The sequence below is a fragment of the Fusibacter paucivorans genome (assembly GCF_018390735.1).
Taxonomy (GTDB): Bacteria; Bacillota; Clostridia; order Peptostreptococcales; family Acidaminobacteraceae; genus Fusibacter; species Fusibacter paucivorans.
The window spans coordinates 1-57,671 of the sequence record NZ_JAHBCL010000017.1; the positions used below are offsets into that span (position 1 = coordinate 1).

Genomic DNA, 57,671 nt, shown 5'->3' on the forward strand with positions numbered 1-57,671 from the left:
ATGGTAATAGGCCTGAGGTGTAAGTGCAGTAATGTATGTAGCTGACAGGTACTAATAGATCGAGGACTTGACCAAAACTCTGAAGGAAGGTTTCTAACTATATGCAATTTTGAGTGTGCGGCATGGTATATGACAGAGATGTGATGAGCCATGAAGTATACAAAGGCAAGGAAAACATTTGATCTGACGATCAAATGACACTACGCAAACTATACTTTCTAACGAAAGTACCACGTTTGCTACGTTTATCCGGTGACGATGGCGGAGGGGCTACACCTGTACCCATCCCGAACACAGAAGTAAAGTCCTCCAGCGCCGATGGTACTTGGCGGGAAGCTGCCTGGGAGAGTAGGACGTTGCCGGTTTTGAATAAGACCACATATCATTAATGATATGTGGTTTTTTCATATAATATTATGATACTAGATTAAAACTTCTATACTAATTATAAGCGATATTTTATGATATGATGGCTCTTAGTAATCGTTAAGGATTTTAAGTTTCATTGATCAGGACTTCTTTGTAATTTTACAAAGCATGAACTTGAGATCGTATTGTCAAATTTGCAATAAAGTGCGACTTGCTAAAAAAGATGCCGCATGAAAAATGACATCAATGTGGAATAGCGCATCATAAAAAAATGTTATGCAAGTTGCCATGTGAAAAATGTCAAAATCATGACTAGTTGGCGTCAATTGTATATTAGAATTAGAATTGATTAATGAAAATTTAAAAAGTTATTTTGTTGTTTGAGGTTCCAAAAGCAGAGATTAATGCAGAATTTGGCGATTAAATGTTTTTCATAGAAAGACAATTTGGTGTGAATACTTAAGTTTAAAAAAATAATCAAATATTGTTTTTGAATGTTCTTGCAGGATGACTTGCAAATAATTATTGCGATTATTTGTAATTAAATGATATAAGATTAATAGGTTATGAAGTTTTAAAAAAAGCAGTTGAAATAATAGACAAATTTTATAGATTGATCATTTTTGCATTTTTTATCAAAGCGTTTAAGCTTATTCATTTTTGGTATGAATAGATATAAATATGCCGTTGGTACAAAAAAAGTAGAATTGTTGTGTATTTTTAATCTTCTATACGCCAGTTAAATAGCTGAATGCTTCTGATTTGAACGTTTCTGTCGATTTTATTTGACATGATATTTTATTCAAAAACATCTTAACTATTGTATGCTTAATTGTAAAATAGTGGGATAACAAACATTCAAAACTTTCAGATAAGTCTTTGTGATGCATTTGACACATCTGGTATTTCTGTATAGAATAAAAAGGAATAGAATACCATGGAGGATGTATGGATCTTTTTGATCAAAAAAAGGAGAATAAATCTCTAACATCACTAATTTTTGATAAGATCAGGGAGGACATTTTAAATGGCCGTTACAGCTCCGGCGATAAGCTTGTTGAAATAAAACTTGCAGATGAACTTGGTGTCAGTCGTACGCCGGTGAGAGAAGCGCTTAAACAATTAGAACTCGACGGTCTGGTCGATAATATCCCTAATCGAGGGGTTGTAGTCAAAGGTATCACACGAGAAGATATTGATGATATTTTGACAATTCGGTTATGTATAGAAGGATTAGTTGGCCAATGGGCAGCCACTAGAATAACCGATGAAGAAGTTAAAGAACTAGATGAAATTTATGATTTAATGGAGTTCTATACAGTTAAAGAAGATGTTGACAAACTCTTTGAACTCAACACGAAATTTCATGAAACCCTTTATAAGGCGACAAAGAGTCGTTACTTGGAAGGTGTTTTAAAGGATTTTCAGTTATTTATCAAAAGTGCTAGAAACAATTCGTTAAAATCAGCTGGTCGTCCTAATTTAGCCCTCGATGAGCATAAGGCTATTTTGGATGCGATGAAAAATCATGATGAAATTGAAGCAAGACGTACATTAATTAATCACATTACACAATCTAATTCAAATATTAAACGACTTATGAATTTAACGACAACAGTAAACTGATTTACAGATGAAAGCCACATGAATATGTGGCTTTTGTGTTATAATGGATTGAGATTTAACGATTATTTGACATTTTGGAAGGGGAGATGCGGATGTCAAATTCAAGGCGAAGAGAAATAATATCATTATTAAAAAAGCATAAAGAGGCAATAACTGGAACGGTATTGGCTGAAATGCTTGGTGTATCACGTCAGGTAATTGTTCAGGATATTGCAGTACTGAGAGCACAGGGGACTCAAATTATTGCAACATCAAATGGCTATACGCTGCCACAGTCAGTACATGCTAACCGGCTGATCAAAACTTTAATTTCTAAACATGAAGGTTTTGAACAAATGGAAGAAGAGCTCATGATGATTATTGAATATGGCGGCAAGGTTATTGATGTAATTGTCGAGCATCCCGTATATGGAGAAATTGTTGGTAATTTGCATTTGACAACAGTTGATGATGTTCAAAAATTTATGGAAAAAGTTCGCAGTACTAATGCAAAGCCATTGGCTTCGCTTACAGAAGGTGAACATATTCATACAATTGAGATCCCAAGTGAAAAAGTTTTTAATCTCCTCGTTTTAGAATTAAAAGAAAAGGGTTATATTCAGTAAGGCACCACATACATTTAAATGGCGGTTATTCTGTAAATTTTACAGTTTTGCTTGCCATTTAGATACTTGCGGTGCTAAAATTATAGTCATACTGACAAGACAGATGAATTGACAATCTGTCAATACATTGGAGGCATTTATGAAGGTTAGACAATATTTAACCAAAACCTTAAATGGGATGGCTTTAGGGTTATTTGCATCATTAATTATCGGACTTATATTAAAGCAATTAGGTGACGTTTTTCACATTGCAGCACTTGTTACATTCGGAAGCATTGCGCAAGTCATGATGGGACCGGCAATTGGTGCGGCTGTTGCCTATAGTGTTGGCGCTTCACCCCTTGGTATTTTTGCATCAATTGTTGCTGGGACAATGGGGGCAGGCAGCGTTTCAATCAATGAAGCGGGTCAAATGCTTATTGGTATAGGTGAGCCAATGGGTGCTTTTGTTTCTGGACTTGTAGCAGCAGAATTTTCAAAACTCATTGCTGGCAAGACAAAAGTTGACATTGTTCTGGTTCCAGCTTTGACTATTATTGTTGGTGGTATCGTTGGCATCACGCTAAGTCCGGTAATTGCAACATTGATGAAGGGCATTGGACAAGTTATCAATACGGCTACAGAACTACAGCCAGTTCCAATGGGAATTGCCGTTGCTGTTTTGATGGGAATTATATTAACGCTGCCAATCAGCAGTGCAGCGCTTGCTATTTCTCTGGGACTCTCAGGTGTAGCGGCAGGTGCTTCATTAATTGGCTGCTGTTGTCAAATGATCGGATTTGCATGTATTAGTTATCGTGAAAACGGTATTGGCGGTTTTATTGCACAAGGACTAGGTACGAGTATGCTGCAAGTACCAAATATCATAAAGAACCCTAAGATTTGGATACCGTCAATTGTTGCAAGTGCTATTTTAGGTCCCATTGGGACTACGTTGCTTAAAATGGAAAGCAATAGCATTGGTGCCGGTATGGGAACCAGTGGTTTAGTAGGCCAATTTGGTACTTTTGCTGCAATGGGTGAGACGACTTCGACGACAATGCTCTTTGCATTAATTGCCATTATGCATTTTATACTTCCTGGCATTCTTTCATTGATTGTAAGCGAATGGATGCGCCGAAAAGGTTATATTAAATTAGGCGATTTGGCGCTGGATGACGGTAAAAAATAAAAGAAAAGATACTGGATAAGACTAAGTAAGCATAAATAAGAATGAATAAGAATAAATAAAGCAAAAGCACACCTTTCAGCGGCACGATTTAGTGTTCTGAACGATGTGCTTGTTTTTTCGACTGGAATGCATTGCAGCGTTCGCTTGTACTTTTAAAAACGATAATGGAGGGAAGCTGCTTTGACTTAAAGCCATACGCTCGACAGCCCATCGGGTTTTTAGGATCCCACGTGATATAATAAAATTTACAGGCACGACAATTAATATTTTCTGGCATAACAATATCCTTAAAATAAAATACTATACTATTAACTACTGCATTATACCCAATAAGGAGAAAATACGCAAGTAAGTCAGCGTAGCAACAGGTGTTTTACTAAGTAAAACATGGTTGCGAAGCGGTTTTGGCGTCAGCCAAAAGACATCCTAAGTGTACAGTAGCAACAGGTGTTTTACTAAGTAAAACATGGCCCGTAAGCGATTTTGGCGCAAGCCAAAAGACATCCTAAGTGTACAGTAGCAACAGGTGTTTTACTACGTAAAATATGGCCCGTAAGCGGTTTTGGCGTCAGCCAAAAGACGTCCTTAGTGATATGAAAAAACAAGGTGAATATGGTATAATAAAAGCTGATTTTAAAGAATGGCGGTGTCTTTAGTGAAAGCGCACGGAAGAATTGGTATATTTGATTCAGGCTTGGGTGGTTTATCCGTTATGGCGGCAATACATCAATTGATGCCGAATGAATCTTTGCTCTACTATGGAGATTCAAAAAATGCACCCTACGGTATTAAGACAAAGGAAGCGGTGTACGATCGTTCTAAAGAGATTTGCGATCTTTTCATAGCTGAAGGATGCAAAGCGATTGTTATTGCCTGTAATACGGCTACAAGCGCTGCAGTGACGAAATTAAGAGAAGTGATGCCCGTACCGATTATTGGCATGGAGCCGGCGATTCGACCTGCGCTAAGGATGACGAAAGGCAAAGTTTTAGTATTGGCGACGGCGATGACGTTAAAAGAGGATAAGTTTAATCTTCTCGTTCAGGATATGTCAGCAGAATCGCGTATTCTTAGATGGCCGGCACCTGACTTGGTGACACTTGTGGAAAATGATTTTGACAACGAGAATTTGGTTACCGAAGCGGTATCGAAATGCTTTGCATCTCTCAAAGATACAGAAAAACCGGATGCCGTCGTATTAGGTTGTACACACTTTGTTTTTCTAAAAAGAGAAATCGAAACTTACTTTAATCATGAAGCCGTCGTTATTGATGGCAACTTTGGAACAGCTCAACAGTTAAAGCGACAATTGGAAATAAAAAACTTATGTGTTAATGATGAAGAAGTTGGAACACTTGAAATACGCAATAGTTTTGGCGAAGCTTTTGAAAAGAAATCCAAGGACATGCTGTCACATCTGTTGAAGGAGGCGAGGCATCATGGCGAATAAATGGGAAACGGCTATTAACTATGGTTTAAATACAATTTTAGAGGAAGCAGTTTTCGATGAACGCTCTGAACTTATTTTTAAAAAGTACTATGGCATTCACTGTGAACGCAAAACACCAAAGGAAATAGCAAAACTTACAAAAATGCCGATAAAAAAACTTAAACTTGAAATGACAAAAATCGATAATAAGGTTTTTAACATTTTGAAAAAGAACGACTTGTGGATAGCATCAGAAGATGCCATGAGTAGTGGCGATGACAGATCTGATGAACAAATGTGACCGCTATTGACGAGCAGTTCAGGATGCGTTATAATGATAAAAATTTCATTAATTTGTCGAATAGGCTGTGATGGGAATCAGTAGTATGTTGAAGAGCAAAGAGAGTCGGTGGCAGGTGAAAACCGAACTTAGAGATATGTGAATCTATCCCGGAGTTTTTAGGTAATGCTAAACGTAGTCAAGGCGTTAACTTGATCGAGTGGGTATTTGTTTAAATGCCAACTAGGGTGGCAACGCGGGTAAACTTCTCGTCCCTTTATTGGGATGAGGAGTTTTTTTGATGGAAGAATAGGAGGAGACGATGTTAGATTTAAAGCGAATCAGGAATGATTACGAAGAAGTTGAGCGTCTTGTCAAGTTAAGGGGCAAAGGCGATTACGACTTGCCGAAGGTTAAGGCATTGGATGAAAAAAGACGAAGCCTTCTGGTCGAAGTTGAGGAAATGAAGAGCAATCAAAATAAAATTTCCAAAGAGATTCCAAAAATGAAAAAAGCCGGCGAAGATACAACGGCCATTTTTGATGAAATGAAAAAGCTTTCGGAAGCGATTAAGGCGATAGATTCAGATGTAAAAGATGTTGATGAAGCACTCATGGGTATTCTTATGGGCATTCCAAATACAGTGCATCCCGATACGCCTGTCGGTGAAGACGATCAGGATAACCTCGAAATTCGAAAATGGGGAACCCCTAGGCATTTTGACTTTGAAGCAAAGGCGCATTGGGATATCGGCACGGCACTGGATATTTTGGATTTTGAAAGAGCGACGAAAATCACCGGGACTCGATTTACAGTACTCAAAGGACAAGGCGCTAAATTGGAGCGTGCACTTATTAGCTTTATGCTTGATCTTCATACAGAGGAGCATGGCTTTACGGAAATACTACCGCCTTTTATGGTTAACCGCGATTCAATGACGGGAACGGGACAGCTTCCAAAATTTGAAGATGATATGTTCCATATTCCTTCTAAGGATTTCTTTTTGATTCCAACAGCAGAAGTACCGGTTACAAATCTATATGCAAATGAAATTTTAGATGAATTACAGCTCCCGATTTTCCATACGGCATATACGCCGTGTTTTAGAAAAGAAGCAGGCTCTGCCGGAAGAGATACGCGCGGAGTCATTCGACAGCATCAGTTCAACAAGGTCGAAATGGTAAAATTCGTTAAGCCGGAAGATTCTTATAATGAGCTGGAGAGCTTAACCAATGCAGCTGAAGACGTTTTGAAAAAACTTGAAATTCCATATAGAGTCGTTCAGCTCTGCAGTGGTGATGTCGGTTTTAGTTCTGCTAAAACATATGATATTGAAGTTTGGCTGCCAAGTTATGACGCCTATAAAGAAATTTCAAGCTGTTCTAATTTTGAAGATTTTCAGGCGAGAAGGGCAAATATTCGCTATCGTGATGCAGAGACGAAAAAAGTTAACTTTGTGCATACACTCAATGGTTCTGGTTTAGCCGTTGGCAGAACGCTTGCAGCAATTCTCGAAAATTATCAGAATGAAGATGGCACTGTCAGCATTCCAAAAGCACTTCAGCCATATATGGGTGGCAAAACTTTAATTGGATAATGTAAATATAGTGGTATTCATGCAACGGTAACCGTTTTCAAATTATATCAATGATTATCTGATCATTAGGAGCATGATTGAAATCACCCGGTGCGAATAAAAAATAAGGCCATTGCTTTTGCAATAGCCTTATTTTTATCATTTTAAATGCTAAAATAAAATGCCGAATTGATTGCGAATATCGTATGAATACATTTAAAGTATGATTTCCTGTAATTCATCCCATAAAATCTGAATGGGCGGCAGTTTTGTTTGATGTCTTTCAATATCTTTTGGCACCATACGTCTAAATTGAAGCTGATCGTCAGCCTCGAAGGGGATATGATAGACTATGAGTTGTTGGGGATTGATGGCTTCAACAACTTTTCGACCTGACACAAGGCGAACGAACATGGGATTGACAAAAAGGGTGTCAATCATTTCGCCGCTCAGCATTTCTTTAAAGTATTGGGGATTGTAATCACTGTCTCCGACTATCAAGACGCTTTTCCCGCTGAAATGAATAAGATAACAGTAGTTTTCAATTTCTTTATAAGCTTCCCCAGCATGGATGGTACAAAAGACTGTTATAGAAAGCGTATCTGTTAATGTGATTGTTATCTTTTCACCCAATGCAAGTGAAAGCGGGTAAACTGTTTCAGCTTGCTGTGATGCAATTTCACTGAGTGAAGGGTTCTTCAGCATTTGTTTTTCAGGCAGAAAAAACCCTTTTATTTTGTGATTTCGTAAGAATGCTTCCGTTTTTTCTGGTGAAAAATGATCTTCGTGATGATGGGTAAACAATACATATTGAATAGCTTGATAAGCTGTTTTTTCGCCTGCCAGCAAATCTTTCAGAACGTTTTCAGAAAGACCGCTAAAATCGGCATGCTCCTTTACATGAATGCCGTCAATTAACAGTTTTGTATTGCCACATTGTAAAAGGATGCCTTCATTTGCCAAGAGTGTAACGTGTATAGCCATGATTTATTGCCTCCGATCAAAAAATACCAACCAAACCGGAAAAGCACATTTTGCATAATTCTCAGTTTGATTGGCATTGCATTTATGCTGTCACTTATTGGGGATAGATTACTTTTATAAAAACGATCGCTTATGCGATGCGATTAAGCATCTAGCTATAGCATTCAGTATTAAGTATTCAGTTTAAGCACCCAGTTTAGCATCCAGTATTATGCATTCAGCTTTGACTGAAGGTAGGTTTCAATTCTTTTAAGCCCTTCCTGAACAAGTGACAGTTCCGTAGCATAAGACAGTCGAATATAATCATCTGTACCAAAGGCAATACCGGGGACGACGGCGAGATTGTAATCGTTTAGGAGGTCATCACATACTTTCAATGAGAAAGCCCCTTCAAAAGCCACGTGTTCTTTGATGCTGCCAATATTCAAATAAAGGTAAAAGGCACCATCAGGTGTGATGTATTCGATACCCTTCATGGTATTGAGCTGTTTGATAAGCGCTTCACGCCTTGACTTGTACACGGCAACCATTTGATCAATTTCAGTCTTTGATTCAGTGAGCGCGCCAACGCCGGCCCATTGTGAGGCAAGACTCGGGTGTGAGACGAGATGTCCTTGAATCGTGGCAATTGCCTTTGCGATTTCAGGTGAAGAAGCTGTGTAGCCAATGCGCAGCCCCGTCATGGCAGCTGATTTTGAAAGGCCGTTAATAAGAATTGTATTGGCCTTAGCAGCTTCAGAAATAGACGGAATAGAAGTAAAGGAATCTGTATAACAAATGCGCTCATAGATTTCATCACTGAGGATGTAAATGCCGTTATCAATACAGTAGTTGACAATTGGGATCAGTTCTTCCTTTGTATAAACGGCACCGGTTGGATTCGATGGATTATTGATAAAGAGCATCTTTGTCTTTGTCGTGTGATGTGCTTTTAAAGACTCCAGCGTCATTTTAAATTGATCTGTCTTGTTTGTTTGAAGCAAAACGGGTACGCCCCCGCAGATTTTGATCATTTCAGGGTAGCTCGTCCAATAAGGTACCGGCAGGATGACTTCGTCACCTTGATCGAGAATGGCAAGTAGGCTGTTGGTAATAGCGTGTTTGGCGCCAGAAGAGACGACAATATCCGAAGGTGTGTATAAAACGCCGTTCTCAGATTTTAGTTTTTCCACGATTGCCTCTCTAAGTGTGATGAGCCCCGGTACCAGATCGTATTTTGTCTGGTTTGTATGAAATGCTTCGACACCGCGTTCTGTTGCCTTTTCGGGGATAAAGAAATCCGGTTCGCCAATACTGAGGTCGACGATGGTTTTGCCTTCCTGTTTAAGTGCCTTAACTTTGGTACTGATACCAATGGTATATGACGGTGTTATTTGACTGACTTTTTTTGAAAGCATGCATAATCCTTTCTATCGTGACATAGGGTATTAAAGGGATTGACATATATGTTTAATAAAATTCTCATGAAACCCCTTGCGTATTGTGTTAAAATTATTATAGCAATTTAATGTAAAAACACAATTGCATTTCATTAGAAAATCAATAAACGAGGGTGAATATGTCTATTATTGACGGCATTTTTATAGGTTTGATCGTCTTGTTTTTTGTGATGGTGATGTTGTATGTTCTCGGTGACCTCTTTCGCGACATGGGGTATTATCGCCGAAAGCAAAAAAACGTTGTCGCATTGACAAAGGCACATCATAAGCGCCAGCCACAAAAAAATCAAGCGCCAAAACCACAAACGCCAAATGTACAGAGGCAATATAAGCGATGAGATTGACAGAAACTCTGGAAAAAATAAAGGCACAGCATTTAGTCTCTTTTTTTATGCCCGGGCATAAAATGGGTCGTAAAATAAGGGACTATTTTCCTTTATCCTATGAAAATGATATAACCGAAATTCCAGATGCTGATTATTTGCATGATCCAACAGGCGCCATTCTGGAAACGGAAAAACTGATATCACAGCAATATGATTCACTAGAGAGCAAAATGCTCGTCGGTGGCAGTACTGTGGGAATCCTTAGTATGATTTTGGGGTCAATGGCACGTGGCGATACGATTATCGTCAATCGAAACGCACACAAAAGTGTTTATCATGCCATTGAAATGGGTGGTTTGAAGCCTGTTTATTTAATTCCAGAAATGGATCAAACGCTTGATATTCCAGTGAATCTTTCAGCTTCAGAAATTGAAGCATTAATACAATTGTCACCAGATGTCAGAGCATGTCTATTAACCTATCCAACTTATGAAGGTATTTGCTATGATGTGAAATCAATTATTGATGTTTGCCATCGTCATGGCATTCTTGTACTCGTAGATGAGGCACATGGTTCACACTTGATGCTGAGTGAGGCACTGCCACCGTCTGCATTGACACTCGGCGCTGATATCGTGGTACAAAGTTTTCATAAAACGCTCCCTGCGCTGACGCAAACGGCATGCCTGCACTTTGGCAAGAATCATTTGCTGAATGACAGGCAAGTTGAAGGGATTAAATGGCATCTGGCAGCCCTTCAAACCAGCAGTCCTTCATATTTGCTAATGGGATCAGTTGATGCGATGCTCTCCTTATTGAAAGATCAAGGACCATTGCTAATGCGGCATCTCTTGAACGCGATTGCCGAATTTGAGTCTCAAATGAGTGATGTGTACTATTTGACAATTAAGCGATACAGGGGCATGGATGCGACAAAACTTATAGTGATGCTAAAAGACGATGTGATAAAATCCGGCTATGACGGCAATTGGCTGTCGGAAACACTTCGAGATCATTTTGGCATACAAGTAGAATATGCGGCGGATTATTTTTGCCTATTGATGACGAGTGTCTCAAATGACGATGAAGATTTTGAAAAGCTGATGCGGGCGTTAAAATCAATGGACAACATGATCGGCAAAAATACAACCAGAAAAACAAAAACATTTGTAAATAAATCAGAAGTATCGAGAAATCAGCTTTCTAAAGGTGAAGTGACAGCGTATATGACACAGCCGGAAACAGTCTACAGCCCATCTGAAGCAAAGCTGAAAGAATCTGAACGGTGCAACATAGCAGAAGCAGAGGGAAAGGTCAGTCGTGGCTACATTATTCCTTACCCGCCGGGAATTCCTATTTTAGTGCCTGGTGAACGCATTACCGGCGATAAGATCGCCGCCATAGAAAAATATCGCAAACGATTGATGTCATTACCGGAAGGTGGTATAGAGGTCATCAAATAACTTGAAAGGGCATAGTAAAATGAATCGATTAAAAAAAGAGCTTTTGGAGTGGGGACAGGCAATTGTCATTACAATCATCATCTTTTCCATTTACAATTATTTTTTCGCGACCACAACTGTTTATAATACATCCATGTATCCGACGCTGGTTGAAAAAGATATGCTATTTATGGCAAAACGTGTTGATTATCAGCCGGGCGATATTATTTCTTTTAAATCAGAGCTGACATTGACAGCGCGAGATTATGAAAGCCTGAACTTCATTCAGAAGATTCTTCATCACGAAGGTGAAAGAAAAAACCTGATTAAACGCATTATTGCCGGTCCTGGTGACAGTATTGAAGTTGCAGATGGAATCGTAAAAGTTAATGGTGAAATCATTGATGAGCCCTACATCAGTACGGTGACGACAAAATCTGCCTATTATGAAAAAATTCCGGAAGGCATGTATTTTTGTATGGGCGATAATCGATCTGTCAGCTATGACAGCCGTGAACTCGGTCTAATTCCAGAAGCGGACTTTATCGGTAAAGTCGTCTTCCGATTTATGCCGCTCAGTAAAATAGGGAACGTTGACTGATTGCGGACGATACCTAAAAAAGTGTAAAATCATGTGAAATATAGTGAAATTCAAGGGCTGAGCGAATGAAAAAATGGTTTTGTGGTATAATATAAATAGGCAATCAATATAACTGACTCAGCATGTTAAAACCTAAACGAATATGCTGATGAATACTCACATTAACAAGGAGGTGTGTGATATGAAACTCGTTATAGCAATCGTTCATGATGAAGACGCGCACGGTCTTATTAAAATGCTCACCGCTTCCGAGTTTGGTGTAACGAAACTCGCATCAACTGGTGGCTTCTTGAAATCGGGCAATACGACATTGCTAATCGGTGTTCAAAAAGAGCGCGTAGACAGTGTCCTTAGTATTATTGAAGAGACGTGTAAAACACGCAAGGAAATTACGACGACGACATCGCTCATGGGTGATAACAGTGTTATGGGGATGCCGCTGGAAATTACGGTCGGCGGTGCAACGGTGTTTGTCGTAGATGTTGAGAAATATCTAAAGCTTTAGAGGCAGATAAATGACGGATCGTGAAAAAAATATGCAACTCTTAGAGGAAGCGCAGTCAAATGGCCGACTATCCCACAGTTATATTTTTTCGGGAATAGAAGATGTTGACTTCGCCGTAAAAATAGCACAGAAAATCCTATGCAAGCGGGAACACACGGGATGTGGTTCCTGCTCCTCTTGTCTAAAGGTCTTATCCAATAATCATCCGGATCTTATGGTCATTGAGCCCGAGGGAACTTCCATCAAGAATGAACAAGTTGAAGCGTTTCAGAATTTTATGGTTATCAAACCATTTGAAAGTGATCATAAGATTGTTATTTTTAATGGTGCTCATGCGATGACGATACGCGCACAAAATCGCTTGTTAAAAATTCTGGAAGAACCCCCTGCTTATGCACTGATGATTTTAATGAGTAAACAGGTTGAGATGCTGCTTGATACCATTGCTTCCAGATGCCAGACGCTGAGTTTTCACAAGGATATGACGACCGTGGAAGATGAAGTGTTGACACATGCCATAGATTTTGTTAAAAGTTTAGAATTTAATGATATCAATCATATTTATAGTTTTTCGGCTTATGCAAAAGAAGACAAGGTACGTTTTAATATTTTTTTGCGCAAAGTCAATGAAATATTCAGAGATATTATGATTTTTAAAGAAACGCAGAATATTCAATTGATTAGTCATGAGAATTTCACTATACTTGATAATAGGAGTCAATTGTCACAACTTTCAGGACAATTCTCCTATCGGCGTCTCATCACGCTGATCTTTGCCGTTGAAGAAGTTGAGGCAAAGCTTAAAAGTAATATGAATTTTGATTTGACAATAGATCAGTTGCTATTTAAATGCCTTTCGACGCTGAATTAAGTGGACATAACACGTTATTCAGCATCTATAGACTAGGAGGACGAATGATCACGGTTGTAGGGATTAGATTTAAGCCTGCAGGAAAAATATATTATTTTGATCCGAGTGGTATCGACGTTGTGAAAGACCAGTACGTTATTGTTGAAACGGCACGTGGTGTTGAGTACGGGCACTGTGTCATCGGCAAACGCGATATCCCGGAAAATCAAATAATTAGTCCACTCAAGCCAGTACTCAGAGTGGCGACAAAAGAAGATGACGATAAACATCTTCAAAACCGCGAAAAGGCGAAAGATGCTTTTGGCATCTGTCTTGACAAAATTGCAGCCCATGGGCTGGAAATGAAACTCATTGATGTGGAATACACATTTGACAATAACAAAGTCATCTTTTATTTTACGGCAGATGGCCGGATTGATTTTAGAGAACTCGTTAAAGATTTAGCGGCTATTTTTAGAACGCGTATTGAATTGAGACAAATTGGTGTTCGGGATGAATCGAAGATGGTAAAGGGGCTTGGCCCTTGTGGACGTGAAATATGCTGTGGCAGCTGGCTCGGTGATTTTGCGCCTGTCTCTATTAAGATGGCAAAAGATCAAAACTTATCCCTTAATCCGGTTAAAATTTCTGGTCTTTGTGGACGCTTAATGTGCTGTTTGAAATTTGAATACGATACTTATGTTCAGATCCGAATCGGTATGCCGAATCGCGGTGATAAAGTGAAGACCCCTGAAGGGATGGCTGTCGTCGTCGATACGAACATCTTGCTCGAACTCGTTAAAGTTAGACACGTGGTTAAAGGTTCTAATGAACTAAGTGAAGATATTGTTGCTTATAAAAAGGATGAAATCAAAGTTGTAGAAGCTAATCGGAGCTCACATCACCATCATAAGCATACGAATGAAGATGGCGAACCGGTTGATTTTGCAGAACTCAAAAAACTTGAGGACTAGTCTCTCGTCTTATGAACGTGCATGCCAAACGGTTTGCACGTTTTTTTACAATGTAATTCAAATAGAGACATTAAGTTAAGTGAGGCAAGTGACAGGAGGCTTTGGTTGGAAGGAATGATTAAAACACATGAACGCGTAGATGATCTGCAATTGAATGGCTTGAAAATTATTCAGAATCCGAATGGTTTTTGTTTTGGCATTGATGCCGTATTACTCAGCGATTTTGTTAAACTGAAAAACCGTGATATCGCTGTTGAATTTGGTACGGGCACAGGCGTCATTCCCATTCTTCTTTCAGGAAAAACCAGTTTTGAAAAAATCTATGCTTATGAAGTACAGCACGATGTGGCTGACATGGCTTCACGAAGTGTTCAGATGAATGATCTGGAAGCGCGCATTGAAATTATTGAGGATAATTTGATCAATGCCGAAAAGCGTTTCAGTGCTCAGTCTGTAGATGCCGTCTTTACAAACCCACCGTACATGCGGATGGACAGCGGCATCAAGAATTTGGAAGATCAAAAGGCAATTGCCAGACATGAAGTATTGTGCAATTTAGAGGATATTATTCGGACAGCTGGTTATTTACTCAAAGATGGCGGCAACCTCTATATGATTCATCGGCCGAACAGACTTGTTGACATTGTTGCACTTTGCAGGCAGTATCGCATTGAGCCGAAAGAGATCCGTATGATACACCCTTTTGCGGGTAAAAAGCCCAATATTTTTCTCATAAGGTGTACCAAATACGGCCGCCCGGATTTAAAATTCTTAGACCCATTAATTGTCTATGAAAAGCCCGGTGTTTATACAGAAGAGATTTATCGAATCTACAGCATGGTCAATATGACGTCTTTTGCTGCCGGCAATGCAAAGAATGAAGACCTTTGAGAAAGGAAAATGTGCATGCAAACTGATCAAATGAACAAAAGTGCTCAAATAGAGATGACCGCCGGCAAATTATTTTTATGCGGTACGCCTATTGGCAATTTGGAAGATATCACTTATAGAGCACTGGAAACCCTTAAAAATGTCGATGTTATCTATGCAGAGGATACGCGGCATTCCATTAGACTCCTAACACACTTTGGCATATCAAAGCCGCTCTATAGCTATCATGAACACAATAAGCGTCAGGCAGCAGGTGAGATCCTTTCAAAACTTCGAAACGGCGAACGCGTTGCACTTGTCACAGATGCGGGCATGCCTGGTATCTCTGACCCCGGTGCCGACATTGTCGCCGCGTGTATCGATGCCGAAATGGCATTTGAAATCATCCCCGGCGTCACGGCGTTTACGACTGCTCTGGTAGGGTCGGGACTGGATACGACGCATTTTGCATTTGAAGGTTTTTTAGAAAGAGATAAAAAGGTGCGAATCGAACGCCTTGAGGCTTTAAAATATCAACAGCATACACTAATTTTTTATGAATCGCCGCATCGCATTAAGGAAACGCTAAAAGCAATGGCAGCTGTTTTTGGCACTAATCGCCGTGCTGTACTCGCCAAGGAGCTTACCAAACGCTATGAAAATTATTATCGAGGTACTTTAGAAGCGTTAATCGGTCAGCTCAATGAGGAAACGGTTCGCGGTGAGTGGGTTATCGTTATAGCGGGTTCTGAAGAAGCCCCTCCAGTGAATGCATTTTATGATCATCTGTCATTGGAAGAACATTTGAGACATTATTTAATGACGGGCATGACGAAAAAAGATGCGATGAAACAGATGGCAATCGATTTAAAAATGAAAAAATCTGAAATATACAATGCGCTGATTGATTTTGATATAGATGGCAACTGAAGACCGAAAAGTATAAAAGCAATACGGCATTCGTGCGGCAGCGATCCAATTCTTTAGGATAGCAATTGTGCAATTTCCTCAAGTAGCAAAAGACAAAAAATAAGAAGAAAAATTAGAATAGAGAGCACTCAGTATTAGAAGCGTTAAGAATCAAAGTGTATCAAGAATCAAGAAAGAGCGGAGTTAGCACTTCGCTCTTTAACTTTTGAATAAAATATAACTTGATTGCCCAAAAAAAGAATGAGAATTATAAGTTTTTTATTTCATCCATACAAACGGGACAAATATTTTTGCCCTTAATGTTTTTGACACCCTTTGCTTGACCGCAAAAAATGCACGCTGGTTCATACTTTTTGAGAATGATGGTTTCACCCTCGGTAAAAATTTCGAGCGCGTCTTTCTCACCAATATTGAGTGTTCTTCTCAATTCAATTGGAATGACGACACGTCCAAGTTCGTCAACTTTACGGACGATACCTGTAGATTTCATAAAACACCTCCTAAGCTAATGACATTTCCATATCCAAATCATAATATATATAAATTCGGTTGTCAACAAATGTAACTTAAGCCGTGATATTTGAAATTTGACCATTTTATGGCAATATAACTAGTTCAATCCCGCTAAATTGCCAATTTAAGGGGATTATGGAACAATTTTTATTGTAAATTATTATGATCAGATTCTTTTGCGGCAGTTTTTTGGACGCTGTTTTTTTCTTCATTTGCATCATCATCGTGTCCAAAGAACTTATTAAAAAAGGCGACGATTAATGCCAGCGTATTCACAACGGAAGAAACGCTGCTAACAGCAGATTTTTGTTCGTTGATAACACCGCTAACAGCTTCAGTGGTTTCAGCGATATTTTCAACGGTTCCCCTGAATTGATTCATGTCATGGGAAACCTCTGCTGTAATGGCTTCAATGTTTTCTGTAAGTGATGGTACAACTTTTAGAGTCTGATCGATTTCTGTACGGTTGTCGTCAACGATCGCGTTTACCTGTTTAATCACTTTGAGCACGCGCCTCAAAATGAGGATAAGATAGGCAAAAACGCCGATGAGAGCTCCCCAGAGTACAAATAGCAATAAGTCTTTAAATGAAAAAACGATTTGGCTGTCCATTGCGTCCTCCCTATATTTGTCATGTATTTGGTATAGAATGGCTGTAAAAAATAACATATCTGCCAGCAGTGCTCATTATACAAAACATTATATCAAAAAGAAGTATGAAAAAAAACAGCACGCAGAGTGCTTTCGACTCATTTGTACTGTTTTGATCATTCATACGTTCCTTGTTTAATCATTAATTCAAAGATCAGGACATGTGATGATTTAAAACTTGACGTGGTATGCCTGATTGTTGATACGTATTTTATGCGCATCAATAAAAAGCGAAGACGCTTCGAGATTGAGTGCAAAATTTGGAATAGTGACGAACAGATCATCCTCATCTTCGGCAGCCGCTGAAAATTCGCCAAAGCCGAAATCATCATAGGCGATGGCATTGAGTGCCTCGTCAGACAATTTTAATTCAGAATGCGTGTCGTGATCTATATAATAGAAGGCTTTTACGTCTTCGAATACAATTTCCGTATTTTCTGTGCTGTTTTTGTCTCGAATGGCAATGGAAATGGTTTCAGAGTCCATATTGAAATGAACAGCGCTGATTTTTCCCTTTGCATAAGAGTCAATAATGGGATTTAAGTTATTTGGCATGTAACACCTCGTTTCATAATCAATTTCCATGTGTTAAAAAAGGGCGGCCATCAAGTTTTCCTGCACAAAAATCTCGTGCCAATCACACATCCTTTTGATAACGATCAGCCAGTTAAAACGGTTTCAAAACATAAAATATTGACTATTTTGTCCGTGTTCTCAGTAGTGGCTGTAAACACATATATTAATATCACATTATGATGAGGCATGCAATCTTTTTTTGAAATATTAAAAATTATTTATCCCTTTTTTTGCAATTTAAAAATAAATTTCCGTCATAATGACTATTTATACATTTCTAAAAGTGTTGATTTACTTGCGTTCAGATAAGTTTCCAGAACGCTGTCATCGTGCGAAATTGAAAGAAAAAGACCTTCGAATTGCGCCGGCGGTAGTAAAACACCCTTATCCAGCATCTTTCTGAAATAGGTTGCATAGGCTTCGGTATCACAGTTTTTAACATCGTCATAGCACTTAAAAGGTCCTTTCGCAAAAAATAGACAAGGCATGCTGTGAAAGCGCGTAAAGGTAACCGGCAGCTCATTTGTCTCAATAAACGCCGCCATTTCCGAAGCGAGGTAGGATGCTTTTTCTTCCAGCTGTAAATAGAGTTCAGGATGCGCTTTTAAATATTGAAGTGTTTGAATGCCCATATGCATAGCCAGTGGATTACCGGAGAGTGTTCCTGCCTGATAAACGGGGCCGACTGGTGAAACCATTGCCATGATGTCGCTTTTGCCGGCATAAGCGCCGACGGGCAAACCGCCGCCGATGATCTTGCCAAAGCAGACCATATCGGGATCAATGCGGTAGATTTCAGATGCACCGCCATAGGCGAGTCGAAAGCCTGTAATGACCTCATCGAATATAAGCACAACGCCATATGCAGTCGACAAGCGCCTGAGTGCCGCCATAAAGGCTTCTGTTGCGGGGACGACACCCATGTTGCCGGCGACGACTTCGACGATGGCACAGGCGATCTCACTGCCCTGAGCGGCAAAGAGTGATTCGAGCATTTCTACGTCATTGTAAATGCCGACGAGGGTATCCTTTACTGTATCTGCCGGAACGCCGGGACTGGTGGGTACGCCATAGGTCAGCGTTCCTGAACCCGACTTGACGAGCAGCGCATCCGAATGGCCGTGATAGCAGCCTTCAAATTTTAGAATTTTCTGGCGTCCGGTATAGCCTCTGGCGACGCGAATTGCACTCATGGTCGCTTCTGTACCCGAGTTGACCATGCGCACGCGTTCTGCCGCCGGATAGGCCTCGGCGATCATTTCCGCCATGGTGACTTCAAGGTGGCTTGGAACGCCGTAGCTGGTGCCTTTTTGAAATATTTTTTCGATGCCGTCGAGCAGAGCTGGGTGACTGTGCCCTAAGATGAGTGGCCCCCACGAACAGATCAGGTCGATGTATCGATTGCCGTCGACATCGTAGATATAAGGGCCTTCGCCGCGTTCGATAAAAATCGGATTGATTCCGACGGATTTAAATGCGCGTACGGGGCTGTTGACGCCGCCGGGAATAACGGCCTTTGCCCTTTCAAAGAGGGCTTCGGATTTTTCGTGATTGAGGTGCATAAACGGTCTCCTTCTGTGCAGTGTGCGGTGTTAATCATTCAGCCATTTTTCGGCGACGAATTTTGAGAAATAAGTGATAATGAGATCGGCGCCTGCGCGCTTAAAGCCAATCAGCGTTTCATAAATGATGTTTTCATTGACGAGTCCCTGCGCGATGCCATTTTTGATGAGTGCGTATTCTCCGCTGACATTATAGCAGACAATGGGTTTCGGAATATTGTCTTTAAGCGTATGAATGAGGTCCATATACATCATCGCAGGTTTCACCATGATAAAATCAGCACCGCTTTCAATAGCTTCATAGGCGACGTCCAGCGCTTCTCTGGCGTTGTGATAGTCCATTTGATAGGTATCACGTGAGCCTGATTTAGGGCTTGAATCCGCCAGTGTACGAAATGGACCGTAATAATTGGAGCAGAATTTTAAAGAATAAGCCATAATGGGCACGTAGGTATAGCCAGCATCGTCGAGAACATCTCGAATGGCTTCAATGCGGCCATCCATCATATCAGAAGGGGCGACGATATCTGCACCTGCTTCTGCGTGGCTGAGCGCAATTTTGGCCATATATGGCAGTGTCTCGTCGTTGAGGATAATGCCGTCTTCTGACAAAATACCGCAGTGACCGTGGTCGGTGTACTGACACATACAGACATCAGTGATGACACAGAAACTCGGATCAAAAGCTTTAATGACTTTTATAGCGCGCTGAACGATGCCATCTGGATCGAAGGCGGAACTTGCAATGCTGTCTTTGCTGCCGGGGACGCCAAAGAGTAGAATGCTTTTCAAACCGAGAGACTGTAAGGTTTCGAGTTCTTCCGGCAGTCGGTCGAGTGAATAAGTGAAAAAGTCCGGCATTGCCGAGGATTCGATTTTTAAATTTTCACCTTCCATGACGAAGATGGGTGTGATTAAATCAGATTTTTTCAGGGCTGCTTCTTGAACCATTTTGCGAATGGTTGGACTGGTTCTCAGTCGTCTATAGCGTTTCATTTGGAACCTCCATAATGGCTTTGGCCAATGCTTCTAAAGTGTGTGGCGCTGCTTCGATATCAATTGGATAACCGAGCGCTTTAAGTGTCTGACTGGTGATGGGGCCAATGGATGCAATTTTGGCATCAGGGCGCAAAGTCAAAGTGTTGGCCTTTAAAAAGGCGTCAAAATTTTCTGCTGTAGAGCCGCTGGTAAAGGTGACGATATCAATGGCCGTCTCAATAAGCTTTCGAATATCGTCAACCTCTTGCAATACGGTTGCCGGCACCGTTTTATAAATGTGCAGTGCCGTGCAGCGGCAAATGCCGTCTAGCCATTCTGAAAGCAGAGGACGCGCTTTTTCAGCTGTTGGCAGTAGAATATGGTCTTCTGCCGTGAGTACGGATTGCATATGGTCGATAATGCCCTCTTGCGTGAAGGTTTCAGGGATGTAGTCCGGCATGATTCCATAGCTTTTCAGCCACTTAGCTGTTTGCGTTCCAATGGCGAGCACTTTTAAATGCCCCAGTGCACGTACATCTCTGCCGCTTTCAAAGAGTGCTGTCATAAAACGCTTTATGGCATTTTCACTGGTAAACCAGAGTTGTGTATACTGATGAAGCGATTCGATTGCCGTTTGCAGCTCAGAATCGTGAATGTTTTCAAAGTCGATCATTGGCAGTTCAATGACCTTGGCGCCGAGATTTTCCAGCATCTCGGAAAATCGACTGGCCTGTCGACTGGAGCGGGTGACGAGAATACGCTTGCCGAACAGCGGCTTTGCTTCAAACCAGTCCAGGGTTTCGCGCATGGTAACGACTTTACCCACGACCAAAAGCGCCGGAGAGTCAATACTGCCAAGCGGCAATGCCGTCTCAGCTGTTGCAAGGGTTGCCTCGTAGACGCGTTGATCGGCACTTGCCGCTTTGGAGACGACGGCAAGCGGTGTTTGACCATCCTTGCCGTTTGCCATCAGCTGTGCACAGATATTGGCGATATTGGCAATGCTCATGAGAAAGACCAGTGTGCCGGACAGCTTTGCGATTACAGACCAGTCATGATCGAGACTGTCGTCTTTAAAATGGCCCGTTAAAACGTGGAACGAAGATGCATAATCCCGATGCGTAATGGGAATGCCGGCATAAGCCAACCCGCCAATGGAAGAAGAAATACCGGGAACGACCTCAAATGGGACGCCGTGCGCCTTTAAAAACGCAGCTTCTTCGCCGCCGCGACCGAAGACGTATGGATCGCCGCCTTTCAGTCGAACGACGCGCTGATAGCGGTAAGAGAGGCTGACGAGCAGTTCATTGATATCATCCTGCGGCATGGCATGATTGGATGCTGCCTTGCCGACATATATCTTTTCGGCGTTTTCCGGAGCGAGCCGAATTAAATCTTCCGGAATAAGGCGATCGTAAATAACACAATCGCATGTTTTGATAAGCATTTCGCCTTTTCGCGTCAAGAGCATGGGATCACCCGGCCCTGAACCGACGAGGTAGACGGTGGAGGGATTGACAGACATGTTCATTGACATCCTTTCTTTGACTGTTTCAGCAGCCTTTATACCGAGTTTTTCTGCTGCCGCTGCGGTGCCTTTGACATCTGCATAATAGAGTGCATTGCCGTCTTCATCACCAAAAACACAGTGAAGGGTTAGCTGATCGCCATCTAAATGGGCATAGGCGCCAATTGGGAGATGGCAGCTACCGTCGACAGCAGCGAGGAAGCTGCGTTCTGCACTGGTGCAGACAGCAGTTTCACGATCTGCCAGTGCATTTAAGAGGGTACCGGTTTCAAGGTCATCTATGCGGTATTGCAGGCAGAGTGCGCCTTGTGCCGGTGCCGGTATCATTTCATTTGGTTCAAGGTAAGCACTAATCTGATGTGTCAGGTCTAATCGATGGAGACCGGCTGCCGCCAGCACGACGCCATCCAGCGCCATGGTTTCAATTTTGGCGATGCGCGTTTCGACATTGCCTCGAATGGCAACAACCTCAAGGTCGGGACGAAGCTGTTTCAGCTGAAAGGCGCGTCTTTTGCTGCCCGTACCAATTTTGGCACCTTGCGGTAAGTCATTTAGCCCCTGATAACCTTTTTTGAGAACCAGCGCATCGCGAACGTCTTCGCGGGCAGGTGGTGCCGCAAAGCAAAGGCCATCAGCGCATTGACTCGGCATATCTTTCATGCTGTGCACGGCAAAATCGATATCACCACTTAAGAGTTGGGCTTCGATTTCCTTGACAAAAAGGCCTTTATCACCGATTTTATCAAGGGATACATTTAAGATCTGATCACCCTTTGTCGAGATGATTTTCTTTTCAATTTTAAGATCGGGATATTTTGCAGACAGGGCGGCAATCACCCAGTCCGTCTGGAAAAGTGCCAGTCGGCTGCCACGGGTACCAACGATAATGGTTTTATCCATATTTGATCTATTCATCTTAACGCTATTTGTCTCCAAGCTATTCATCTCCAATCTTCTCCAGTGATATTTGGTCTAAATGCGCAATGCTTTCATACGGTATGTGCCGCGCTTTAAGGTAGGGTGTTTTAGCAGCCAGTAGGCGAATTCGCTCAATGACGGTTGATTTTGTTAACAGTGCCCCTATCTGATTGAATAGATATTTCGCGACATAGGGTGATTCACCATTACCTGAAACGCCAATAGTGCAATGGGCTTCGTTTTGATACATCATATCAAAAAATTGTCCGGCTGTATGGTCATCTGAGCGATTGAACAGCTTGGCGGATCGCAGACAGTGTTCCTGTACCAATTGGTTTGCAGCGGTGTCGTTCGTACAGGCAATGACTAAGTGCTGTTTGGCGAACACGGCCGCTTCTGACTGTATAAAGACATCAAAAGGCATCGAATAAAAAATAAATGATCTGCGGATATCCCCATCCGGTGCAGTTGAAATGCAGTCATTTTGCCGGGCATTATAATGGCATTCATCGTCCATTTGATTCGCCGATGTGTTAGGGTCAACTACCGTGATCTTTGCACCTGCATCGGCATAGGCTTTGGCTTTGCGTTTCCCGACTTTGCCGTAACCGATGATAAGAACATTGAGGGCCGCACTGTTTAGGAGAATGGGTTTTAACGGATTAGGATTCATAACCGTAGAGCTCCTTTAACATTTGAATATATTGTTCACGTTTTTCATTGTTTTCCATTACCTTAAGTGATTCAAGCGGACTTTTAATCATTTTTTTCAATGAAGATTCCACGAGTTTGTCAATGGTTGCCATGTCAGCGGGATTCTGCGTATGCAGTTTTCGAGACAGTATCGACATCGTGCCGTCTTTAATATCGGCAATGGTTTGATTCCATGCGCCTAAGAGGTCGTCGACCTTTGTTGCTTCAACCCATTTGACAAAATCATTTACTTCGTCAAAGATGAGTGCTTCAACATGGGCGATGAGTTCATGACGTTTCTGATAATTTTCATCTGAGACTTCTTTAAGTGAGTCAACAGTCCAGATTGCAATATTTTCGATTTGATAGAGATCATCAGCAATATCCCTCGGTACGGCAAGGTCAATCATCAGCATGCCGTCTTTGATTCCCTTTACATCATTTCTTCTGATGACAGCGTGTGGCGCACCTGTTGATGAAACGACGAGATGACTGATGGCAATGCATTCGTAACGCGATTCAAAGGGGACGATGCGTACTTTTTTATGGGTTAGGATATCTATTGGTAGATTTTCCGGGTGCCTCACAGCGACATAGATGGTCTTAAAAGGTGCTTCAAACAAGTATTTAATCGCTAAACCGCCCATTTTGCCGAGGCCGACCATGGTGATAACGGTTTCATCTGACAAATAACCGGCAGCGACGGCATTTTTGATGGCAATATAACTGAGCGAAAGCGGCGTCTGTGAAATTTTCAGTTCCGTTTTAATGCGTTTCGAGAAAGAGACGGCGACGCGGAACAACTTGTTTAGGATTTTTCCGGAGTAATCCAATTCTGTTGCCGCGGCAATGGCATTTTTGACCTGCCCAAGAATTTGATCTTCGCCGAGTACCGCGGAATCTAAGCCAGCCGTCACTTTAAAGAGATGATTGACTGCCTGAAAGCCGCTTTTCTGATAAAACTGACTATTGTCAATGATGGTGTTCGCGTTCATGACCTCTGCGCTTGCATGTGTGTTGACCAATGCGTCAAAGAGCGTTGTCGAAATGGCGTCAAAGGCATCTGCCGATGTGACGTAGTAGACTTCAAAACGACCACAAGTAGATAAAATGACGATTTCTAAAACGCCAATGCGCTTGGCGTAGGCCATCCATTCGGACTGTGCTGATTCTGTCATGCAAAATTGTTCACGTTGTTCAATTGTAGCGGTTTGGTGGTTTAGACCAATGAGACCGATTTGCATCTCTTCCTCCAATTTCTAATACAGAAAAGTTTTCTGAAATCATTTGACCGTTATCTTCTAACAGGATTCTATATTTCGATTAGTGAGCCTATGTTTCGACGATTGTTTTTTTAAGCGCTTCGGGAGAAGTGCCCATTGTTTTGGCAACTTTGACCAGAAGCGGCAGTTCAAGGCGTGTTGCCTGGAGCTTTGCTTCATTGGTCATAATCGTTTCGACGGGGCCGGAAGCAATCATGCTGCCTTGATGCATTAAATAGACATAGTCGCATATATGGTAAATCATATCCATGTTATGGCTGGATAGAATAATTTTCTTGCCTTGTGTCGATAATTTCTGAATAAGCTTCAGCATATCGCTGCGCATAACGGGATCAAGCCCAGTTTCAGGTTCGTCCAGCAGGATGACGTCGCAGGAAAGTGCCAGTACACCGGCGATGGAAACGCGTTTTTTTTGGCCAAAACTTAAATACTGAACCGGCCTGTCCATAAACGAATCCGCCTGGACTTCTTTTAAACACGTCATGGTGCGGTGCGCAATCTCTTCCTCTGAGAGCTTTAGATTTTTAGGGCCCATGGCGACATCATCGTAGACGTTGCTGTAAAAAATCTGACGCTCCGGGTCCTGAAGGACGAGATTGACGGATTGGCGAAGCGAACGAAGTGACTTTTTCGAATAGTCGACGGTTTCACCATTGTGAACCAGTTCGCCGGACTGCGGTTTTAAAAGACCTAAAAGGCACTTGAAAAAGGTGGATTTGCCGGCGCCGTTGGAACCGATGACGCCAATAATATTGCCTTTGTGTGTGCTGAAATCAATCGCTGTAATGCCGACGGCACCGTCGTTATATTTAAATGATAGTTTTTTGCATTCGAGCATGCGTGTTACCCCTCATCGTAAAATCTCAGTGCCATGGCGTGATTCAAATCCTCAAATCTTGAAAACGCACGCATGAACAGTGAGGCACCCAATTGATTAACGGTTTTGAGTGCATTTCCCATTTTAAAATAACCGAACCGCATTTCCTGTGCAACGAGCATATCCTGTGCTTCTTCAATGAGTATGAAAATAAAGCGATAACTCAAGATAAAGAGTTCTGTAAAAGCAGACGGCATGTGGAGGCGATTCATCCATTCGATAAAATGCTGCATTGGTACGGTTGTACTCATCATAAAAATCAGTGCAATACTGCTGATGGATCTGACGAAAACGGCAAGGCAGAGCGCAAGGCTCTGACGCGTAATGGCAAAGCCGGAATAGCCAAATCGGATAAGCGCTTCCTCGCTGTCTGCATCAATGGCGATGACAATAAGCGACAATAGAATAAATCCCATGGGGATGGCGAGCATCTTCACATATGATTTTATCGAAAGCGGTGTCGTCAGCAATATGCAGAAAGAGGCGCCTATAAAAAGCGCCGTATAAACTGCGATTTTATCCAGTGCGATACTGAATACGAGCAGCATAAGCGTTCCTGAAATGCGCAGGAGCGGGTGCCAATTCTTGATGCCGCACTGATTGGCAATGGCATCCATTCTAATCATGATTTTTGCCTCTGATATACCCGACATAATAACCGATGGTCGAAGCGCCGACGACGGCCAGCAGTGTAAACATTAAACTCTCTATTTCACCGCTTGGCGGTTCCCAGAATGGTTCGAACCAAGGCGTATACGATGGATTAATGGCTTCGATGGCGACCTCGGCATTGCCGTCAGTACCGCCGTATTCACCGCCCGGATTAAAGGCGAGCGGCACAATAATCAAGAGTGCAAAAATGATGAGCAAAATGATGTTTTGTTTTTTGGTCGCCTGTTTCATTTGCTTATCCCCCCTTGAAAGATCGGAAACTGTTTTGATTCTGTCAACAAATTATAGACGACGACGGTGAGCAGGCCTTCTGCAATGGAAATTGGCAGCTGTGTGACCATGAAAACGCCCATAAACTTTGTAATTGACATGGCGAGATTGCCGTTGGCAAAAGCGGTTCCGAGCTGAATGCTCGTGACGAGATAGGTTGCTAGATCGCCAAACATTGCCGCAAAGAAAATGGCCACTTTCGTATTGACATTTAATCGCTTTAACAGTTTAAAGAGGAAGAATGATACGAAAGGACCTGCAATAGCCATCGACGTTGCATTGGCGCCCAGCGTCGTAATACCGCCGTGGGCAATGAGTAGTGCCTGCAACAGGAGTACGATGGTGCCGATGGCGACCATTGGCAGCGGACCCAGTAAAATAGCGCCAAGGCCCATACCGGTAGGATGCGAGCAGCTGCCGGCAATAGAAGGTATTTTTAAAGAAGACAGTGTAAAGGCGAATGCCGCCATCAGTGCAAAGAGGAGTTTGTTGGCACTGTCTTCATTGAATTTTTTACTAAGGGTTCGGACGCTGAGGACAAAAAACGGTATAAAGACGATATACCATACAAGTGCCCACATTTTAGGTAAAAAACCTTCTGCAATATGCATGGCATAAGTCAGTTGCGTCGCTGGTAAAGCTGCTGTAAGCATCGTAATACCTCCGTGGATTAAAAATGGTTTTGGAGCATTGCCGCCTCAAGAGCCGAAACATTTTCGATGACGACAGCGCTTATGATGGTCTCGGGTTCGATGATGATTCCCGTTACATTCGATTCGGATAGTGATTCGAGATTGGCATCAAATGCGCTGCCCGCACCGCTGTTTTTAAAGACGAAATAGTGAATGTTGTAAGCTTTAAAAAAACTGCGGTTGAGAAAAGCAGGACACGGTGCTTTTACGGCGATGATATTGCCTGTTGGCACGCCGTTTTGTATACAGGCTGCCATGGATTCCATGCCGGGCATGATGCGAAAGACACATTGATTTGGCGAAAATGCTTCCAGAAAAGCGGGTATGTGCTTTGTGCCCGTCACGAGGATGCGCGCGTCGTCGGCTGCGGTTTCTTTCAGGTATGTGATGGCAGCCGTTATGTCTTCAAATGTTTTAAAGTGAGTGTTTGACGTGACGGCCGGATGTGCAACAGACTGAACGCGGCGTGCGTAGCGCCAATAGGCAATATGATTTTTAGCGGCACAACGGCTTGCCGTTTTTTTGATTTCTGCGGCATGCGGGTGTGTTGCATCGATAATGAGTTCAATGTGCTCGCTTTGAATAAACGATGAAAGGGTTTCTTCCGTAAACTTCTGAACAACACATTGCCGGGCAGTTTCGCGATAGAGATCATATCCAAGTGTCGTGGTGACAGAGAGGATATAATCCCGATCCATTTGATTAAGTTTTTCAGCGATTTCACGGCCTTCATGTGTACCGCCCAGAATGAGAATCATAGTGCATAACCTCTTGGTGTCACCATGCGGTGGTATTCATGCTTTGTATTTGAATTGCCGACGATGACCAGGGAGGTCATGTCGATCAGATCGTAATCAATGCTGTCAATATTAAAAATATAATGTGATTCATCATCGCGGCCGGCATCTTTCACGACACCGACGACGATTTGATCACCCTTAATTGCTCGGATGGCGGCAATGGCATCATGAATATGCGTGGGTCTGCCATGACTTTTCGGGTTGTAGAAGCAAATGACAAAATCGCCCTCTGCGGCAAGCCGTACACGTTTCATGATGGTATCAATGGGTGTCAGCAAATCGCTGAGGCTGATGTGGCAAAAATCGTGCATTAGCGGTGCACCGAGAATAGCGGCACTGGCACTTGATGCAGTAACACCCGGAATGATTTGAATGTCGTCCTGTCCTTCTGAAAGTTCGTAAACGAGTCCGGCCATACCGTAAATGCCCGCATCGCCGCTGCTGATCACGGCGACGGTTTTGCCCGTACGCGCGATGCGGATGGCTTCGCGGCACCGTTCCACTTCGCCGCGCATGCCGTTGCTGACGATGTCATGTGTGTCTGTCAGTAAATTTTCAATGAGTTTGATATAGGTTTTATAGCCGACGATGACATCAGAATTTTGTATGGCATCTTTTGCAGCCTGTGTCATCATTGCTTCTGAACCGGGTCCTATTCCGACGACATAAATCATATGCTTAACCTCCCAAAGGCAAAGGTACATTGCCCTCCCCTTATTGTATTTTTTGATAGTGTATCGTGTGTCAGCAGATAGGCGGAAGGTCCGGCAACTGCTGAGACGCCAACGGTTCGCTTGACGAAATCCGATCCTTCAAACTGGGATTCGACGGCGGCGATTGCTTCGGCGTCCCAAAAATGACATTGGCAGTCAAGTGTCTCTGCCGTCAGGCGAATGCACGGTTCATCGGATTTGAGTGCAATGGATGCAAAGGTGCAAAGCGCTTTTTTCGAAATAGCATAGGTGTCCAGCGCCGCCTCAAGTGCTTTTTCATAGTCACTGGAAGTGACGCCGCGTTTACATCCCGTGCCGACGACAATGCACTTGCTGTAGTAAACAAAATCAGGTGTAGTGCCCCGAAAAGCTTCCGGTTTACGAAGCGCAATCAGTACCCTTTTGCCTTGATGTGCATTGAAGGCGTCAAAATCATCATATGTTTTAATAGCATCGCCAAAGTGATCGATCTGTTTAACATGCTTACTTTTAAGCCATGGGTCGATGTAGAGCCCAATGGTTTCACCGTTGGCAATGGCCATATTCAGTGTTTTAAGGTCACCTCTTGCAGCTGTGATGGGCACCTTATAGTGCGTGAAAACGGCTTCAAAGCCTTCAAGGCCTCGGCTATCCGTTGCCGTCGTGACGACGGGGACAGCTTCATAACCTGTTTTCTGTAGCACTTTGGCGATTTGTTTCGTCAATGCATTGGCTCTGCCGAGGTGGCCGGACAGCAAACTGATGACAAACCGGCCGCAGTCGTCAATGACGATGACGGGCGGATCAGACAGTTTGTCGGCGACATAGGGCGCAATGGCTCTGACGGCTATTCCTGCGGCACAGATAAAGACGAGTGCCTGCGGATTTTCGACATGTGCCTGAAAAACTGAGCCGGCAACAGTGCCAACGCCGCCGCCTGCTTTAACAGCGGCGCCGTCATAGCAGTGTGTTTGAAAAGATGAAGCGCCGGCAAGTGCATGCATGAGCTGAACACCTTTTTCTGAAAAGGCGATGAGATGCAGTTTATGATCTGAACTCATGTTTGAAGTCCTTATCGTACAGTTTTGAATCATTGTAACTCTTGCCGAGGCATTCGCCGACGATAATAAGCGCTGTCTTTGTGATTCCCGCTTCTGCGGCAAGTGCCGGCAGTGTTTCCAGTGTGCCTCTTAAAATGCGTTCGTCCGGCCAGGTCGCCTTGTAGATCATTGCAGCGGGGGTGGCTTTCGGATAGCCGCCGGCAATGAGTTCGGTCATAACATCTGAAATCATGCCTGAGGAAAGAAAAATGGCCATAGATGTTTTGTGTGCGGCAAAGGAACGAATGGACTCAGCTTTTGGCACCGGTGTACGCCCTTCCATACGGGTGATAATAAGGCTTTGTGATATTTCAGGAATGGTGTATTCGATTTCCAGCGACGATGCGGCGCCGAGAAAACTGCTGACACCGGGTATGAGATCGTAACCGATCTCTAAGGCGTTTAAACGTTCGATCTGTTCTCGAAGCGAACCGTAAATTGAAAAGTCGCCCGTGTGCAGCCTGACAACGGATTTACCACTGTTTACGCCCTTTTCGCAGAGTTCGATGATTTCATCAAGGTTGAGATAGGCGCTATCGTGAATTTCACATGATGGCTTGCAGTATTTAAGCAATTCTGGATTGACGAGTGAGCCGGCATAGATGACCACATCTGCATTTGAAAGCGCATGGTAACCTTTCAGGGTTATGAGTTCAGGATCTCCGGGGCCTGCCCCGACAAATTTTACGTTCATTTTGACCACCTTTTATTGATTATTATCGTTGTAAAATAACGGATATCTTCAAAAGACACCGATTGAATCGAATTGAATCGCTTTTCACCGGGTTTGCCAAAATCACTGACGATGACGCAGTAATTTTCAAGGCCGTGTTTGAGGATCAGCGCTTTGATGGCGTCAAAGGAGCGATAGACTTTCATTAACACGAGTGCTTCGTAATCCTGAAGCTTTTGATCGAGATCAGAGAGGTCCTCAATGCACGGATAGATGAGCAGCGGCATATCGCCTTCCACCAGCGGCTGGTTTGTGCCGGATGCAATGGCGCTGTAGGATGATATCCCCGTCATGGTTTCAATGGGAACCGCATCCTTTATAAATTTAAGCAGATAAATGTAGGTACTGTAGATCATTGGATCGCCAAGTGTCACGAAGCCAACGTCTTTCCCCTCATTGACAAGCGCCTCTATTTCCAATGCAATGGGTTCAATGGCCGCCATCATGGCCTCGGTATCCGTCGTCATGGGAAAGTGACGGTATAAAATAGTCGTTTTAGGCGTTAAGTAAGGTGATGCGATCTGATGGGCTTCGCTGGTACCACCGGATTTGCTTTGTGGAACGACGAGTACATCCAGTTCGGAAAGTTTTTTAGCGGCTTTTACGGTTAAGAGTTCCGGATCGCCGGGGCCTACACCGATGCCGTAGAATTTATGCATGATTGCCTCCATACTGACATTTGATGATGTAACAAGGGTTTTGCGGTTTAAAGTAATGGTAACTGCCAAGTGCCTCCAGTCGACTTGCCTGTATCAGAGAGCCTTCGATATCGCGATAGCAGTCGCTGTGTTTATTGAGGTATGTCATAATTTCTGAAAGACTTTCGACGGTGATGACGGAAAAGACGATAATGGCATTTGCGGCCAAATGAGCTGTTTCAAGCCATGTCATAATAGCTTCGAGCTGACGGCCCGTGCCGCCGAGGTAAACGCGGTCAAAAGTTGTTTCAGAATCAATGGCATCAGTAGGGGCCTCTGCCTCAATTACGTTGATATCAACGCCGTGTCGGCAGGCATTTTCTCTGATGAGTTCGCAGCCGGAAGCTGTTTTTTCAATGCCGTATACCTGCAGATTTGGAAATTGCTTTGCCATTTGAACGGTTACTGACCCTGTGCCAGCGCCAATATCCAGCGCACAGTGTGCTTTTTCAAGTTCCAGATAACTGATAATGGCATTTCGGATTTCCATTTTGGTCATGGGGTTTTTCCCCCGAATAAAAGCGTCATCTTTCATGAATTACAATCACCACACTCATTTGATAGTCTCGATCTTCAATCGCCGAAGCCGGGGCATCAGTGATCTTTTCATCGGTATAGCTGAGCCGTTCGCCGACGATGATACGCGGATTTTCGCCATGATTCAGGCAGTACTGTGCAATGGCAAACGGTGTATAAGTTCGGTCTGTCAGCAGACAGAGTTTTGGATGGTCTAAAAGTTCTTTTAATGCGTCTGTACGACCATGGAGACTCGTCATAAAGTAGTCGTGCATGGGAATGCCCGCTTTTGCAAAGAGCAGCTGTGTGCTGCTGATGCCCGGTTCAACGCTGATGGCAATGGGATAGGTCTGTCTAAGCCATTCCGTAATGCCGTAAAAGCTCGGGTCGCCGGAGGCCAGTATGCTGATGACATCTTCATCCGTGTTGGCCGCTTCGGCAAGCAATCCTGCATCTGTTGCAGTCAAATAAGAATCAATGGCATCTTTAAGTGACGTGAGTCGTCCGTTGTAAGGGACTTCCTTTGCATACTTGCGAAGATAAGGTCTAACGGTTTCGAGCTGTCTCTCGACGCCGATGACAATGGCGGCGGCATTTAGTTTTGTGCGTGCGGCTTCGGTGATGTAGGCAGGATGCCCGGGACCGATTCCGATAACGGTTAGTTTCAATAAAATCGTCATTCCCTTCTCATTGATGAATGGTTTTAGCAGTGTTTCGCGTATCGGCTAACAACCGCTGCTTCATATCGTACAGAACGACATCAATTGACACATTGCCTGAAAGGTGGTCTTCAATACGGCTGACAGCGGTATCTGCTATCTTTTCGAACACGCTTTGGTAAGGTGTTTCCCAGAGCAGTTCTGACATTTCGTCGGTGGTATTAGCCTCTTTGACGGCATTTAGCAGAGACAGTGGTGCCCCCATAAGTGCGAGATGTGCGACGACTGTTTCCCAGCGTGCATCGGCGACCTTACTGTGTGTGTTAAAAATACCTGCGGCAACTTTGACGAGTTTGCCGATATGACCGACGAAGACTAGATGCTGAAAGTTTAATTTTTCAGAAGTTGCGGCGCAGAACCCCACGAAGTTGCTCATGTGTACAATATTTTCAGCATCATAGCTGAGTCGATTGACGGCAAAGTTCTCACCGTGTTTTCCGGGAACGAGGATGAGTGTTTCGATTCCCATTTCAGCTTTTTGCTTTAGTTCGACGTAAATGGAACTTTTAAAGGCGTCTTCGCTCATGGGTCTGACGATTCCCGTCGTGCCGATAATGCTGATCCCACCGAGGATTCCCAGTTTGGGGTTAAAGGTTTTTTCGGCCAATAAAACCCCTTTTGGCGCAGAAATAATGACCTTGATGCCACAGCTGTCAGGCAGGAGCGGCGCGAGGTTGTCTCTGAGCATTTGAAGGGGTTTGGGGTTAATGGCATATGCACCTACGGGAAGTTGTAGGCCGGGTTTTGTAACGCGACCGACGCCATCGCCACCTTCAATGACAATTTCACCAGCCGCTGAGGTAAGGGTGACCTCTGCATAGATTTCCAGTCCGTCGGTAACGTCGTAATCGTCGCCGGCATCTTTTATGACAAGCGCTTTTGCGCCTTTACTGCTTTTTTCAATTAGTTTGACTTTAATTTCAGGAAGCATGCTGCCGTCAGGTGCTTTGACGGCAATGGCAGACCAGCCGAAATCTGGCGCTGCGCCAAGGCAGGCCTTTAAAGCATAAACTGCGGCAGCCGTTGCACAGGCACCTGTTGTAAAGCCTGTTCGCAGGAACTCGCCGCTATCTGACAGCACTTTTTCCATGAATATTACCTGCCTTTAAAGTGATAGACGAGTGCATTGACGATAGATGCCGCCACATTGCTGCCGCCCTTTCTGCCAAGTGCCGTAATACACGGGATACTGGAAGCGAAGAGGGCGTCTTTGGATTCGGCGGCACCGACAAAGCCAACGGGAACGCCGATGACGCCAATGACATCGGGATTTGTTTCGGCATGGAAGTCCAAGAGCTGAAAAATAGCAGTTGGCGCATTGCCGAGCACGAAGAGCTTAAGACCCGGTTCTTCAAGGGCGAGCTGAATGGCTGCCATAGAACGCGTAATGCCTTGCGCTTTTGCCATGACTTTTGCATTTTCATCGGATACGAAGCATTTGAGCGTCCAAGGCAGTTTGCCGATTGCCGTCTTGTTGATGCCGGATAGTGCCATGTTGGTATCAGTATAAAGTGTCAACGGCATTTCAACTGTCTTTTCAAAGGCATCCAGAAACGCCTGATCTATTTTAAGGTTATCCAGATAGTCAAAATCTGCGGATGTATGAATGACGCGACGATAAATAGCTTTTGTCAGGGCATCCTCGGCAGGGTAGGTGCGACCGCTTTCGTGAATGATCTCATCTATAATCTCAAAGCTCTTGGTTTCAATGCCCATGGGATCTTTAATATAGGTTAGGGGTTCTTTGTGCATTGTTTTGCTCATTTCTTTATTCATAGCGGCAGCACTCTTTCGAGGATGATGTCGACAAGTTTTTCGTCAAAGCCGATATTGGCTAAAAAGTCAATGGTTAAGTCAGGGTAGTCAGCTCGGATGGCATCGAGTTCCATGGGAATATCTTCTTTAATATGGTTGCCGTTAAAGAGAAAGAACGGAAACGCTTTGATAGAACGAACGCCGTCTGAATAGAGGGCGTCAATGGCTGTCCTAAGGTCTGGCGCCATGAGCTGGAGGTAGCAGCTTGCGAATGTCGTTTCAGGTGATTTCGCCTTTAGTGCTGCCATGTACGCCATGGTGATGTCGTTTGTTTCCTGGACTTTACTGCCGTGTGCAATAATGAGCACCGCTTTTTTATTCATTTTGCTTCTCCTCTGCGTAGCATAATTTTATAAATGGTAAGTTTGCCAATTTTCAGCATACATTAATGGGTTAATTTCAACCGCTTCAAAATATTTCATTAGAAACTGCTTGAGATTCTCCGCTTTTTTGATACTTCTCTGTGGCATTAAAAAAGGATTACCTCTTCAGGTAATCCTTAGAACATACGATAAATGCACCAAGTGAACCTCCCTCCGAAGTTACATTGCTCATTGAGCTGCGGCAGGTCTCCTGGCTTGGGGATCATTCTACTCTCTCGCCTTCCCATGATTAAACAGTGGCACTTGAGATTTCGTACTCCCTTACAGTAGCGGGGGCTGCTGAGGCTTTATACCTCATTCCCTTTTAACCTCTTGTTTTTTTGTCTAAATAAAAATGAATAAGAGGACCGACAACGTCTTATATGGTTTTGATGATGTAAACTTAGTCTACCATAAACCGTTTGCATGGAAAAGACACTTTTTTGTATTGATAGGGGAGTATTTTTGCAATCAATTCTGGAAATCATGCAGCGGATGCAGTCATTTGGACAGATAGGGCGACTCACTTGTCGCAATGCATCAGTATATGTGAACAATTTAGATAATGATTGTTTTTTGCTGGAAACTATGTTAAAATGTCATCAAATCTGTGGTTTTTGACAAGGATCACAGGCAATGACAGCATATTTCGAAAAGTGATGACAGGAAGAGTACGCAGCGGCGGGATTTAGAGAGTTGACGGTTGGTGAAAGTCAATGACTTGAGCATGCGGAACATGGCCCTGGAACTGATGGCGTGAGTGCTTTGCATAAGCGGCATCCGCGGTTGTACGCGTTGATATACAGCTGACTGATTGGATCAGCACGAGGAAGTCTCAGTGATGAGGCTTTAAATTAGGGTGGTAACACGGCACGCTTCGTCCCTTTAAGGGCGAAGCGTTTTTATATTTTTTGAAAGTCATTGATCGGGTGGTATTTGCGATACATTGTCAAAAGTATTTTTAATACTGCAAAATCAGCTTGTTGGTATGAGACACTTCACGGTGCTGCTATTTTAAGCTTATTGGCATAACGAACCATAACTAACTATAATTAACTATAACGAACCATGACCATAATATACCGTTGCGATTATCAATACCATTACTAGCGAAAAAACATTCATGTATAAATAATTGAAAACAAAATGAATAAAAGTAATCGGCAGGAAACAGAAAAAGTCATGATGAAATGGAAAGGAGAGAGGCATATGTCTCAAAAAACATTTTATGTAACAACCCCTATTTATTATCCGAGTTCAAAATTGCACATTGGTCACACGTATACGACGGTGGCGGCAGACGCCATTGCGCGGTATAAACGCGTAACGGGATACGACGTCTGGTTTTTAACGGGTACAGATGAACACGGTCAAAAAATTCAAAATGCGGCAGAGGCGCAAGGCATGGCACCTAAAGCCTTTTTAGACAATGTCGTGGATGAAATCAAGGATTTATGGAAGACTATGGAGATTTCGTACGATCAGTTTATTCGTACCACAGATGAAGAACATGAAAAGAATATTCAAGGTATTTTTATGAAGCTCTACGAGAAGGGCGATATTTACAAAGGCGAGTACGAAGGCCTTTACTGCACGCCGTGTGAATCCTTCTGGACGGAAACGCAGCTGAAAGATGGGAAATGTCCTGACTGTGGCAGACCTGTTCAAAAGACAAAGGAAGAAGCTTATTTCTTTAGACTTTCCAAATATCAGGATCGCCTGTTAAAGCTTTTTGAAGAAAACCCTGACATTTTGGAACCAAAGTCTCGTATTAATGAAATGGTTAATAACTTTATCAAACCGGGTCTTGAAGATCTCTGTATTTCTCGTTCAACATTTGACTGGGGCATTCCGGTACCGCTTGATCCAAAACACGTTATTTATGTATGGCTAGACGCTATTTGCAACTATATCAGTGCTTTGGGCTTTCCAGAATATAATTTGGAAAAATTCGATCGCTACTGGCCGGCCGATGTACAACTCGTCGGAAAGGAAATCGTGCGTTTCCACACGATTATATGGTTCTCCATCCTTATGGCGCTTGATATTCCGCTTCCGAAAAAGATTTTCGGACACGGTTGGATTTTGCTGGAAGGCGGCAAAATGTCAAAATCTAAGGGCAATATTGTCGACCCGGTAACATTGATTGATCGCTACGGCGTCGATGCGCTGAAATATTTTCTGCTCAGAGAATACACTTTTGGTCAAGACGGGATTTTTACCAATGAAGTATTGCTGAACAGACTCAATGCGGATCTTGCCAACGACTTGGGTAATCTCGTCTCCAGAAGTCTTTCCATGGTAGAAAAATATAGAGGTGGCGTCGTGCCGAGTGCGGGCACTAAGACGGCATTCGACGACGATCTCGTAGCAGTAGCAACAAAAGCACACGAAGCCGTCGATCAGAAGATGAATCGACTGGACTATTCAGGTGCGCTGGATGAAATCTGGAAAGTGATCAGACGTACCAATAAATATATTGATGAAACAATGCCGTGGGCACTTGCAAAGGATGCTGCAAAAGCTGGTGAGCTGGACAGTGTTCTCTATCATCTCATTGAAAGCATACGCCTTGTATCCGTGCTGATACAGCCGTTTATGATTCATACATCCCGTGCGATATGGGAACAGATTCAAATTCAGGAAGGTGCGTTGACTGCTTGGGACAGCTGTAAAGCATTTGGTGCTTATCCAACGGGCACAACCATTAAAAAAGGCGAAGCGCTCTTCCCAAGAATCGATATTGCCAAAGAACTCGAAGCACTTGAAGCGCTTTCGGCTCAGAAAAAAGAAAATGCAGAAAAAGAAACATCAGAACCCGAAGCGTCAACAGCTGCTTATGAACCTTATAAAGAAGAAATCACCATTGACGACTTCGGAAAACTCGACCTAAGAGTCGCTAAAATTGAAGCGTGCAAACCGCATCCTAATGCAGACAAGCTGCTGATACTGTCGTTAAAAGTCGGCAACGACCACCGTCAAGTGGTCTCAGGGATTGCAAAGCACTATAAACCAGAGGAATTGGTTGGACAGAATGTCGTAATCGTCGCCAATCTCAAACCGGTGAAATTAAGAGGTGAGTTATCGGAAGGCATGATTCTGGCAGCGTCGATAGGTAAAAAATTGACAATTGTCAATGCTGACATCGAAGATGGCAGTGTTGTTTCATAAAATGCAGATGGGATATTCACAGATCGGTATGCATTAAGCTAATCGCAAAGATCTTGAAGGGTGCTTAAGGACAATGATGTGTGCCGAGAACATCACTTCTAAAAACAAATGCAATCAATCAAAGGGCATGCGCTAAATAGCATGCCCTTTTCAATATCGTCAACGGCGCCCGAATATGATATAATGTTGCGTAGCTTAACTGAATGGGTGTGATTCATCACATCCTCCTTTTTAAATGTAATCGGAAAGTGAGAAAAAAATGCTGTTTGATTCGCATGCACACGTTGATTCATCACAATTTGATCATGACCGTGCACTTGTTATAAAGCGGGCGGGACTCAACGATATTACCTATATCATGAATCCCGGCGCAGATCTAAAGTCCAGTTATGAAGCCGTTAAACTGGCGGAGCAGTATGATTTTATTCATGCGGCGGTGGGGATTCATCCCCATGATGTCGTCGACATGGACGATATGATGCTCAAAATGATTGCAAATCTAGCAAAGAAACCGGTTGTGAAAGCAATTGGAGAGATTGGGCTCGACTATTACCGCGACCTGTCACCGAGAGATCTCCAGCAAAAATGGTTTATTGAACAGCTGGCACTGGCAAAATCAATGCAGCTGCCGGTTATTATACACGACAGGGATGCCAATGATGATGTCCTGCGCATCCTTAAAACGCAAAAACAATTTGAAACGGGTGTTCTAATGCACTGCTATTCGGGCAGCAGAGAGTTGGCGCGTCAATACGTGGAACTCGGTGCCTATTTATCGATTGCCGGCCCCGTAACTTACAAAAATGCCAGAAAATTAATTGAAGTTGCAGAATATGTTCCGTTAGATAGACTTATGATCGAGACGGATTCACCATACTTGACACCGGAACCATACCGTGGAAAGCGCAATGAGCCAATGAACGTGCGCTATACTTGTGAACGCATTGCGCAAATTAAGGGTATTTCCTTTGAGGCGTTGGCAGAAATAACGCTGAACAACGCAAAGACATATTTTAAGATAACCTGAAGTCCCAACGACAGGGCATAAAATAGTGTTAAAGGTGGTTTTGCATGACTCAAAAAGGATTAAAGCCTTTTTTCCTGCTCATTGCCATTGGCCTAATTGGCACAATGGGTGTAAAGGCGGGTTTTAAGCACGATATCACAATTGAAGAAGAATCGCAGACTGTGACCATGACGACATTTAGTCAGACTGTTGGTGCAGCGCTGACGCATGCTGATATTGAACTCAGAGAAGGTGATGTCGTCATACCCTCTGAAGAAACGCGTATAACGGGTGATCTCACCATACGTGTACTTCGAGCTAAAGCCGTTTCACTGGTAGAAGGTGAAGGGACGCGAACTTTCTTTACGACAGAAACACAAGTTGGCAAAATACTGGCCGCTGCCGGTATTGAACTTGATGACAACGATCAGGTTTATCCGAGGAAGTCTGAACAGATTGCGCTTGACAGAAAAATTGAAATTGTTCGGGTTGATGTGGACTATGAAGAAGTGTCTGAAACGCTTCATCACAGCACTGTCTATAAGCTGACAGAAGATTTGGAGCCCGGTAAGACGCAGCTACTGTCTGAAGGCGAAGACGGCCTATCAACTTGCACGTTTAAAAATGTTTATGAAAATGGGGTGCTCGTCTCAAGACAGCTTGATGATCAGGTCGTTTCGCGTGAACCGATTGCTGAGATTGTTGAAGAGGGCTTGGATAAGCTGCTCGTTACGAGCAGGGGGATGCCATTTCGCTATAAAGAAATGATCGTGATGCGCGCGACGGCATACGATCTTTCCTATGAAAGCTGCGGTAAATATCCGGGGGATCCTGCATATGGTATTACATATTCCGGTACCAAGGCACGTCCGGGTGTGGTTGCCGTTGACCCGCGCGTGATAAAGCTCGGTTCAAATCTTTATGTTGAATCACTTGACAGTATGCGCGACTATGGTTTTTCGTCGGCGGAGGACACCGGCAGTGCCATCAAGGGTAACCGTATTGATTTGTTTATTGAAAATAGAAGTCAGGCGCTGCGCTACGGCACGCGTTACGTTCGCGTCTATGTCTTGGATGAGCCGATTGATGAAAATATGATGATTGGCTATGCAAATTGAGTAAATCGCAGTGTGATTCTGCGATTGTAAGACAGTTTATTCAGTTCATGAAGACAGCATAAAAAACGCAAGTCGAGGTGTTTGATTGCTTACACAGGAAAAACCCTATATAAAGGAAACAATTGTCGTCGAAGGGAAGGATGATGTTGCCGCCGTGAAGCGTGCGGTAGACTGTGCTTTTATTATCACGCATGGTTTTGGCATCAGTGAAGCGACGTTTAAACGGATTGAGCACGCCATGGCAACCAGTGGCGTCATTATTTTTACAGATCCGGATTATGCCGGCGAACAGATCAGAGCGCGAATCAGCAAGCGCGTTCCAAACTGCAAGCATGCTTTTTTATCGAAGGAAGAGGCTTATGCTGAAGGCGACATTGGCATTGAAAATGCCTCGCCGGAAGCGATTGTTGACGCATTAAATCGCGTTCGAACGGCATCTGAAAAACCGATACATTTGTTCACACAGACAGACCTAGTACATAATGGCCTAATGGGGACTGATTCTGCCGCGCATAAGCGAACCGTTGTCGGCAGACTTTTAGGCATTGGTTACTGCAGCGGTAAACAGTTTTTAAGCAGGCTTAATCACTATGGCATCACAGTAGAAGAATTTCTTAAATCAGTAGAAGAGGCTGAACGCCTTCTGTAATAGCGGATGAATAGATATATGAATACAGATCATGAAGATCATGAGAGAATAGGTGGTCATGGGAAAATTAACTTCGCCGAGAACAATCAAGGATTTGATGGCGCGCTATGGTTTTCATTTTAGCAAGCGTCTCGGCCAAAATTTTATTATCGACGAAAGCGTGTTAGAACGCATTATAAAAGGCGCTGAGATTGGTTCGGAAGATGAGATCTTGGAAATAGGTCCTGGCATTGGTGTGATGACGGAAGCGCTTTGTGAACATGCGAAGCGTGTCGTCGCCATTGAAATTGATACATCGTTAATGCCGATACTAAATGAAACAGTAGGTCATTTCGACAATTTGAGCATTATCAATCAGGACGTTTTAAAGGTTGATTTACCGGCTTTGATTGAAGATGCTTTTGAAGGGCGTCGGCCTAAACTTGTGGCAAATTTGCCTTATTATGTGACAACGCCCATTATCATGACGTTTCTCGAACAGCGCATACCCATTTCGGATTTGGTTGTGATGATTCAGAAAGAAGTTGCCGACAGAATTCTTGCATCACCGTCGAGCCCTGATTACGGTGCGCTTTCTGTCGTCGTGCAGTATTTTACAGAACCAAGCATTGTAACGCGCGTTTCTAAAGGGTCGTTTATGCCGGCACCAAAAGTCGATTCGACTGTTATTAGGCTTAAGGTCAGAGAAACGCCTCCTGTTGCGCTGTTGGATGAGATAATCTTTTTTAATACCATACGCGATGCCTTTGGCAAACGTCGAAAGACATTGCAAAATGCGCTTTCAAGCGGACGGCTGGGACTTACGAAAATTGAGGCGGGTGAAGCACTCGTCGAAGCGGGCATTCCAGTTAATACGCGCGGGGAAGCGCTGGATATTCATGCATTTGCCAATTTGGCAAATGCTGTGGCGAGGCAAAAAGGGAAGTGATGTCATTTTGAAGAAAGTGTTTAACACAGAGCGCTTGATTTTAAAAGTGCTCGAACCAAGAGAAGCGGCACTGGTTGCAGCTTACTACAAACGCAATAAAACATTTTTGGAACCTTGGGAACACAAGAAAGCACCTGGTTTTTTTGATGTTGAGAACCATCGACTAACGCTGAAACTCGAAGAAGAGGGTTTTTTAAGAGGTGATATGGTACGGTTTTGGATTTTCGTGAAGCATTCAGATCATGAACTTCCCATTGGCAGCATTTCGCTGACGAATATCATTCGAGGTGTTTTCAAATCGTGTTTTTTAGGTTATAAACTGGACTATGAATACGAGGGAAGAGGCTATATGACGGAAGCAATTCAAAAGGTTGTCGAAGTTGCTTTTAAGGAGTTAAAGCTTCACCGCATTGAGGCAAATATAATGCCAAGAAATCATAAATCTATGCGAACCGTTGAGAAAAACGGTTTTGTCAACGAAGGTCTTGCACGTAAATATCTTAAAATTAACGGCATTTGGGAAGATCATTACCATATGGTCATTCTCAATGAAGCATTAGAATAGGAGGCAGTGATGGCAATCAAGATTATTGCGGACAGCGCAAGTGATATTCCCCATTCCATCGCGGAGGCACATGGTATTGAAGTGCTGCCGCTCATGGTATACATTGATGATGTCGAATACAGAGACAATGTTGATTTGACATCAGATGAGCTCTATGTGCGCATGCAGGCGGGCGCTAGTGTCAAGACGTCTCAAATTCCACTGGGCGTTTTCATGGAAGCCTTTGAACGCATGGCTCAAACAGAAGACGAGTATATTTATATAGCATTTTCATCGAATCTCTCTGGTACATATCAGACCGCAGTTCTGGCGCATGAAGATATTCTTGCAAAATATCCAAATGCTAAAATAACCATTATTGACACCAAATGTGCATCAATCGGCGTGGCACTTATTGTCGTTGAGGCAGCAAAAATGGCTGAAAGCGGTGCAACACATGACGAGATTGTCGCCTATGTGAACGGCGCTAAAACGTCAATGGAACACGTCTTTTCCGTTGATGATTTAGAATATCTTTTTAGAGGCGGACGCGTCAATCGGACACAGGCGACACTTGGTAATATTCTCAATATAAAACCTGTACTCAATGTTCAGGATGGATTTTTAATGCCAATTGACAAAGTAAAGGGCAAAAAGCGACGTTTGCAAAAGATGCTGGACTACGTGGAGACACACGGCAAGTATCTCGACAGGCAGTGCATCGGCATTGCGCATACAGTGAATGAAGAAGAGGCTGCTTTTGTTAAGTCGTATTTTGAAACGGCATATGGCACCCGCGAATTCATCGTAGGTCAGCTTGGGTGTACCATTGGTGCACATTGCGGTCCAGGTGTCATTGCCATATTCTTTAGGAGCAGTTTGTAAGATTGGATTTATCGGATTCGTCAAATTGTTGATAACGATTAAAATGGTTGGAGTAATTAATTAGCTTATGAGGGGATTTAGGATGAAAGCTGTCTTGTTTGTTGGAGGTTTGCTGGCGCTGGGCATTGCCAATGGACTCTATTTTGACGACAGCTATATGTCATATACTGAAAATCGAAGGCTGGCACCTTGGCCGGAATGGTCTAATGAAGATTTTTTCAGTGGCGCTTATACAATGGGGATCGATGATTTTTTAAGAGATCGCTTTCTCTACAGAGAGGCTTGGATTGACTTGTCGACCAAGCTTTCATCATTTCAAGGATTAAAAACACAGGATGATTTTGTTCTCCTGACCACAAATGGTGCCAATGAAGCGGTTGCCAGTGAAGAAAAAACGACGAAAACAGCGAAGATTGTGCACGACATAGCGCACTACCCCGATGATATCGGCATGCTCATTCCCGTTAAGCCCGAAAAGGGTGTAGACGTTTCGAAGGTAGAGTTTTCAGATGATTACAAGACCAACATATTAATTTACGATCAAAAAGGCATGACGTCATATGTTTATAAACCTGATACAGTTGACAGATTGGCAGAAGCATACAATCACTTCAGTGACAACTATTTAGATAAACTCAAGGTCTACGTGCTCATGGCGCCAAGTCCTGTCGCATTTGTAGATGATGATTATGCCAGATACACAGATAATCAGTATGATGCCATTCAGCAATTCTACAATGGACTAGAGCATGATATCGTAAAAATTGATCCTTATCCGGCTTTGGCAGCGCATCAGGATGAGTATATCTATTTTCGAACAGATCACCACTGGACATCGCTGGGGGCTTACTATGCTTATACGGAGGCCTGTCAGAAAATGGCGTTTGAGCCATACGACCTCACTGCTTTTGATGAGCTTACGGACATTGAATTTCTTGGCTCTATCTACAATCTGACACAAAGCGACGTTTTAAAGGCGCACGATGATAAGATTTCAGCCTACGTACCGAAGGCAAATGTGACGTACAAGGTCTACACCAGTCAAAGCACGTTAGACTATGACAGTGTTATCAGTGAAGCGTTTAATATTGACGATTATAAATACAAGCTCTTTTTAGGCGGTGATTTTGGATTGGCCGTGATTGATAATTTAGATCAACCAGATGATGGTGAGACGCTAATGGTGATCAAAGATTCCTATGGTAATGCGCTGACACCTTATTTTGTCAATCATTTTAAACGCATTGTGGTTGTAGACCTCCGTTATACGAGCAAGCCCGTTGCAGAGCTCGTCAATGAATACGGCGTCAATCGATTGATGCTCGTCAATTCTGGACAGGCGCTCGCCGCCGAATCCTATGCGGATATTCTTGAAAACGTCAACTAGGGGTGGCCGATGGTATTTTCCAGCATTGCATTTTTAATTTATTTTTTGCCGATTAACTTATTGATTTATTATATGCTGAAAACACGTGACCAGCGAAATGCTGTGCTCATTGTCTTTTCACTAATTTTCTATGCTTGGGGAGAACCTGTTTGGATTTCGCTGATGATCTTTAGCGCCGTCGTTGATTTTCTATGCGGTCGTTGGATCGCAAAACAGACGGTACCGCTAAAGCGGAGGTTGGGATTGATCGCATCACTTACATCTAATCTCGGTCTCTTGGGCTTTTTTAAATACGGTGGTTTTTTTGTGGATAACATTAACCAGCTGTTTCATCTCTCACTGCCGTTTCACACTTTTGCACTGCCTATAGGCATTTCGTTTTATACATTCCAGACGCTTTCTTATACCATTGATGTCTATCGTGGTGACGTTGAACCCAACACGCGTTTTTTTGACTTTTTACTGTATGTTTCACTTTTTCATCAACTTGTGGCGGGGCCAATTGTTCGATACCGCGATGTTGCACATGAAATTCGGAATCGTGAAGAAAACTGGTCTGATTTTTCTTATGGGGTAAACCGTTTCTGCATAGGTCTCTTTAAAAAAGTTTACTTTGGGAATATTGCAGGGGAGATTGGTGCCGTTATTCTGGATGGCGATCTGACAAAGCTAAGTGTTTCTGCGGCATGGCTTGGCAGTGCCTGTTTTGCCCTTCAAATTTATTACGACTTTTCAGGTTATTCTGATATGGCGATTGGACTGGGGCGAATGGTGGGCTTTCATTACCGCGAAAACTTCAACTATCCCTATATTTCAGAATCAATTTCAGCATTTTGGCGGCGATGGCATATTTCGCTCGGCAGTTTTTTCAGGGATTATGTGTATATTCCCCTTGGCGGTAATCGTAAACGCTTTTTCTGGAACATGGCTGTTGTATGGTTTTTAACGGGATTATGGCATGGCGCCAGTTGGAACTTTGTATTATGGGGCCTCTTTAACGGCATTTTGATTTTTGCCGAGCGATGGGGCAGTCGGTTGTTTCGTGATTTTTCCCTGCCGACGCTGATCGTACAGCCGATCAAGCACGTGTATTTTCTCGCGGCAATGCTCGTGGGATGGATGATTTTTTATTATCCGGCTGTATCGGATGGGTTAACTTATATTGGAATCATGTTCGGTTATGGCGCGGATGGCCTCGTAGAACCATCCACGATAACAACCATTCAGCATCACTTTGTTTTTTTTGCATTGGCTGTAATGGGGACGACCCCATTGCTCGAATGGCTGTGGAAGAAACTGAGAGGGCATGAACATTTGTGGGCAGAGACGGCGCTTCACTTTGGTCTTCTGGCGATTTCACTCGTCTATTTAATTGGACAATCCTATAATCCTTTTCTCTATTTCAGATTCTAGCATGAAATAAAACCCCAGATTGAAAGGTACAATTGCGGGTATATTAGAAATATGAAATTGAAAAGGAGGGGTAAGTATGATCAACAGCTTTAAAGATGCATTCAACTTTGAGACCAGCAAAGTCTTTTGTCTGGAAGATAATGAAATCGTAGAATTAGAAATGCCGATTTTGATGGACCTTTCGCAACTTTCGTACGGCAAGCTTAAAGTCATTACAAAATCAGATTACCCTATCAATCAATTTGTCAACATTGACGTCACTTTTTTGAGGACGCGTTTTTCTTTGGTTGGCAAAGTGCTGGAAGTGCATGAAACCAGTGATCATCTTTATGAAATCAACATTAGTTTGGAAGCATTGCCCAGCGGCATGATTTCTGAACTGAAAGAGAGTATGGCGATTATTCGGATTTAATGATATTTGTTTGTCAGGTTTGCCGAATTTTAGGTATAATAGAAATGTAGTGTGAAGTCTTTACAAATCTTTTTAATTGGATGGTGATAGACTGTGAGAAAAATAGCGACAAGTCAGTTGGAGCCGGGCATGATCCTCGGTGCTCCCATCGTTAGCAATGATAGCATGATAGAGCTATTGAGCAAAGGGACGAAACTTTCAAAAAGACATATTGCCCTCATTTCCCAGATGAGCATTGAAGATGTCTATATTTTGGACCATGCGGAAGAGCTCGATGAATCTGTCGAAATGGATCTGACTGATCTCGCTAATCGAGCGCATACGGAAGGCAAGCCCTTTGATGCAGATAAGCTGCAAAAGGCGCTGGATGAGATTGAAACACATGTCTATGAACCGGCAACCCGCTCTGCTGTCAACGCCAATATGGCGGTTCACGTATTGACAGGCGAAGGGAATGTGCCAATTGACGTGAAGCATGAAGAAGCTTTGCTGGATACCAAAAAGGTGATTGAAAATATCAAGGACGATGGGGAGTTGGATCTCGATCGCATCAGGCGCAATGTCGAAGAAACACTGCCGGATATGATTCGAAATAACGATGTACTCATGCGTCTCAATCAGCTTAAGGCTTCGGATGATTATACGTTTCATCATTCGCTGCGGGTTTCGATTTTAGCGTCGATGATAGGGAAATGGCTTGGATACAGTGAGCCTGAAATTTTAGAGCTCGCCGAAGCAGGTCTTTTATTCGATATGGGAAAACTTCATATTCCGGAATTTTTACTTCAAAAACCTGGGCAAGTGACACCTGATGAATTTGAACTCATTAAAAAACATGCACAATTTGGGTACAGCATTCTGCTTAAGACGCGTGGGGTCAGCAACAATATCAAGTATGCTGCGCTGCACCACCACGAGCGCATGGACGGCAGCGGTTATCCGCTGAGACTGCGTGAAAATCAGATTCATGATTTTGCGAAAGTTATCATGGTCTGCGACGTTTTTGATGCACTGATTTCAGATCGTCCATACAAAAAGGCAATCTCGCCGATTATGGCGGCTGAATATCTTTCGTGGACTAGCGGCAAGCTCTTTGATTCAAAAGTCTGTTACGTCCTGATTAAAAAACTTTCTGAGTTTTACCTTGGCAAGACGGTGAAGCTCACCAACGGCGATGTCGGTAAAATTGTTTTCATCGAAGAAAATTATCCGACGAGGCCAATTGTTCAAGTGGGTGAAAAATTTGTGAATCTCATCAAAGAGCGTTCTATTAATGTTGAAACGTTGATGTAATGCTAGCGTTCACAGTTGCTTCTCAATAAAAGAGACGATTTAGTGATTGATTTTATTGTGGCAAACATTGGTGTTTTGGATTAAGAACTGTGTTTTTAGCCATGTGGGCTTGACATTTTTTGATGAATTGATTATATTTATATCACTTGGAAGAACTAAATAATAGAGCGTATGGATTGAAGAAAGGCCTCTCATGGGGATTTAGAGAGCAGTGTGGCAGGTGAAAACACTGACGATATGGGTTGTTTCATTACACTTCAAGAGCTTTTACGGGAAACCGTGACGCATGCTGAGCGTTAAACAGTTTAAGGCAATTGTATTGGCAATATCAATACAATTGTAAAGTAAGGTGGTAACACGGGTGCTCTCGTCCTTCGACGGGGAGCGCCCTTTTTTATTTGTATCAGATGGATGCTGCAAATCTTATGAAAAAAGATTTGAACTTACTTTGAGTATTTTACAGGTGAATAGTCCCCAAAACATGGTGGTCACAAATCAGGGTAATAAGATAGAAGAAAAGATGAGTCTAAAAGAAGAAAGATAAAAGAAAAAATAAAAGAAAAGATTCTTTTGTATAAGATTATTTAAAGATAGGAAGGTGTTTTGACATGCAGACAAAGAATGTATACGATACGCTGATGGAGCGTGGTTACATTGAACAGGTGACACATGAGGACGAAGTCAGGGAATTGCTTGAAAAAGAGCGCGTAACGTTTTATATCGGCTTTGACCCTACGGCTGACAGTCTTCATTTGGGTCACTTTATTCAAATTATGGTAATGATGCATATGCAGCGTGCGGGCCATATCCCCATTGCACTGGTTGGGGCCGGCACGGCAAAGGTTGGCGATCCTTCGGGCAAGACGGATATGCGTAAAATGCTGACATCCGGACAGCTCGATGAAAACGCCATGGCGCTTAAGAGACAAATGCAGCAATATCTGACACTGGACGGTGAAAACGGTATCCTCGCCAATAATGCAGACTGGCTCGACCATCTGAATTACATTACTTTTTTAAGAGAAGTCGGCGTCAAATTTTCAGTGAATAAAATGCTGACGGCAGAATGCTTTAAGTCGCGACTTGAGCGCGGCCTCAGCTTCTTGGAATTTAACTACATGATTATGCAGGCGTATGATTTTCTCGAACTCAATAATCGACATCACTGCAAAATGCAGTTCGGCGGCAATGACCAGTGGTCCAATATCATCGCCGGTGTTGAATTATGCCGCAAGATAAAGAGCGAGCAGGTATACGGTCTCACTTTTAAACTGCTCTTGACCAGCGATGGCAAAAAAATGGGTAAGACGGAAAAGGGCGCCATTTGGATTGATTCTGATAAAACGTCGCCTTATGAACTGTTTCAATACCTTCGCAATATTGAAGATGCAGATGTTGAAAACTGTCTGCGCCTATTGACATTCCTGCCAATGGATGAAGTAAAGCGTTTGGCAGCACTTGAAGGTTCTGAGATCAATCATGCGAAAGAAGTTTTGGCCTTTGAGTTTACGAAGATCGTTCATGGTGAAGCGGAAGCACAAAAGGCGCTGGATGCAGCAAAGGCGCTCTTTGCAGGCGGCGGCGACAGTGAAAACATACCAACGACAATGGTACCGCTCTCAGCGATTGAAGCGGGTTTGCCGCTTTTGGATGCAATGATTTACATTGGTCTGATTAAATCAAAAGGTGAGGGCAAACGCCTGATTCAGCAAAATGGCGTCGCCGTCAATGATGTAACAGTCGCTGACTTTGCAAGAATCTTAACACCTGAAGACTTAACAGATGGCAGTCTCATGATTCGAAAAGGCAAAAAAGTATACCAACGTATTACAGTTGAATCCTAAAAGCGAACTGTTTTTCAATAAAAAATATCGGCATTTCCGAATATGGGATAACAAATTTTATCCATGTAGCGGGATGCCTTTTTTTATCTTTAAAACTTAATGGGTATTTCATTTATCATTTCTGAAAGAATGGGTTATAATATTAGCATATTGAGGAGGCATAAATGATTGAAGTCAGCGGATTAAAAAAATCCTATAAACTCAGTAAACGACAGCTTGCGATGATTGCCGATCGACAGGCGCGGCAAAAAGTAAAAATTGCCGTCAGCGATCTTTCTTTCACTGTGAGGCCCGGCACTATTTTTGGATTGCTAGGTCCAAACGGCGCGGGCAAGACGACAACGCTCCGATGCATTTCAACCCTGTTAAAACCAACGGATGGCAAAGTGCTCGTCATGGGGATTGATGCTGAAGAATCACCTGAAAAAGTCAGGGCATCTATTGCATTTTTAACGAACGACTTGAAGCTCGATAAACACTTTACACCGCTGGATACCCTTCGCTTCTTTGCAGATTTGCATCGTGTGCCAAAAGCACTTGCTGAAGAAAGAGCGGATGTGTTATTTGAATATTTTGATATTACGCCTTTTAAAGACAAAAAAATTGGTGAACTGTCACAGGGGATGATGCAAAAGGTCGCCATTGCGGTAAGTCTTATTCACGATCCGCCAGTCGTCATTTTCGATGAGCCTACCAATGGCCTCGATATCATTACGGCGCGAAAAGTGACCGATTATTTAAAAATGCTTCGAGATCAGGGTAAAACGATTATCATTTCAACGCATATCATGACAGTTGCCGAAAAACTCTGTGATGAAATAGCCGTCATTTTAAACGGCTCACTGGCCGCGGCGGGGACAGTTGCATCACTGCTTGAACAGACGGGGCAAAAAGATCTTGACGATGCCTTTTTTGAAATTTATCGAGCGGAAAATGGAGGTGTCTCATGAGCCAAGCACTAAAGAGTATTATTAGAAGAGAGCTAAAACGTATTTTTACAGATCGCAGAATGGTGATTACACTGTTTCTCATACCGGCACTCAGTATTGGCGTGATTTATTCTGTCATGGGGTATCTTTCCATGAACTTTATAAAAGATGTTGAAGCGCATGTATCGTCCTATGTGATCAGTGACGCCCCTGATAGCTTTAAGACGTTTTTGGCACAAAATGCCGAATTGACAGAAGGCGTAGAGGTGACATACGTTTCAGGGGAAACGGTTGATACATATGCACCATTGATCAAAGAGGGATCGCTGGATATGTTTGCGCGTTTTAATGACGATTTTGACAGTCGTATTGAATCCGTCGAATCAGCCTCTGTTTACACATACTACAATTATGGTGAAGACTATTCGGAAGCTTCTTTTCATCATTTTGTGAATGATATGCTGGATACCTATCGAAATGGTATTTTGGCAGATCGATTTGAAAATCCAAATGCGATCAAAGTATTTGATGTTGAAGACTTAAGTGAAACAGCTGAAACGGTTAACGAGGACAAAGCCTCCGGCAAAATTTTAAGTACTATTATCCCGATGCTGATCTCTATCTTTCTATTTGCCGGTGCGATGAGTGTCGTCATGGATTCCATTGCCGGCGAAAAAGAGCGCGGGACTCTGGCGACGCTGCTGGTAACGCCTGTTAAACGGGAGGCGATTGCCATTGGCAAAATGATTAGCCACGCGATTATTGCAACGCTTTCTGCCCTTTCGTCTATTGCGGGTATGCTGCTGACTCTGGGTATACTCATGCTCTTAATGCCGAATGAAGTGAGTATTGGCGTTTCATTTGGCTACAGCGCATTGGATATCCTCTATCTCATTGGACTGATTGTTATGTTGGTAGGTATTTATGTCGGGATTATCAGTCTGCTCAGTGCTGTATCGAAAAATGTCAAGGAAGCGGGAACTTATATGACACCTGTGTACATGTTGATTATGGTGGTATCGTTTTTGAACATGTATGCTTTTAACGCTGAACCGCTTTGGAAATATGCGATCCCGATCTATGGTCAGATTGTCGGTTTAAAAGAAATATTCATGTATCAGATAACACCGATAAAATTCTTTGTCGCACTTGCCAACGCAGCGGTTACGTGGACGGTTCTGGTGCTTTGGATCAGAAACCTGTTTAACAATGAAAAAGTTATTTTTACCTCATCGTAGAGAAAGTGAAAGTATAGAGAAAGTGAAGGCGTAGAGGAAATGAAGGCGGTATGAGCCGCTGGCGTATTGGAGGCGCAATGTGGTCACAAATTAAACGCGAGATATTTGAAAATGAACAAATGGATATTTATGAAAAAATGTGTTTGCTCGTGCTCATGGCGCAGGAAGAAGAGGTCGAACTCAGTTCTGAAGAATTGGCGCGATATATGGGCTGTACGGCAGTCACGGCGAAGCGCGCTTTTGAAGCGCTTCAGCAAAAGGGTTATTTGGCCAGTGAAGAGGAGGCGGTATCCGATGTTTTAGAAGCAATGGCGCCATCTTCACCATATGAGAAAGTTAAAAAGACACTTGATGATTACAGTGGGAACGTCGTCTCAGGTGAATCGGCTGAGCAGACTTCACAAATTTTCCTAGAGCCGACAGATCATTTCAGAGAGGGGTTCTTTATAGATGGTATGGCAGAAGCTCAGGAGGAAGCTGACGCAGAAGCTCAGACAGAGGCGGCGGGGTCAGAAGCGGTGAAGACTTCTGGTGAAGCAGAGGAAGAGCGGCGTGCTCGACTCAGAGCCTATCTGCTGGGAGATGAGAAGCCGCCGGAAAAGCCTTTTGTCAGTGTCAAAGAAGCAAAGAATCGACTCGTCGACCAAGTCATTGAAATTATCGATGAAAAAATCAGTTTTAAAGAAGCGAATATTATCTTGGGTTTTTCGGGCAATGATATCGAGCGCATTAAACGGAAATATAAAATTGCAAAAATGAGTCAAGTGAGTGATACCATTGGGGTACTCATCAACGAGCTTCAAAAACCTGAAGAGCTTGACAAAGGCGGTCGTCCCTCTAATGTTATTAAAGCGGATATTTTGGATGATGAAGAAACACCGCCTACTGCATCGAAGCAGCACGCTGTAGAATCTCAGCGCAGCACACAGGTCAATGCCATGCAGATCTTAAGGATGCAGGCGTACCAAAAGCAGAAGAAGGGACCTAAAGCATGAATTTTAAACGCATACGTTTTTTAATGATCAGCATGCTTTTGATCGGAGCGCTGATGTCGGCAGGCTGTTCGAAGCAGGAAACGCCTCCATCAACGCAGGAGCTCGAAGCAGAAGAAGAGGTTGAAGAAGCTGTGGCAGTTCCCATTGAAGAGGATGCGTTGACGGCGCTTCGAGATACCATTCAAGATGAAATGCGCGTATTTGACGTCGTGGCACATCATGATGCCATCTATGAACAAGTGAAGGCACAGGTGACTGCGGAGATGGACGATGCGGCACTCACGGAAGCTATTCAAATGGTTGTCTCAGACTATATGAATGAACAGCTGAAAAAACGCATTGATGAAGGGCTTTCTGCTATTCAGGAGCACTATACATCGGACGATGCGGCGTGGGTGCAGGATACGGTTCGGACAGCTGATCTCTATGAACTAATAACGGTCTATGAACGCGAATACTATAAGCGAAACCATTGATAGAGGTGAAGCAATATGCAAAATATACTGATTGCGGAAGATGAAAAAAGACTTCGGGAAATATTGGGCAAGTATTTTATGGCGCAAGGATTCAGTGTCTTTGAGGCATCTGACGGCTTTGAAGCGCTTAAAATTGTAGAGAACCATGAAATTGATGTCGTCCTGATGGATATCATGATGCCTAAAATGGATGGTTTTGAAGCGACAAAGCAGATTCGCAGTATTTCAGATGCGCTGATTATTATGCTCACTGCACGTGATGATGATGAAGATAAAATCAAGGGACTTGAGATCGGAGCAGACGAATACGTGACCAAACCCTTTAGTCCAAAAGTGATTGTCGCCCGTGTTAACGCTTTACTGAAACGCGTTGCAGCAGGCGCCGAGACAAATCAAATTATAAAATCGGGACAGCTCTCTATTAATCGATCCAAATACACGGTTACTGACGGAGAGGATGAGGTATTGCTCAGTCCCAAGGAGTTTGAACTGCTGTCTCTGTTGGTACAGAATAAGAATAACGTTATGACGCGTGCACACATTTTGGATCAAATTTGGGGATATGATTATTACGGCGATTATCGTACGGTGGATACGCATATTAAAAAAATCCGGAAAAAGTTGACGTATAGCAGCGACCATATTAAGACCATCGTGCGCGTCGGGTATATGTATGAGGTGAAATAATGAGATCATCCAGTGTGGTAATCCGTCTGTTTGTGGTGACGACATTTATATTTGTCGTCTTTGTCACCATTGCTTTTGTCATCCAATTGCGCAGCTTTGAAACGTATTACTATGATTTGAAAATCAAGGATATTGATGCACAGTATGAATCGTTTGAAATGCTCTATGACGAGGCAAAGTGGAATCAAACACTGCTCGATCAGAACGTGCAGTATTTTGAGAATAAAAACAATGTGAAGGTTGCACTGGTAGATTATCATTATGGAATTATCAATGAACAAAAGTATAAGATTTTCGTGATGGATACAAATGGACAGGTTTATGAAGTTGAGCTCAATGAAGTATTCACCCCAGAAGATTACCTTTCACTGTCCGTCAACCGCGGCGATGAAATTGATGTTTATGGCTATCTTTGGGGTGATGATCTGAGCAATATTTCTCTAATGCAAATGAAAATCAATGATGTGATGGTTTTCGATGGCATCGATCCAAAGGTTCGCGGAAAATTAAGTCTGGATCATATCTCAGGCACGGTGCTCAGCTTGCGCATTCCAGATGAGGACGATTTAATTTACGGCGCTGGGAAGAACAGTCTTGCCACAGCAGTAGATAAGTATTACTTTAATCAGGGTGATTTAAACATTACCGATAACAGTTTTATCTTTTCAGATTATGAAACGGGACGAGAATACATTGTCAAAGTTTTTAATGTTGGTGATGCCACGGTTAAATCAATTTTTTTTATGACGGATCAACAGCCGATTATCGAGGCGACAACGGCATTGAAGTCTTTTTATCCGGCACTGATTACAGGGGTGTTTATCGTTGGTGCCGTGATGATGTTCTTTCTCATCTTCAGTATTTCAAATCCGCTTTACGATATTGAGCGCAAAGCGGAAAAACTCGTACAGCTGGATTTTACAGAGTATCTTGAGGTGAAACACAATGATGAAATTGGCAGGCTTTCTAAAAGCCTTAACCATCTCTCCTATAACCTCGAGAATTCACTGAAAGCGCTCAATGAAGCCAATGAGAAGCTCGTAGAAGATATGGCGAAAGACCGTGAGGTAGAGCATATGCGCAAAGAGTTTATTCGCAATGTCTCTCACGATTTCAAAACGCCGCTCGGTGTTATCAGGGCATTTACAGAGGGAATGGAAGACGGTGTACTAGAGGAAGATTTATCCTATTACGCGGGGATTATCCTTGATGAGGTTGAGACGCTGGAAGCTTTGGTCAACGATATGCTGGAACTTTCAAAACTTCAAACGGGGGCGTATACGCTGGATATCGAAGAATTTCATTTCAATACCATGGTGGAAGGACTTATTGAAAAAAGTCAGAAACTCGCTTCAAAAAAACAAATTTCCCTAGCTTTTACTGGTGCTGCCTATGACCTCGTTTACGGTGATTACCGCAAATTGTCGAGAGCGGTGCAGAACTTTATTGCCAATGCGATTCAGTACGGTGATGCGGGAACGGAAGTGACACTCATGACGACGGTGATCGAACGCCGCATTCGTTTTGAGATCTATAACCACTGTGCGCCGATACCGGAAGCTTATCTGGAAAAAGTATGGGTCAAATTTTTTAGAGCGGATGAATCGCGAACGAAATCGGGCAGCGGCAGCGGTCTTGGTCTTGCAATTACAAAGGAGATTTTAGAGCAGCATCAATGCAAATACGGCGTTGCAAATACTGAAAGTGGTGTCGTTTTCTATTTCGAAATGGATAAATATGTAAATCACATTGTGTAAATTTAACAATGAATTATGAATACACTATTCATATATGCAGATTGAGGTAGTATTTACAACGCTTTCGGCGTATACAGAATATGTAAAATGTATTCATCGTTTGGGGGATAACAACATAAGTTAAATTTTTGTAATTGACACCTTTTAATGATGTGTTATAATTTGAAAGACTTAAAAAGCATAGCGCTTCGCTATGTTTTTATCATTTTAAAAAAGAAGATTTGAGTCTCACGATTTCTGGATAACCCGCCGAAATGGTGTGTATCGATATTGTTTTCAGATCGATGTCATCAAAAGATGAATCAAATCTAAATTTCAGAGGAAGGTAGATATTATGAAGTTGAACCATATGTTTTTTTATGGTGCCTTTATTATCGTATTAATTAGTTTGGGTGTGCTGTTTTCAGCGCATTTAGAGGCATCGGAAAAAATTGAAGTTTATACGGATGAAATTTCAACACTTACAGAAAAAATGGAAGCCCAAAGTGCACTGATAACAGCTATGCAAACGCAGCTGAATGCAGCAACTGAAACCTTGGAATCACAACAGGATATTGTTTTAAAATACCAAGCGCTCGATCGTGTTATCGACTTTGACAGCATTGAAATGGATCAGTTATCCAAGGCTAATGAAATTGCCGAAAACACGCCGCTGGATCTGGCGGCAGCAACATCACTGGTGAAGTACGCAGATCAATTTGATATTCCGTATTCACTGGTCTTGTCGATCATTGATCTTGAAAGCAATTTTAAAGCCGATCTCGTGGGAACGCACGAAGATCGAGGTTATATGCAAATTATACCGAAAACGGAATCTTGGCTTGCAACGGCCTATGGCGAGGAACTGGGACTCTCTTACGACCCAACGCGTATTTTTGAACCCGACTATAATTTGGCGCTGGGTATTAAGTATTTAGATGTCTTGATGAGCTCAAACGGCGCAAACATGGAGAAAATTTTATCGGAATACAATCGCGGTCCGTATAATTTAGAAAAGTATTTTGCACTGAACCAAACGTATTCAACTGATTATTCCAGAACGGTTCTCAACAAAGAACGCAAGTATTTGTCTTACAATCAGTAGGACAGCTATTCGTAAAAATGGCAGTCAGACCGAAGTTCAGCCTGCTTTGAGCGGTGTGTCCTGTTGTGGAGAAAGGTATGATTGAGAAGTCGCCATGGGTGGCTTCTCTTTTCACTTTTTGATAAAATAGGCGTAGTCGATTGTCAAGGGGGCTTGAATGTACGAACAAAGTGTTTCCGTCAGAAATCTAGTAGAATTTGTATACCGGTCCGGCAGCCTAGATCTTCGCTTCCAAGGCAAATCAAAAATGGTGGACGGCATGAAGATTCACCAGATGATTCAAGAGTCTCAGGGTGGTGATTATTTGCCGGAGGTGTCGCTTCAGCATGTGCACAGCTTTGAAGATGCTGAGAGCGGTGAGACCATACTGCTTAAAATCGGCGGGCGCGCAGATGGGATTTTGGAAACGGCTGAGGGTTATACCATTGACGAGATCAAAGGGGTTTCACGGGATCTTGAAACCATTGATGCAGAGACTTATCCGGTTCACTGGGCCCAAGCAAAATATTACGGGTTTATGTTTGCGGCGCTGAACAATTTATCTGAGATGACGATTCAGCTTACATATGCCAATTTTGAAAGCCAGGAAATCAAACGTATTCGAAAGGTGTGTTCATTTGAAGAGCTGGAAGCATTTCATATGACAACCGTTCGGGAATTTGAAAAATGGGTGGCGATGAAGCATCGCTGGCAAAAACGGCGCAATGCATCCATTGAATCAATGGCTTTTCCATTTCCGGATTATCGAAGAGGTCAGCGGGAGATGGCCGTTGCGGTTTATCAGGCGATTAAACGCGAACAGGTGGCGTTCGTCGAAGCGCCGACGGGGATCGGGAAGACGATTTCAACACTTTTTCCCGCAATTAAGAGCTTGAATGAATCGATGACGGATAAAATATTTTATTTGTCGGCAAAAGCCATTACAAAAAGGGTTGCGGAGGATACCGTCAGCCTCTTATATACGTGCGGTCTTGAACTTCGGCAGATGACACTGACGGCGAAAGATAAAATCTGTTTTTTGGATCAGGCAACGTGCTATCCGGAAAAGTGTCCTTATGCAAATGGACACTTCGACCGCGTCAACGACGCGCTTTGGGAAATATTGAACAGTGCTAAACACTATACACGGGAGGCTGTGGAAACGGTTGCCGAGCGGTACAAGGTCTGTCCCTATGAGTTTTCACTGGACTTGGCAATTCATGCGGATGTTGTCGTCTGCGATTACAATTA

At 43.0% G+C, this 57,671-nt stretch carries 58 protein-coding genes, 1 rRNA gene, 1 riboswitch and 2 other annotated features (1 of these 62 running past the window's edge); of the genes, 35 read left to right on the forward strand and 24 right to left on the reverse strand.

What is annotated here, in order from left to right; translation table 11 throughout:
- Positions 1–248 precede the first annotated feature (248 nt).
- From rrf to serS, 7 genes are all read left to right on the forward strand, one after another.
- A 5S ribosomal RNA gene (gene rrf / locus KHM83_RS10615) occupies positions 249–365 on the forward strand.
- Positions 366–1,317: 952 nt separating this feature from the next.
- Positions 1,318–1,995 (forward strand): GntR family transcriptional regulator, encoded by a 678-nt coding sequence (locus KHM83_RS10620; RefSeq protein ID WP_213236995.1) that lies wholly within the window; start codon positions 1,318–1,320, stop codon positions 1,993–1,995.
- A 92-nt stretch (positions 1,996–2,087) separates the two neighbouring features.
- Positions 2,088–2,600, forward strand: coding sequence for a transcription repressor NadR (locus KHM83_RS10625; protein WP_213236996.1), 513 nt, complete (start codon positions 2,088–2,090; stop codon positions 2,598–2,600).
- A 139-nt stretch (positions 2,601–2,739) separates the two neighbouring features.
- Complete coding sequence (locus tag KHM83_RS10630) at positions 2,740–3,771, forward strand: PTS transporter subunit IIC (protein WP_213236997.1); 1,032 nt, start codon at positions 2,740–2,742, stop codon at positions 3,769–3,771.
- A 655-nt stretch (positions 3,772–4,426) separates the two neighbouring features.
- Positions 4,427–5,221 (forward strand): glutamate racemase, encoded by a 795-nt coding sequence (gene murI / locus KHM83_RS10635; protein WP_213236998.1) that lies wholly within the window; start codon positions 4,427–4,429, stop codon positions 5,219–5,221.
- Positions 5,211–5,501, forward strand: a complete 291-nt coding sequence (locus KHM83_RS10640; protein WP_213236999.1) for a hypothetical protein — start codon at positions 5,211–5,213, stop codon at positions 5,499–5,501. Before murI ends, KHM83_RS10640 begins: the two co-directional genes overlap by 11 nt.
- 58 nt (positions 5,502–5,559) lie before the next feature.
- Positions 5,560–5,760: a binding site (T-box leader), on the forward strand.
- A 42-nt stretch (positions 5,761–5,802) separates the two neighbouring features.
- Complete coding sequence (gene serS, locus KHM83_RS10645; RefSeq protein WP_213237000.1) at positions 5,803–7,077, forward strand: serine--tRNA ligase; 1,275 nt, start codon at positions 5,803–5,805, stop codon at positions 7,075–7,077.
- Between the two features lie 195 nt (positions 7,078–7,272).
- Here serS and KHM83_RS10650 read toward each other — a convergent pair whose 3' ends face one another.
- Both KHM83_RS10650 and KHM83_RS10655 read right to left on the reverse strand, forming a co-directional pair.
- Complete coding sequence (locus KHM83_RS10650; RefSeq protein WP_213237001.1) at positions 7,273–8,040, reverse strand: MBL fold metallo-hydrolase; 768 nt, start codon at positions 8,038–8,040, stop codon at positions 7,273–7,275.
- A gap of 209 nt (positions 8,041–8,249) precedes the next feature.
- Positions 8,250–9,437, reverse strand: a complete 1,188-nt coding sequence (locus tag KHM83_RS10655; RefSeq protein ID WP_213237002.1) for a pyridoxal phosphate-dependent aminotransferase — start codon at positions 9,435–9,437, stop codon at positions 8,250–8,252.
- A gap of 161 nt (positions 9,438–9,598) precedes the next feature.
- On the opposite strand from KHM83_RS10655, the gene KHM83_RS10660 reads away from it, so the two are divergent.
- The 8 genes from KHM83_RS10660 to rsmI all read left to right on the forward strand — a co-directional run bounded on the left by KHM83_RS10660 (position 9,599) and on the right by rsmI (position 15,977).
- Positions 9,599–9,817 carry a hypothetical protein gene (locus KHM83_RS10660; protein WP_213237003.1) on the forward strand — a complete coding sequence of 73 codons (219 nt, stop codon included), beginning with the start codon at positions 9,599–9,601 and terminating at the stop codon, positions 9,815–9,817.
- Positions 9,814–11,268, forward strand: a complete 1,455-nt coding sequence (locus KHM83_RS10665; RefSeq protein ID WP_213237004.1) for an aminotransferase class I/II-fold pyridoxal phosphate-dependent enzyme — start codon at positions 9,814–9,816, stop codon at positions 11,266–11,268. The genes KHM83_RS10660 and KHM83_RS10665 overlap by 4 nt, the downstream gene beginning before the upstream one ends.
- A gap of 19 nt (positions 11,269–11,287) precedes the next feature.
- Positions 11,288–11,848 (forward strand): signal peptidase I, encoded by a 561-nt coding sequence (gene lepB, locus KHM83_RS10670; protein WP_213237005.1) that lies wholly within the window; start codon positions 11,288–11,290, stop codon positions 11,846–11,848.
- Positions 11,849–12,029: 181 nt separating this feature from the next.
- Positions 12,030–12,353: a cyclic-di-AMP receptor gene (locus KHM83_RS10675; protein WP_213237006.1), complete on the forward strand. Its 324-nt coding sequence runs from the start codon at positions 12,030–12,032 to the stop codon at positions 12,351–12,353.
- Between the two features lie 10 nt (positions 12,354–12,363).
- Positions 12,364–13,224, forward strand: coding sequence for a DNA polymerase III subunit (locus tag KHM83_RS10680; protein WP_213237007.1), 861 nt, complete (start codon positions 12,364–12,366; stop codon positions 13,222–13,224).
- Between the two features lie 44 nt (positions 13,225–13,268).
- Positions 13,269–14,177: a PSP1 domain-containing protein gene (locus KHM83_RS10685; protein ID WP_213237008.1), complete on the forward strand. Its 909-nt coding sequence runs from the start codon at positions 13,269–13,271 to the stop codon at positions 14,175–14,177.
- A 114-nt stretch (positions 14,178–14,291) separates the two neighbouring features.
- Positions 14,292–15,068: a tRNA1(Val) (adenine(37)-N6)-methyltransferase gene (locus tag KHM83_RS10690; protein WP_213237087.1), complete on the forward strand. Its 777-nt coding sequence runs from the start codon at positions 14,292–14,294 to the stop codon at positions 15,066–15,068.
- A gap of 15 nt (positions 15,069–15,083) precedes the next feature.
- Entirely contained in the window at positions 15,084–15,977 is an 894-nt protein-coding gene (gene rsmI / locus KHM83_RS10695; protein ID WP_246543037.1) for a 16S rRNA (cytidine(1402)-2'-O)-methyltransferase, read from the forward strand.
- A gap of 247 nt (positions 15,978–16,224) precedes the next feature.
- On the opposite strand, the gene KHM83_RS10700 is transcribed toward rsmI, so the two are convergent.
- The 22 genes from KHM83_RS10700 to KHM83_RS10805 form a co-directional block, all read right to left on the reverse strand.
- A complete protein-coding gene (locus KHM83_RS10700; protein ID WP_213237009.1) occupies positions 16,225–16,467 on the reverse strand; it encodes an AbrB/MazE/SpoVT family DNA-binding domain-containing protein in 243 nt (80 codons plus the stop codon).
- Between the two features lie 170 nt (positions 16,468–16,637).
- Positions 16,638–17,102 carry a hypothetical protein gene (locus KHM83_RS10705; protein WP_213237010.1) on the reverse strand — a complete coding sequence of 155 codons (465 nt, stop codon included), beginning with the start codon at positions 17,100–17,102 and terminating at the stop codon, positions 16,638–16,640.
- Between the two features lie 210 nt (positions 17,103–17,312).
- The gene (locus tag KHM83_RS10710; RefSeq protein ID WP_213237011.1) at positions 17,313–17,696 is read right to left on the reverse strand and encodes a YxiG family protein; all 384 of its coding nucleotides are present in this window, start codon (positions 17,694–17,696) and stop codon (positions 17,313–17,315) included.
- Positions 17,697–17,980: 284 nt separating this feature from the next.
- Positions 17,981–19,279: a glutamate-1-semialdehyde 2,1-aminomutase gene (gene hemL, locus KHM83_RS10715; protein WP_213237012.1), complete on the reverse strand. Its 1,299-nt coding sequence runs from the start codon at positions 19,277–19,279 to the stop codon at positions 17,981–17,983.
- Positions 19,280–19,309: 30 nt separating this feature from the next.
- On the reverse strand, positions 19,310–20,275 hold the full coding sequence (gene hemB, locus KHM83_RS10720) for a porphobilinogen synthase (protein ID WP_213237013.1): 966 nt from the start codon (positions 20,273–20,275) through the stop codon (positions 19,310–19,312).
- Positions 20,262–22,700 carry a hydroxymethylbilane synthase gene (gene hemC / locus KHM83_RS10725; RefSeq protein ID WP_213237014.1) on the reverse strand — a complete coding sequence of 813 codons (2,439 nt, stop codon included), beginning with the start codon at positions 22,698–22,700 and terminating at the stop codon, positions 20,262–20,264. The genes hemB and hemC overlap by 14 nt, the downstream gene beginning before the upstream one ends.
- A gap of 22 nt (positions 22,701–22,722) precedes the next feature.
- On the reverse strand, positions 22,723–23,376 hold the full coding sequence (locus tag KHM83_RS10730) for a precorrin-2 dehydrogenase/sirohydrochlorin ferrochelatase family protein (protein WP_213237015.1): 654 nt from the start codon (positions 23,374–23,376) through the stop codon (positions 22,723–22,725).
- Positions 23,366–24,640: a glutamyl-tRNA reductase gene (gene hemA, locus KHM83_RS10735; protein ID WP_213237016.1), complete on the reverse strand. Its 1,275-nt coding sequence runs from the start codon at positions 24,638–24,640 to the stop codon at positions 23,366–23,368. The genes KHM83_RS10730 and hemA overlap by 11 nt, the downstream gene beginning before the upstream one ends.
- Positions 24,641–24,728: 88 nt before the next feature.
- Entirely contained in the window at positions 24,729–25,517 is a 789-nt protein-coding gene (locus tag KHM83_RS10740; protein ID WP_213237017.1) for an energy-coupling factor ABC transporter ATP-binding protein, read from the reverse strand.
- A gap of 5 nt (positions 25,518–25,522) precedes the next feature.
- Positions 25,523–26,182, reverse strand: a complete 660-nt coding sequence (gene cbiQ, locus KHM83_RS10745) for a cobalt ECF transporter T component CbiQ (RefSeq protein WP_213237018.1) — start codon at positions 26,180–26,182, stop codon at positions 25,523–25,525.
- A complete protein-coding gene (locus KHM83_RS10750) occupies positions 26,175–26,459 on the reverse strand; it encodes an energy-coupling factor ABC transporter substrate-binding protein (protein ID WP_213237019.1) in 285 nt (94 codons plus the stop codon). The genes cbiQ and KHM83_RS10750 overlap by 8 nt, the downstream gene beginning before the upstream one ends.
- The gene (locus KHM83_RS10755; protein ID WP_213237020.1) at positions 26,456–27,151 is read right to left on the reverse strand and encodes an energy-coupling factor ABC transporter permease; all 696 of its coding nucleotides are present in this window, start codon (positions 27,149–27,151) and stop codon (positions 26,456–26,458) included. The genes KHM83_RS10750 and KHM83_RS10755 overlap by 4 nt, the downstream gene beginning before the upstream one ends.
- A 17-nt stretch (positions 27,152–27,168) precedes the next feature.
- Positions 27,169–27,948 (reverse strand): precorrin-6A reductase, encoded by a 780-nt coding sequence (gene cobK / locus KHM83_RS10760; protein ID WP_213237021.1) that lies wholly within the window; start codon positions 27,946–27,948, stop codon positions 27,169–27,171.
- On the reverse strand, positions 27,945–28,664 hold the full coding sequence (gene cobJ / locus KHM83_RS10765) for a precorrin-3B C(17)-methyltransferase (protein WP_213237022.1): 720 nt from the start codon (positions 28,662–28,664) through the stop codon (positions 27,945–27,947). Before cobJ ends, cobK begins: the two co-directional genes overlap by 4 nt.
- Positions 28,661–29,743 carry a cobalt-precorrin 5A hydrolase gene (locus KHM83_RS10770; RefSeq protein WP_213237023.1) on the reverse strand — a complete coding sequence of 361 codons (1,083 nt, stop codon included), beginning with the start codon at positions 29,741–29,743 and terminating at the stop codon, positions 28,661–28,663. Before KHM83_RS10770 ends, cobJ begins: the two co-directional genes overlap by 4 nt.
- Positions 29,727–30,476: a precorrin-4 C(11)-methyltransferase gene (gene cobM, locus KHM83_RS10775; RefSeq protein ID WP_213237024.1), complete on the reverse strand. Its 750-nt coding sequence runs from the start codon at positions 30,474–30,476 to the stop codon at positions 29,727–29,729. The genes KHM83_RS10770 and cobM overlap by 17 nt, the downstream gene beginning before the upstream one ends.
- Entirely contained in the window at positions 30,473–31,174 is a 702-nt protein-coding gene (gene cobI / locus KHM83_RS10780; RefSeq protein ID WP_213237025.1) for a precorrin-2 C(20)-methyltransferase, read from the reverse strand. Before cobI ends, cobM begins: the two co-directional genes overlap by 4 nt.
- Entirely contained in the window at positions 31,167–31,712 is a 546-nt protein-coding gene (gene cbiT, locus KHM83_RS10785; RefSeq protein WP_213237026.1) for a precorrin-6Y C5,15-methyltransferase (decarboxylating) subunit CbiT, read from the reverse strand. Before cbiT ends, cobI begins: the two co-directional genes overlap by 8 nt.
- Positions 31,713–31,737: 25 nt before the next feature.
- Positions 31,738–32,409, reverse strand: a complete 672-nt coding sequence (cbiE, locus tag KHM83_RS10790) for a precorrin-6y C5,15-methyltransferase (decarboxylating) subunit CbiE (RefSeq protein WP_213237027.1) — start codon at positions 32,407–32,409, stop codon at positions 31,738–31,740.
- Between the two features lie 7 nt (positions 32,410–32,416).
- Complete coding sequence (cbiD, locus tag KHM83_RS10795; RefSeq protein WP_213237028.1) at positions 32,417–33,538, reverse strand: cobalt-precorrin-5B (C(1))-methyltransferase CbiD; 1,122 nt, start codon at positions 33,536–33,538, stop codon at positions 32,417–32,419.
- A gap of 5 nt (positions 33,539–33,543) precedes the next feature.
- A complete protein-coding gene (locus KHM83_RS10800) occupies positions 33,544–34,224 on the reverse strand; it encodes a precorrin-8X methylmutase (protein WP_246543039.1) in 681 nt (226 codons plus the stop codon).
- Positions 34,221–34,586: a sirohydrochlorin chelatase gene (locus KHM83_RS10805; RefSeq protein WP_213237029.1), complete on the reverse strand. Its 366-nt coding sequence runs from the start codon at positions 34,584–34,586 to the stop codon at positions 34,221–34,223. Before KHM83_RS10805 ends, KHM83_RS10800 begins: the two co-directional genes overlap by 4 nt.
- Positions 34,587–34,809: 223 nt before the next feature.
- A riboswitch (cobalamin riboswitch) is annotated at positions 34,810–35,013 on the reverse strand.
- Positions 35,014–35,275: 262 nt separating this feature from the next.
- Positions 35,276–35,513: a binding site (T-box leader), on the forward strand.
- Positions 35,514–35,834: 321 nt separating this feature from the next.
- On the opposite strand from KHM83_RS10805, the gene metG reads away from it, so the two are divergent.
- The 20 genes from metG to KHM83_RS10905 all read left to right on the forward strand — a co-directional run.
- The gene (gene metG, locus KHM83_RS10810) at positions 35,835–37,796 is read left to right on the forward strand and encodes a methionine--tRNA ligase (RefSeq protein ID WP_213237030.1); all 1,962 of its coding nucleotides are present in this window, start codon (positions 35,835–35,837) and stop codon (positions 37,794–37,796) included.
- 259 nt (positions 37,797–38,055) lie between these two features.
- Positions 38,056–38,823, forward strand: coding sequence for a TatD family hydrolase (locus KHM83_RS10815; RefSeq protein WP_213237031.1), 768 nt, complete (start codon positions 38,056–38,058; stop codon positions 38,821–38,823).
- Between the two features lie 44 nt (positions 38,824–38,867).
- Positions 38,868–39,920 carry a 3D domain-containing protein gene (locus KHM83_RS10820; RefSeq protein ID WP_213237032.1) on the forward strand — a complete coding sequence of 351 codons (1,053 nt, stop codon included), beginning with the start codon at positions 38,868–38,870 and terminating at the stop codon, positions 39,918–39,920.
- An 85-nt stretch (positions 39,921–40,005) separates the two neighbouring features.
- Positions 40,006–40,569, forward strand: a complete 564-nt coding sequence (gene rnmV / locus KHM83_RS10825; RefSeq protein WP_246543042.1) for a ribonuclease M5 — start codon at positions 40,006–40,008, stop codon at positions 40,567–40,569.
- 58 nt (positions 40,570–40,627) lie between these two features.
- Positions 40,628–41,497, forward strand: a complete 870-nt coding sequence (gene rsmA / locus KHM83_RS10830; RefSeq protein ID WP_213237033.1) for a 16S rRNA (adenine(1518)-N(6)/adenine(1519)-N(6))-dimethyltransferase RsmA — start codon at positions 40,628–40,630, stop codon at positions 41,495–41,497.
- Between the two features lie 16 nt (positions 41,498–41,513).
- Positions 41,514–42,062, forward strand: a complete 549-nt coding sequence (locus KHM83_RS10835) for a GNAT family N-acetyltransferase (protein ID WP_343213145.1) — start codon at positions 41,514–41,516, stop codon at positions 42,060–42,062.
- A 9-nt stretch (positions 42,063–42,071) separates the two neighbouring features.
- The gene (locus KHM83_RS10840; RefSeq protein ID WP_213237035.1) at positions 42,072–42,926 is read left to right on the forward strand and encodes a DegV family protein; all 855 of its coding nucleotides are present in this window, start codon (positions 42,072–42,074) and stop codon (positions 42,924–42,926) included.
- 82 nt (positions 42,927–43,008) lie between these two features.
- Positions 43,009–44,313 carry a DHHW family protein gene (locus tag KHM83_RS10845; RefSeq protein WP_213237036.1) on the forward strand — a complete coding sequence of 435 codons (1,305 nt, stop codon included), beginning with the start codon at positions 43,009–43,011 and terminating at the stop codon, positions 44,311–44,313.
- 9 nt (positions 44,314–44,322) lie between these two features.
- On the forward strand, positions 44,323–45,726 hold the full coding sequence (locus KHM83_RS10850; RefSeq protein ID WP_213237037.1) for an MBOAT family O-acyltransferase: 1,404 nt from the start codon (positions 44,323–44,325) through the stop codon (positions 45,724–45,726).
- 76 nt (positions 45,727–45,802) lie between these two features.
- A complete protein-coding gene (locus KHM83_RS10855) occupies positions 45,803–46,138 on the forward strand; it encodes a hypothetical protein (RefSeq protein ID WP_213237038.1) in 336 nt (111 codons plus the stop codon).
- A 93-nt stretch (positions 46,139–46,231) separates the two neighbouring features.
- Positions 46,232–47,431, forward strand: coding sequence for an HD-GYP domain-containing protein (locus KHM83_RS19965; protein WP_213237039.1), 1,200 nt, complete (start codon positions 46,232–46,234; stop codon positions 47,429–47,431).
- A 608-nt stretch (positions 47,432–48,039) separates the two neighbouring features.
- Positions 48,040–49,275, forward strand: a complete 1,236-nt coding sequence (tyrS, locus tag KHM83_RS10865) for a tyrosine--tRNA ligase (protein WP_213237040.1) — start codon at positions 48,040–48,042, stop codon at positions 49,273–49,275.
- A 164-nt stretch (positions 49,276–49,439) separates the two neighbouring features.
- Positions 49,440–50,225, forward strand: a complete 786-nt coding sequence (locus tag KHM83_RS10870; RefSeq protein ID WP_213237041.1) for an ABC transporter ATP-binding protein — start codon at positions 49,440–49,442, stop codon at positions 50,223–50,225.
- On the forward strand, positions 50,222–51,442 hold the full coding sequence (locus KHM83_RS10875; RefSeq protein ID WP_213237042.1) for an ABC transporter permease subunit: 1,221 nt from the start codon (positions 50,222–50,224) through the stop codon (positions 51,440–51,442). The genes KHM83_RS10870 and KHM83_RS10875 overlap by 4 nt, the downstream gene beginning before the upstream one ends.
- 77 nt (positions 51,443–51,519) lie before the next feature.
- Complete coding sequence (locus KHM83_RS10880; RefSeq protein WP_213237043.1) at positions 51,520–52,437, forward strand: hypothetical protein; 918 nt, start codon at positions 51,520–51,522, stop codon at positions 52,435–52,437.
- Positions 52,434–52,913, forward strand: a complete 480-nt coding sequence (locus KHM83_RS10885) for a hypothetical protein (RefSeq protein WP_213237044.1) — start codon at positions 52,434–52,436, stop codon at positions 52,911–52,913. Before KHM83_RS10880 ends, KHM83_RS10885 begins: the two co-directional genes overlap by 4 nt.
- A gap of 15 nt (positions 52,914–52,928) precedes the next feature.
- Complete coding sequence (locus KHM83_RS10890; protein WP_213237045.1) at positions 52,929–53,600, forward strand: response regulator transcription factor; 672 nt, start codon at positions 52,929–52,931, stop codon at positions 53,598–53,600.
- Positions 53,600–55,357, forward strand: a complete 1,758-nt coding sequence (locus KHM83_RS10895) for a sensor histidine kinase (protein ID WP_213237046.1) — start codon at positions 53,600–53,602, stop codon at positions 55,355–55,357. Before KHM83_RS10890 ends, KHM83_RS10895 begins: the two co-directional genes overlap by 1 nt.
- A gap of 334 nt (positions 55,358–55,691) precedes the next feature.
- A complete protein-coding gene (locus KHM83_RS10900) occupies positions 55,692–56,441 on the forward strand; it encodes a transglycosylase SLT domain-containing protein (RefSeq protein WP_213237047.1) in 750 nt (249 codons plus the stop codon).
- Between the two features lie 157 nt (positions 56,442–56,598).
- Positions 56,599–57,671 carry the beginning of an ATP-dependent DNA helicase gene (locus tag KHM83_RS10905; RefSeq protein WP_213237048.1) on the forward strand. 1,309 nt of this gene lie beyond the right edge of the window, so only the first 1,073 of its 2,382 coding nucleotides appear in the window; the start codon lies at positions 56,599–56,601; its stop codon lies beyond the right edge, outside the window.

What these genes read in the sequence shown, in the direction of transcription:
- KHM83_RS10870 (WP_213237041.1), top strand. Translation starts at nt 49,440, where the DNA reads ATGATTGAAGTCAGCGGATTAAAAAAATCCTATAAACTCAGTAAACGA.
- lepB (WP_213237005.1), top strand. Translation starts at nt 11,288, where the DNA reads ATGAATCGATTAAAAAAAGAGCTTTTGGAGTGGGGACAGGCAATTGTC.
- KHM83_RS10705 (WP_213237010.1), bottom strand. Translation starts at nt 17,102, where the DNA reads ATGGACAGCCAAATCGTTTTTTCATTTAAAGACTTATTGCTATTTGTA.
- KHM83_RS10700 (WP_213237009.1), bottom strand. Translation starts at nt 16,467, where the DNA reads ATGAAATCTACAGGTATCGTCCGTAAAGTTGACGAACTTGGACGTGTC.
- KHM83_RS10800 (WP_246543039.1), bottom strand. Translation starts at nt 34,224, where the DNA reads ATGAATAAAGAAATGAGCAAAACAATGCACAAAGAACCCCTAACCTAT.
- rsmI (WP_246543037.1), top strand. Translation starts at nt 15,084, where the DNA reads ATGCAAACTGATCAAATGAACAAAAGTGCTCAAATAGAGATGACCGCC.
- cbiT (WP_213237026.1), bottom strand. Translation starts at nt 31,712, where the DNA reads ATGACCAAAATGGAAATCCGAAATGCCATTATCAGTTATCTGGAACTT.
- hemA (WP_213237016.1), bottom strand. Translation starts at nt 24,640, where the DNA reads ATGCAAATCGGTCTCATTGGTCTAAACCACCAAACCGCTACAATTGAA.
- KHM83_RS10630 (WP_213236997.1), top strand. Translation starts at nt 2,740, where the DNA reads ATGAAGGTTAGACAATATTTAACCAAAACCTTAAATGGGATGGCTTTA.
- KHM83_RS10815 (WP_213237031.1), top strand. Translation starts at nt 38,056, where the DNA reads ATGCTGTTTGATTCGCATGCACACGTTGATTCATCACAATTTGATCAT.
- KHM83_RS10770 (WP_213237023.1), bottom strand. Translation starts at nt 29,743, where the DNA reads ATGAGTTCAGATCATAAACTGCATCTCATCGCCTTTTCAGAAAAAGGT.
- KHM83_RS10845 (WP_213237036.1), top strand. Translation starts at nt 43,009, where the DNA reads ATGAAAGCTGTCTTGTTTGTTGGAGGTTTGCTGGCGCTGGGCATTGCC.
- KHM83_RS10750 (WP_213237019.1), bottom strand. Translation starts at nt 26,459, where the DNA reads ATGAAACAGGCGACCAAAAAACAAAACATCATTTTGCTCATCATTTTT.
- KHM83_RS10900 (WP_213237047.1), top strand. Translation starts at nt 55,692, where the DNA reads ATGAAGTTGAACCATATGTTTTTTTATGGTGCCTTTATTATCGTATTA.
- cbiQ (WP_213237018.1), bottom strand. Translation starts at nt 26,182, where the DNA reads ATGATTAGAATGGATGCCATTGCCAATCAGTGCGGCATCAAGAATTGG.
- KHM83_RS10755 (WP_213237020.1), bottom strand. Translation starts at nt 27,151, where the DNA reads ATGCTTACAGCAGCTTTACCAGCGACGCAACTGACTTATGCCATGCAT.
- tyrS (WP_213237040.1), top strand. Translation starts at nt 48,040, where the DNA reads ATGCAGACAAAGAATGTATACGATACGCTGATGGAGCGTGGTTACATT.
- serS (WP_213237000.1), top strand. Translation starts at nt 5,803, where the DNA reads ATGTTAGATTTAAAGCGAATCAGGAATGATTACGAAGAAGTTGAGCGT.
- KHM83_RS10690 (WP_213237087.1), top strand. Translation starts at nt 14,292, where the DNA reads ATGATTAAAACACATGAACGCGTAGATGATCTGCAATTGAATGGCTTG.
- KHM83_RS10680 (WP_213237007.1), top strand. Translation starts at nt 12,364, where the DNA reads ATGACGGATCGTGAAAAAAATATGCAACTCTTAGAGGAAGCGCAGTCA.
- KHM83_RS10660 (WP_213237003.1), top strand. Translation starts at nt 9,599, where the DNA reads ATGTCTATTATTGACGGCATTTTTATAGGTTTGATCGTCTTGTTTTTT.
- KHM83_RS10855 (WP_213237038.1), top strand. Translation starts at nt 45,803, where the DNA reads ATGATCAACAGCTTTAAAGATGCATTCAACTTTGAGACCAGCAAAGTC.
- cobI (WP_213237025.1), bottom strand. Translation starts at nt 31,174, where the DNA reads ATGCATAAATTCTACGGCATCGGTGTAGGCCCCGGCGATCCGGAACTC.
- KHM83_RS10850 (WP_213237037.1), top strand. Translation starts at nt 44,323, where the DNA reads ATGGTATTTTCCAGCATTGCATTTTTAATTTATTTTTTGCCGATTAAC.
- KHM83_RS10730 (WP_213237015.1), bottom strand. Translation starts at nt 23,376, where the DNA reads ATGAATCCTAATCCGTTAAAACCCATTCTCCTAAACAGTGCGGCCCTC.
- KHM83_RS10640 (WP_213236999.1), top strand. Translation starts at nt 5,211, where the DNA reads ATGGCGAATAAATGGGAAACGGCTATTAACTATGGTTTAAATACAATT.
- KHM83_RS10685 (WP_213237008.1), top strand. Translation starts at nt 13,269, where the DNA reads ATGATCACGGTTGTAGGGATTAGATTTAAGCCTGCAGGAAAAATATAT.
- KHM83_RS10820 (WP_213237032.1), top strand. Translation starts at nt 38,868, where the DNA reads ATGACTCAAAAAGGATTAAAGCCTTTTTTCCTGCTCATTGCCATTGGC.
- KHM83_RS10625 (WP_213236996.1), top strand. Translation starts at nt 2,088, where the DNA reads ATGTCAAATTCAAGGCGAAGAGAAATAATATCATTATTAAAAAAGCAT.
- KHM83_RS10805 (WP_213237029.1), bottom strand. Translation starts at nt 34,586, where the DNA reads ATGAATAAAAAAGCGGTGCTCATTATTGCACACGGCAGTAAAGTCCAG.
- hemL (WP_213237012.1), bottom strand. Translation starts at nt 19,279, where the DNA reads ATGCACCTCAATCACGAAAAATCCGAAGCCCTCTTTGAAAGGGCAAAG.
- KHM83_RS10885 (WP_213237044.1), top strand. Translation starts at nt 52,434, where the DNA reads ATGAATTTTAAACGCATACGTTTTTTAATGATCAGCATGCTTTTGATC.
- KHM83_RS10875 (WP_213237042.1), top strand. Translation starts at nt 50,222, where the DNA reads ATGAGCCAAGCACTAAAGAGTATTATTAGAAGAGAGCTAAAACGTATT.
- hemB (WP_213237013.1), bottom strand. Translation starts at nt 20,275, where the DNA reads ATGAAACGCTATAGACGACTGAGAACCAGTCCAACCATTCGCAAAATG.
- KHM83_RS10620 (WP_213236995.1), top strand. Translation starts at nt 1,318, where the DNA reads ATGGATCTTTTTGATCAAAAAAAGGAGAATAAATCTCTAACATCACTA.
- KHM83_RS10895 (WP_213237046.1), top strand. Translation starts at nt 53,600, where the DNA reads ATGAGATCATCCAGTGTGGTAATCCGTCTGTTTGTGGTGACGACATTT.
- KHM83_RS10655 (WP_213237002.1), bottom strand. Translation starts at nt 9,437, where the DNA reads ATGCTTTCAAAAAAAGTCAGTCAAATAACACCGTCATATACCATTGGT.
- cobK (WP_213237021.1), bottom strand. Translation starts at nt 27,948, where the DNA reads ATGATTCTCATTCTGGGCGGTACACATGAAGGCCGTGAAATCGCTGAA.
- metG (WP_213237030.1), top strand. Translation starts at nt 35,835, where the DNA reads ATGTCTCAAAAAACATTTTATGTAACAACCCCTATTTATTATCCGAGT.
- KHM83_RS10880 (WP_213237043.1), top strand. Translation starts at nt 51,520, where the DNA reads ATGTGGTCACAAATTAAACGCGAGATATTTGAAAATGAACAAATGGAT.
- KHM83_RS10650 (WP_213237001.1), bottom strand. Translation starts at nt 8,040, where the DNA reads ATGGCTATACACGTTACACTCTTGGCAAATGAAGGCATCCTTTTACAA.
- KHM83_RS10665 (WP_213237004.1), top strand. Translation starts at nt 9,814, where the DNA reads ATGAGATTGACAGAAACTCTGGAAAAAATAAAGGCACAGCATTTAGTC.
- cbiE (WP_213237027.1), bottom strand. Translation starts at nt 32,409, where the DNA reads ATGACGATTTTATTGAAACTAACCGTTATCGGAATCGGTCCCGGGCAT.
- cbiD (WP_213237028.1), bottom strand. Translation starts at nt 33,538, where the DNA reads ATGGAAAAAGTGCTGTCAGATAGCGGCGAGTTCCTGCGAACAGGCTTT.
- KHM83_RS10890 (WP_213237045.1), top strand. Translation starts at nt 52,929, where the DNA reads ATGCAAAATATACTGATTGCGGAAGATGAAAAAAGACTTCGGGAAATA.
- rsmA (WP_213237033.1), top strand. Translation starts at nt 40,628, where the DNA reads ATGGGAAAATTAACTTCGCCGAGAACAATCAAGGATTTGATGGCGCGC.
- hemC (WP_213237014.1), bottom strand. Translation starts at nt 22,700, where the DNA reads ATGAATAGATCAAATATGGATAAAACCATTATCGTTGGTACCCGTGGC.
- KHM83_RS10710 (WP_213237011.1), bottom strand. Translation starts at nt 17,696, where the DNA reads ATGCCAAATAACTTAAATCCCATTATTGACTCTTATGCAAAGGGAAAA.
- cobM (WP_213237024.1), bottom strand. Translation starts at nt 30,476, where the DNA reads ATGAACGTAAAATTTGTCGGGGCAGGCCCCGGAGATCCTGAACTCATA.
- cobJ (WP_213237022.1), bottom strand. Translation starts at nt 28,664, where the DNA reads ATGATTTATGTCGTCGGAATAGGACCCGGTTCAGAAGCAATGATGACA.
- KHM83_RS10840 (WP_213237035.1), top strand. Translation starts at nt 42,072, where the DNA reads ATGGCAATCAAGATTATTGCGGACAGCGCAAGTGATATTCCCCATTCC.
- KHM83_RS10740 (WP_213237017.1), bottom strand. Translation starts at nt 25,517, where the DNA reads ATGCTCGAATGCAAAAAACTATCATTTAAATATAACGACGGTGCCGTC.
- KHM83_RS10675 (WP_213237006.1), top strand. Translation starts at nt 12,030, where the DNA reads ATGAAACTCGTTATAGCAATCGTTCATGATGAAGACGCGCACGGTCTT.